Genomic DNA, 49,187 nt, shown 5'->3' on the forward strand with positions numbered 1-49,187 from the left:
CCAGCCATCTCCCCCTAGGGAAATGGCCTTCAAGACGCCAGGACAAACCGGACAGAGCGGAACAGAAGGTGTTTGTCGGCCGCACAATGGTCGGCACACTTTTTCGACGTGTCTTTTTCGCCGCACCCTCCCCCCTCTCTCTCCTCCTCGCCGCAGGCTTGGGCCTGAGCCTTCCCGCCAACATTGGGGGGATGTGAACGATGGGCGCCCCTAAGTTCCCCAAGCTCAACGATAAAGAGCGCGGTGCAATCGAGGACATGGCGAACGGCGGATTGCTGTACGTCTATGTCGACGGCGACGGTGGTACCGAAGGCTCGCCGAGCCAGCCAGATTGGCCCATGCCCGGGTCGGGAGCCATCGTTTACGATGGGCCGCCGGTGCGGATCACGAGACGGCTGGTCCGCCGTATTCAGCGCCTTGGCACGGATTGGTGCACACGAACCCTTGCCGAGGTGCTTACCGACGAAGGCAAGGTGAAGGCTCGCGCTCTCTTAGACAAGCGCGACGTGTGGATCTTGTCCCCCCTCCCCGCCGCTCAGGGAGGACGCTGAAATGGGACGGACGACCCTCTGGCGGGAAGATTTCCTCGTCGCCGGCTACAAGCCCTACCGCGACGGCCTGAAGGACAGTGGCGAACGGCACACGCCGATCGACGACCGAATGTACCAGGGCAGCGTTCAAAAGCGCGTCCGAGACTATCGCGGCACACGCTACTTCATCAACGTCGACCTCTACGATTTTACGAAGGCGCGCCAGGACGGCCTTGAACACCGCAGCGTCGGACCGAACGTCCAGTTCTCCGTCAGAGACGACATGGATGAGACGGTGGACGTTTCTGGCGTCCAAGGCGACACCATCGCCGAGATCGAGGCGTTCTTCGCAAACCTTTGGTCGCGGATGCGCTGGGGCTACTACGAGGTTGATCGTCCTGAGGTTGCCCCGTCCCTCGCCCTCCCCGCCTCCGCAATTGAGGGAGGGACGGAGCCGTGAGCGACGAGCCAATTATCCCGCCGGCCGAAACAGACCGCTTCGTCTGCGACGTGATCGACCTTGCGTCGGTTCGCGTCGAGTGGGGCCGCAATCAGAACCCTAAGGCGAAGTGCGCGCACAAGTCACTGGTCTACAATGAGGGTGAAAGCCGCGTCTGGTGCCAGGACTGCGAGCGGACGGTCGAGAACTTCGACGCCTTCATGGTCATTGCTCGCAGCTTCCAAGCGATGATTGCCGAGGTCCGCCGGAAGAACGCCAAGGCGGATGAGGCAATGACCGCTACCGTCAATCGACGGGCGGCAAAAGAAATGGAACGCACCTGGAACGCCAAGATGGGGGTTGTCTGCCCCCATTGCCGAGACGTCTTGCTGCCTGAGGATATCGAAAAAGGCACGTCATCGTTTTCGCGAGAAATGGAACTCGCTCGGCGCGCTCGCGCAGCCAAATCGGAGGGCTCCGGTCATGAGTAGTGTGGCCCAATTTCGCACTAACCGGAGACCCGGACAATGAGGGTAAACCTACTTCACGGCGTGGTCTTTGGGGCGATGCTGATCGTGACAGCCGTTGCCTCGCAACAGGTCGGATATGATCGCGGATTGTCTGATGGCCGCAGGCAAGAGCCCCGCCCCCTCCCCCTCGCGGGATGCACGAACGACCTCTTGGGAGCGGGACGATGAGCCTACAGTCAGAAATCGACCAGTACGTTCGGACAAGCTTCCTCGCGGACGAAATCGTGTCTGTCGCGGTCGGCGAACCCTACGAGTCGTATGGACCCTTGGAGATGATGGTCATGGACGTCACCGTCACCATCAAGGGCACGCCGCGCGAAGTGGCCGAGAAAGAGCTGATGGGCTTTGTGTCCGGGATGCGTCAGCACCTCGCGGACATCGGCGAAGAGGCGTTCCCTATCGTCTCCTTCCGTCCGACCCTCCCCCTCCCCGGCGCAGGCCTCGGGCTCGCGAAAGACGGAGAGTGACCGATGACAATTGTGAGGTTTCCAGTCGAAGCTGCCCGCTCTCATACCAAGCGGGCACGCCTCGTCTCCTACCTTCGCGAGCTGGCGGATTTCATTGAGCGGGACGAGCTTGAGACCGAGCCCGACGCGGCGCTGGTAGTGCTGACCGGCGCAGAAGACCATGAGGTCGTCTGTTGCGGCTACGGAGATGATGACAACGCGCTGGATGAGGCCGCCATGGTTGCAGGCTCCGTGACGCGCGGATCGTTCGTCACTATGGGCGGCAATCGGCGCAAGCGCGGCGACTATCGGCCGAAGAGGATGGAACGACCGAACATCGTGGATGGTGTCTTCCCGAGGAAATCAGACCTGGAAGCACCTGACCATGGGTGAACCCTTGCCCGCCGCATCCCCGCGCCTACCCTAGCTCTATGGACACCCCCACCGACCTCCGCGCCACAGCCGCCCGCCTCGCCACGATGACCCAGACGGGCGCGTTCATCCCCAAGGATCAGGTTGGGGTCTATGCTGAGGCGCTGAAGGCCTTGGCCGAGAAGATGGAGAGGGAGGGGAAGTGACCCAACCCACGATCCGCTTTCCCCTTCGCATCACCGAGGTAGGCGAGGCCATCGCCGTGCTGGACGCCGTGGGGACGCATTGCGCGTACATCTACCACGAGGACGAACCGATCCGCCGATCCAGCACCAAGCGCGTCACGAAGGCCGAGGCGGTGGAGATGGCGAAGATCATCGCTCGGGCGCTGACGGCGGAGTTTGGCCCTACTTCCTGACCGGAACCTCGATCGTCACCAGCTTGCCCGAGATCGGATCGAGGATGGTGAGCGTCATGGCGATCTCCGGGGGTAGTCCGAAAGATGCCGGGGGAAGGGTTAACGGAACCCTAACGGGGTTCGGTGGCAATCATCCAACAGGCAAATCGGTTCGGGATGCCGCTGGTATCATCCACTCGGAACAGTCCGAATTCCCGGTCCCTGGTCTGCCCACGGAGATCCAGTCCGACCCAAGTTCCATCAGATGGGCCAGCGAACGTCAACGCTAGCTTCGCCCGTGGATACGGCACCCATGACGCGACGAAGCGGCCTTGCATGTCGATAGAGATGTTCGGATGCCTCATGCCAGGATTGACGCGCATCAGGTCGGCCAGCCCCTCAAAAGATGCGAGCGAGGGCTGGATGCCCGCTTCGACAAAGTCGTCCTCGCAATCCAGCAAGCTGCGAAGTTGAAGCGTAAAAGCCCGAGTGCGCTCTTCGGAAAGAGGCCGTCCGCGATAGATTGAGGCGTCCCAGATTTGATGCGCTTCCATCTCCCTCACTCCCCCGGACCGGTCTTCGGCTTGCGCTCGCGGCGCTTGAGTTCGGCTTCGACGGCGGTGCGCAGAAAGTCGGTCTTGTCCTCGGCAGGTTGAAGGACAGCCTCCATCCTTGCCAGCGAGCCCTTCGGCAGCGGCGCGACGATCTTGTCCGGCCATAGCATCGGCCTGCCCGCGCCACCAAAGCCCGGTCTTCCTGGGGCCGAAAGCCCGTTGGCGACGGCTTCCGTAGCGGCGACGAGGGCTACCCAGGCGGCTTCCTCCGTCACATTGAACCATTCGCCCAGAATGGCGCTCTCTCGGAGCAGGTAATGCGCATAACGCTCTACTGCGCTGGCGTCATTGGTTGGCGACGGTGCCGCGCGCTTGACGACTAGGCGTCGCGGGTTGCCGGTCTGCAGCCCCTTGAGCCGTCGGCCCGGATCTACGGACAGTCCGACCTTATGTGGGCCGTCCTCGCGGCTTCCTATCACGTAGAGGAATGCAGGCTCAGCGCTTGCCATTGCGCTTCTCCCTGGCGTCCAAAGCCTCCTCGACGAGAACACGAACGGCTTCTGACCATGTCGGCAGCGGGCGCTGTGTCGATCGCCATTCTTCGACCCGTGCGTCCCAGCGCTCAGTGACGACGAGTTGCTTTCGCACCTTCGCAAGCTGGCCTTCGGGTTCGACCCTCCGCGTCACACCGCGCCCCGCCCTCACGATTTCGATCACCGCGCCCTACTCCCACTTGCCGCCGTTGGGCAACATGTGTAACTTGCGGAACATCAGTAAGCAAGCGATGGCTTATCTAGGCAATCGCATATGCCTTTTGGAGATTGCAATGGGCCTGAAGATCACCGACTTCCGGGTCAGCACCTTGCTCGATACGAGCGTTGCCGACGTCGCATCGTACCCGATGGTCTTCGGCATCGACGGGTATGTGGACGGCGACGGCTGGGCGGGATGGGCACGAGATGACGATGGCGACAGCCGCCTCACGTTCAAGACCATTGAGGAGGCCGAAGCCAAGATCGCCGAGCTTCGGAGGCAGTTCGCATGACGGAGACAATTAAGCAGGCACTGGCGCGCGCGAAGGGCGACGTGTTCGTCCTCCTCGCCTCTGGCTACACCGAGAGCGCCACGCCGCATCGTCTCAAGATCCACAAGCCGGACGCACGCAGGATCGTGGACGCCGCACCGAAGCAGCATCAGCCGCACGCCCTTTGGGAAGGCGAAAATCTCATCCTGACGCCCGCTTGCAAGACCCCCACCCCCTAACCCTCACCTCGGGCATCCGGCGGGAGAAGAGGAGATCAGGTGATGAGTGAGACAAGTAAGATAGCCCACCACGCCCATTCGCTTGAGCTTGCGGCAGCCGTTCTCAGAAAGCTGAACAAGCCTGCCACGGCCGACTCGTGCGCTAATGCCGCCACATACCTCCGCAGCCTGATCCCGAGCCGTCCTGTCCCGTCCCAGACCGCCAACGAGGTGTGAAACGATGAATGAAATTCGAAACGCAAATGGCGTGACGCTCCGTGAAGGGCTGGAAGAATGGGAGAAGCACCAGCGTGAGCAAGGTGCGATCTGCAATGCCGAGCTATTGCGGTGGGCGCGAGAGAGCATCACGGCCCCCGCCCCTCTTCCGCTGACCGATAGACATGTCGACGAGCATGGCGACGATTGGGCCATGCAAATCGCCAAGAATATCCGCGTGAAGTGGATGCAATCCGCCTTGCTGGCCGGCGGCGAGTTCGCTCTACCGAAAGGGCACCTCACGGACATTGCCGATGCCCTACGTGCGGCTGAGGCGACCGGGCACGTCTTGGGGCACATCAACGCCGAGAAGTAACCGCCCCCTCTCCAAGCTGGAGGCGCTGAGTTTCGACGTGGTGGATCAAGGAGGGGAAGGGTGAGCGAGACAAACAAAGCGGAGAGCGACTCTTCAAATAAGCAAGCGTTGAGCCATGCTCAGAACTGGCTGGTAGCAAGCCTGCAGTACCGACTTATTGATGATCCACAGGGGAAAAGACCGCTTGAAGAGAGGTGCGACTGGTTTCCCGACAAGTTATGTCGTGATGCTGCGAAAGAAATTATAAGGCTCGCGAATGAGAACAGCAAACTGCGCGCTGAACTAGCTAAGGCCACGGAGACGTGGACCGATGAGAAGGGTGGCGTGTGGTCTCCCGTCCCTGCGTGGTCCTACTTCGCGGCTTGCTACAAGCTCCGCATCGAACGGGATGCGGCACTCGCAAGATGCGAAGCCGGCATTGTTACCCCCTCTGCGGGGTAGAGGCATCATGACCCTTCAAGACCTCATCGCGCGGGTAGACAAAGCTAAGGGACCGGATCGTGCATTGGATCACGACCTCGGGGCATTCCTCGGCCTGCCGACACGGCGGGTCGCGCGCGGTGAGGCCCCGAGGCTTTGCTATACCCGAAGCGTTGAGCAGTCCGCGTGGCTAGCCGAAAAGGTTCGACCGGGCTGGGATTGGTCAATCGGCAGCTTGAAGGACACCGGCGGCTACCACGCTGAGCTTTTCCCTGAGCGCGACGAGCCTACGGATTACACGGAATACGGGAACACCCCTGCTCTCGCTCTGATCCGAGTGGTTCTATCGACCCTTGGGGATTGACCACCACCCCAGACTGATCCGCACTGCGGAGAGGAGAACGAGCGCATGGAAGCGATCTTCCGTTGGGCCGGCTTCATGATCCTGAATATGGCGCTGTGCGTAGTCGTATCGCTGATTGCCCGGCAAGGTCTTCGGATGGCGGATATGGACCCCGCTGGAGGGTTCGCTGCAGGCGGGGTCGTGTGTGGCTATTTGCTTCGTTGGTTTGAGGTCAGGTCCCTTCCCCGCCCTGACGGCGGCCGGGCTTGAGTGTGCAACTAGGCAATTATTCAATCACTGCTTCAGGATTCTTGCCCTGTCTGCCTTACGTTCGCTGATTTTTGTCTCAAGTTCCGTAATGGTGGACTCTTTAGGGGAACTCATCATCAATTCTTTATCAATCGCACGGTCCAAACTTGCTATCTCAGTTTCAATTTTTCGAAGTCGATAGCCTGGATAGAAGGAATAAAATAAGTCCACAAACCAGTTTATCAGTCTATCTACCGAACGGATTACAAAAACTGGCATTATAATTAGCGCCCGACGTTTCTTTTCGCCGTTCTACGTTTCGAGCGATGGGTACGCAAGATTGCATTGGCATTATTACGCTAGATTTCCAGAACTGTACGGTCCCGGACGAATTCTTGCGGCTGCAATCGGAGTATGTATCCCGGAGCAATCCCTGACGAGAGCACAACATAATGAACCCGCGCGTGGCAGCGATCATGGTCTCAACGGCTGTCACCTACGTCAGCCTACTGGTGTTCGCGCTGCTCAGCGACCTACCCTGGCTAATCGCGACGCTGGCGCTACTAGCGGTCTACGGATTTACGCCCCGACGCTGGTTCGATTGAAAACGAAAAACCCGCCGCGGCGTGAGCCGGGCGGGTGAGGGGATAGCCGAGGCGGCTTATCGCATCGCGGCCTTTATCGTTTCTTCCACAGTCACGATCGGTATCGAAAGATGCTGTGAGGTTATCCGTACCAGTTCGCCCGTCGCAGATGCCCAGCCATTACGTTTGAACCCAATCACGGTCACGCCGCAGGGATAGCCTCCGTCAAGCGCCCAATCGAGCTCCACCCCACGGGGCAGGCCATCGCCTTCTACGGGTATGGTTGGTCCAAGCAAGATATGCAGGACGTCGACAGAGTCGTCGTATTCCGCTCTCACTTTTTCACCCCCACCAGCTGCAAATCCGGCGACCATAAAAGTTCGTGCTGCTGTAAATCCTTAAAATCTTTCCGATGTCCAACGCTGGCAACCGCGGCCAGTGGGTTGGCTTGAGGGTCTACGAACACAACGAACGGGCTTCCTGAACCGGAAGAGTGTGAAGCGCTCACAAACGCAATGTAATCCTGGTTGGTTGTCCCCGCCACAACCGCAGTTGGTGTCGATAGAGTCGCTTGCACGATCGTGGGAGTTTCTATTGGCACGCGCTGAACGAGCTTCTTAACCCAGGTATCAGCATAGCAAACAACCTGCGTGGCGCCGGGATACGGCGTTATAGCTATAAATTGCGTCTGTCGGGAAATCTGCACTTCCAAGCCTACTGTGTACTTACAGTAAACTTAGGGTCCATTGGAATGGTACCAAACTGTCTTTCATACTCAGTTATTGCGCCTTGCAGGGCGGCAACCATGCCCTTAGTCGCAGTCGGGCTCATAGAAAGCGTGGCAAGCCACTCAGTATACACTTCTGGCACATTCATGCCGCCGGTGACATTAACTACAACCCTAGAATGTCCCACCGACAAAAGAAATTCTGAGGGGTTCAGGCCAAGCGCGAACTGGGAAACTGAAATCGTCTGTGTGGCGGCGATCGAGGTCGCTTGGGGCCGATCTTCAGTACCATCTGCCATTCTGATGCTCCTGTGCGATTCGGAGGACACATATCACCGAAATCCTGAATGGCAGATGGCGCAATCGAATATCTTCTCCAAACGAAGAAAGCCTCGCCCAGCCGAAGCTGAACGAGGCCCTATCGTGCTCTCAGGAAGACCGACAGGCGCGGTAGCGCGTCGGGTGTGGGTTAGGGAGGGGGTCGCGCGCAAGCCGCTCTTTCGCAGAGCGCGGGACGTAGCCATTCCGCTACCCACTTCAGATCAGGTGACAGGGCGACGAGGCCCGCGACGACACCGACAGCGATTGCCCATGCCAGACTGATGCGGAAGCGGGTCCACCGCGGTACGCCGGTCCCGATGATGTTGGGTGCCGCTACTAGCATGAAGATCCCCAGCGCGATCAGTGAGACCGTGAAGCTGTAGATGTCGTTGTTCACGACATGGTTTTGGAACTCCGACAGCCGCCATAGGATCTGGAAAAGGCCGCCGACCCCGACGCCGACGCAGAGGACGAACATCCCGAGCGCGCCGATGAGTTCCGGGTTCGGCCAGCGATGCGCCTTGTAGGCCCGGATCGCGGTCTCCCCGTAGGCCACCATGCCGATGAGGCCCATGGTTGCGGCGCCTGCTCTGGCGGTCTCTGCGACCGATGAAACCGACGCGTAGTGTGCGAATGTCGAAAAGAGCGCGATGTAGGCGACGGTGAACCACGTCAGCCGGTTACCAAGAAATGTCCTAATGCCGGCCATCGTGATCCCTACCCTTGTCCACTTCGTCCAGCATCCCGCGCAGGAAGGCCTGCGCCCGGCTCTCGTTCGCCATGGCTTGTGAGGCTGTCACGATGGCTCCCATTGAGACGCGCGCGTTTGCCATCCGCGCCTGCTCGAAGCTCTTTGCGACCTCTGCGACCTTGCGCTTCTCCTCGCCGGGCAGCTCGCGCAGCACGAAGTGGCGTCGCTCCGTTTGGGCGGGGCAACCGCAGAAAGATCGAAGGGCGTTGATCATGGAGCGCCATTTCGTCATGCGCCGCCCCCACCACCCGACTTCACGCTACGCGTCAGCCAAGTCACTGCTTCGGTCAGGGGGGTGATGGCAGCGGCGTTACCGTGAGTGATGAGTGCGACTTCGCCGAGCTTCTTCGCGACCTCCTGCGAGGAAGCGGCCGTCTCGGCCATGCGCTGAGAGTTCACGCTGATGACGCCCGTGGCGTTCTGAAGGGCGGTGACGAGTTCCCGCTGATCTGCGAGACGCGCGTCGTAGGACGCCTTCAACTGACGCTGCCAGTCCTCACGCTCCTCGTCATGGGCCTTGCCCGCATTGCTTGCCTTCTTGTCGAGGTACCAGATCGCCACCAAGGCCAAGGCCAAGAGCGAACCGAGCAAGCCGTACTGCGTGGCAATGCGCGTGAGGGCTTCGCTCACGCCAGGCAGAGCTGCGCCATCGCTCCCCGCCCCCGTAGGGATGCCGGTCGGCACCTCAACGGCGACGCGGTAGATCGTGCCGGAGAGGGCCATGCCTTAGCGCTTCGCCGGAACAGCCGTGGAGACGCCGCTGACGCGCTCGTAGGTGCGCTGTGCGCCGAGGCCGAGCAAAGCGGCGAGGATCGGCAGGATGTCGGTCATGATGAGCGTTGGCGGTGCCGGGAAGGCGATGCCGAGCGCGACGCCGATCATGGCACCCAGCCACGTGAAGATCGGCGCGAAGAGATACTGATACCCCAGCGCAGCGACGCAGATCCAACCCACGCTGGGCCGCCACCGTGAGCTGAACCGATCGTTCCCTTGCGCCTCGGCGAGGTTGAGATCGTTCTGCGCCTTGTTCTGCTCGGAAATGACGGAGGCGATGGCAGCCTCGCGCGCCGAGATGACCTCCTCGACCTCGCGCTGCGCCTGAGCGCGCGCCACCGGGTCGGGCACCAGCCGTTCGACGAGGATCTTCGCCGTTTCCGTGATGCTGGGGAGGACGCCAGGCAACGCTGCGCCGATGATGGAGCCGATGATACCGCCAGCCATGGGGTCAACCTTCGAAGGGATATTTTGCGCGGAAACGGGCCAAGATGCGGGCCAGTAGATTGGGCTGCGCCACGTAGGTCGGCTCCGGCAGCGGCTTCGCAGGCGTCAGCACGCCACTGTTCCGAGGCGCGGGCTGGACGAGGGGGCCGGGGGAGGTCGGAGGGATTGGGGCCACGGTGACGGGCGGGACGGGCACAGTCGCCACTACGCCGCCAGGAAGGTGCCCAGCGGCCAACAGGGCCGTCTGGAAGCCCCGGAAGTAGCCGGCGATGGTCGAGGCCTTGTCCGTGCCGTTGATGATGGCCCGTGCGCCGACCGGAATGCTCTTCGTCGGGCCGAAATAGTCGGACAGCTTGCGGCCGGTGAACCAGCCTTCCTGCATGCCTATGAACATGATCGCCGCGGCGATGTCGGGCACCATGGCGCTGTCGGGGGTCTGTGTCAGATCCTGCGAGCGGGTGAGGTACCCACGGTTCTGGAGTTCGCCTGTCGCGCGCCGATAGTTAGCCCGGCCTGTGAGCTGAACGTAGCCGCGGCCCGCGAACTTGGCGCCGTCGCCAGGGATCGTATTGCCGAGCGCCTTGGCGACCGCTGGTCGGCTTCCGGCAGGGTCGTACATCTTCGTGTAGTAGGCCGTACCCCCATACTCCTTGATCGGGAGCATGGTGCGCGCGGTCTCATGGAAGGCGGTCGCCAAGCAGTACGCCAGCGAGTCGCTTCCCAGATCGGGCGGGCAGGCGTCAAGGATGGCCTCCATGCCGGAAACCTGCCCCTGGCTCAGGGAGCCTCCGAACACGGATTTGCGCGCGCTGGCGAAGAACGCCGCGCGGTCCAGGCTGGCTGCCATGGTTCAGTTCTCACGATGTAGGGGTTGCGCGGCGACCGGCCGGCTCGGGAGGGCGGTTGACCGCCTCACAATCAGATTGCTATCCCGCCGCGTCGCCTCGGGTGCTCGCCTCACAACAAGCAAGCGGGGCGACGGCGGGTCGGGCGTTCGCGCCGGGCGTTCGGCCCGCACTGACCTTCACCCTGCCGCCGGCCTTGGGGTCCAACTGAGGTGCGTGTCGGTTAGGCGAGTTCTCGGATGCGGCTCAGTTCGGGGTCCGGATCACGAGCATCGCGGTCGAGGTGTTTCAGTATCCGAAGGTCGCCAGACGGTACCCAGACCTCGCTGGATCGATCTCGCCATTCCGCGGGCAGAGCCATGGCCCACTCGCCGGCGTAGTCGTAACCCTCTTCGATCCGCCAGTAGACCTCAAACACGCCCGTCTGTCCGATGAGGGTCTTGGTCGCGTCGCTGAGATCGTGGGTGACGCGGGGCTCGAATACCGCGAGCACCCAGGCGTAGGGTTCGAGGGTCATGCCTAATGATCCAGATCCCAAGCGGTCATGTGAAGGGTCACTGTCTCAACGGGCGCGATGTCCGTGACGATGCAGTCGGAGAGGAGGCGCAGCCTGCGCGGATGGCGCTTCGGCGTCCAGCCCTCGACGCCGAGAGATATCGATGACCCGTAGGCGATTTTTGACCCGATGTCCCCCACCACCATGCGATGAGAAACCCCGGAGAGAAGTTCGGTCTTCATGGTGCCATCCCCTCAGAACGTGATCCCCGAGCCGATCTCACTGTGCCAGTTGAGTTCCGTCGCGCGAACCAAATTGTACTCGGCCGGCGTCAGCTCGACGTTGAAGTCGGCAACGAACAGGATGTTGCTGGTCCCACCATAGACCGAATATGAGCTGCCGATCCGCATGTTGCGCGGGGCCATGTCGCGGGTACTGCCGGCGGCGCGGGTTGCTACAGCCGCCGTCAGCCCAAGGGCCGGCGCGTAGAGCTTGACCTGTGTCGGCGTGTGGATCGTGACCAGGAACACCGGCGCCGTCATCGGAACGTTGGTGAGCACCGTAAACGTCGGGGTCGATGAGCCGCCCGGCGGAGTGCCGTAGCTGTTAGTGTTGAGACGGGCGTAGCCGTCGCCAGAGTCGCCCGCCTGACCGACGTAGATCGACATCCCGTCGCCCTGGTTATTCGAATAGAGCATCGGCCGATTAGCGTTGGCGGCAAACGTGTCCAGGCTTTTGACCACCATGCACACCGTCATGGTGGGGACTTCGGGTAGCCCGGTGTCGAGGAAGTTCGAGCCACTCTTGCAGGCGAGCCCGGCCTGCGACGGAACGGGCGCACCGGAGACCGCCGCGAGCTGCGGCAACCCGAACTTGGCGCCGAGATTGCGGCGGGTCGAGTCCAGATCCGGCTCCGCTCGCCACAGCCCGCGCAGCCCGCGAACCGGGTATTTGGGCAGCACGGCCATGGTGTCGAACCGGAAGCTCTGCGGAACCTCGTTTACAAGGGTCATGGGATCACACCGCGATGGTTAGAGTTTGCGCAAGGGCGAAAGTCGACAGGTCGTAGGGCTTGCCTACGAGTGCTGGAATGTTGGCTTCAACGAAGTCGCCGCTGCCCGCTGCGTATTCGTAGTTATAGAGCGCGGGCGTCAGGTCCATGTCGGCAAGGTAGGTGTTGCCGCCTGTCGTTGAGTCCCCGCAGTTGACAGTCACCGAACCTGACAAAGCCCGAGCGCATGTCAGAACAACCGTGCGCGACCCGACGATTTGTGGAACAACATTGACGATGCCTAAGCTGTCTTTGACGAAGAAGCCTTTAGAGCTGCTATCCACAGCTGTGCTGCCAACGTATGGAACCTTCCACTGCAGGCCGAACATGCTGCAATAATCGAGGACGATGGTGGCACCGGAAACAGTGGCGCCGCGGATGAAAGGGGCCGTATGCCGGCCGTTCATCAGGTGACGGAAGGCGGCTTTGGCACCCTGCATGCCGCGCCAGCGATATCCGTTCGCCGTCAGATGGCCGCTCGCGTTGTTTGGGACGTAGCCTGCCGGATCGACGATGACGACCTGATCCGGATATTCCTGCGCCAACTCAAGCTGTGCCTGCCCGATTGCTACGGACCCGTTGATGTCCCGCGTGTAGGTGCCGCCCGTCTGGTAGAGGATGAAGAGCGGCGGCGAAGTCTGCCCGAAAATGCCGACCGCGATATCTGCGATTACATCGGCCATGAACTGAACGAAGAGAGCCTTCCAAGTCTCTTTCGATGTGTCGAATGTGTAATCCTGCTGCCCCTGATCAAATGGCACGGCGAAGAGCCCGGAGGTCGCCCCCTGCGCATCTGCGGCGGCTTTCATCTTCGTGGCGGCATTGACGAGGCGCCGATAATTGCCGGGCGTGCTCGCGGCGCCCTTAACCAACTGGTCCAGTCGCCGCGCTCCGATGCCACACGAGGCATAGGCGAAGAGGTGATCGGGGTCGTTCTCTACACCTTTGGCACGGTTCCACAGGTGCTTGAGGTAGTTGCAGAACCCCACCCCCATGTCTTCGCCGAAGGCACCGGCCTGGTTGTCGCCGGGCTGGATCGCGGCAACCTGCGCGTCAGTCAGGATCGCACCCTGATAGACGGCGTTGGCAAGTAGCGGTTGGAATGTCGCCGTGCCGAACTGCGTGTAAATGCCCGCGTTCGTGCCCGTGTCAGTCTCGATCTGGGAAGAGGGGCGCGGGCTGTTGCCCAACATGACGTTGCCATACAGCGGCGTCTTCGTCTTGGGCGGCATGCCCTCCTGCGCGATGATGAAGGACTGCCCGTCACCCAACACCACGTTGTACTTCCAGAAGAGCCGAGCCGCCCGAATGTTGGCGCGCTCCATGTAGGCCTTGCTGTAGGCCGCATTCTGGCTGTCGCGCAGGGCGTAGGCGGCGGCAGCAGAGTCGCCCGTAGATGAGGCCGATGCGGCGCGCGGCGGGCGGGCGTAGCCTTGGGGGTCGATAAGCGCGACCTCTTCCGGCCCGCCGAAGTCTTCGACGTAGGTCCCGTCCCTGCCAACGCGCGCGTAGCCCTGCGCGTCCATGTATCCGAACTTCGGTCCACCAGGGATGTCGATGTATTCTAGCTTCTCACCAACGCGGTGTGACTCGTGCGGCGACCACCAGCCTTCGCCCTGCGCGGCGAAAAGAGGAATGACGTTGCCGAGGCTGCCAAGATCGATGCCGGTCGTGCCCGAGACGACCTTGATGGTCGTGTCGGCGATATCGAGGTACCAAAGCCGAGCCGTCGTTAGATCGCCGGACGGAATGGCGACCTTGATGTGGCGCCTGATCTCGGTGCTTTCGGTCCCAAGCGTCGTCGTATTCAGGATGACCGTCGTGCCGCGCATCACCGTCACGGTGCGCGGGAAGTAGACGGCGATTCCGCCGCCCTTCGCGTTCTTCTGGTCGAAGATCAATTGGCCGCCAAAGGTGACGGGCGTACCGAGGCTGGTAAGGGTCCGGACCTTGCCCGTGAGGCTGGCAAGCGTTTCGCCGACCGTCTGAGACCATGATCCTGTGCCGGGCGCACCGGTCTTGCGATAGGTGCCGTTGTAGGCGGCGGTCGGGTCAGAACTGACGGTGGCCGTGGACTTATCCGGCCGGGAGAGGTCCGCGAAGAGATCGGCGCGGGTCGCATAGTCCGGGGTGCCGGAGGCCTGCGACGCCTGAAGAACGGCGATCTGGCCAGTATGGGTGGCGATAGTCCCTTCGGCGTTGGTGACCCGCCCTTCGAGTGCCAAGAAGCGCATGCCGACGAGCGTCGTGCTCCCGAGGAGGAGGGACTGAAACTGGCCAAACGTGCATCGCCCGGTCGTCAGCGGGCCGATGCCGTCCTTCTGGAAATGGCCGAAGACCTCGACGAGATCGCCAAAGTCTAGACCGGTGGTGCGAAGGCCGTTCGACATACAAGGGTCTCCCCGCGCGCCATCGGCCGCGGAAGCGGCATAGCGTCAGGCTGATCGTGGGATGGGATGGACGAGGGTGGTCGAGTAAGCGTGCCGCTAGGCGATGACAGCGATGGTGGCGGCCGAGACGAGGAAGCCCTTGGTGGTGTCACCGACGTAGGAGGTCGCGCTTGCATCGTCGGCGAAGAGCAAACGCATCTCTGCGCCCGTGGCCGCGATCGTGCCGGTAAGGGTGAGTAGCCACCAACCATCGGCGGTGAGCTTCGAGATCACCCCGGCGCCAGCCGTGACCAGAGCGCCCGACGTCGAGATCGCCGTGATGGTCCCGGCCGTAAGATCGAAGGTGAAGCGCACCGAAGAACCGAGGGATGTATCGTAGAGGTCAAGACGGCCCTTAGTCCGGCCGGATGCCTTGACGGCAAGGGCCGTGCGGACCCGGTTGCCGGACGTGAGACCGGTGACCGTGTTGGCGAAGCGGTGCGAACTGTTGGCGGTGCTCTCGGTCAGCAGGGTCGCCGCGCCACCATCCGGCCCGGTGCCACTAATGGTCGGCGTGGACAGGTTGGTCCGAACCCAGATCGCCGCATCCGTCAGGTCGTAGGGCTTCTGGCTGAGATTATTCGCCTGCATCAGGTTGAGGGCGGTCTTCGCCCCCGACGCCACCGCCGACGTGACCCCCGACCCGTTGAGCGCCCGGAGCCAGTAATTGTAGAGCCCGAGGTCGATCGGGGTGGTGGTCGTAAGGGCCTGGCTCGGGCCACCCGCGACGGGCGATCCGACGGCGACGGCATCGGCCGCGACCTTGCCGAACCCGATGGCCTGATAGACCTGGACTGCCTGAGCGTTGACAGAGACCGAGTTTTTGAAGGCGTGATCGACTGAGTAAGTGCCGGCACCGGACGAGGCAGCCGAGGTGTAGGTGGGCGCCGCCGGCGGATTGGCGTCGGCCACCGCCTTGATGGGCGAGCCGGCGGCCGGGATGTACGAACTGATGTCCGATCCCGCATCCGTGGAAAGCGCGCCCTCTACGGTGTAGGTCTCTCCGTCCGTCAGGGGCCCGGCCAGGATAGAAGTCCGGCTGGACGAGTTGAGCGGGATCGCGGTCCACGCCGTTGCGCCTGTCGCGCGGTAGCGGCCGATGAGGGACAGGTCATCCCGCGCGGGCGTATCGCAGGTGAGCCGGAGGAAGGCCGCGGTGGTCGAGCCGTTGATCGCGGAGCGCTCAATCGCAGCGACGAGATTGATGGGGGTGGTGGCATCAGAAGCGGCGACGGTGTGAAAGACGCTGGCGGTCCATTCGCCGGGCGTACCGCGGGCCGACACGGCCCTCGCTTGGATTTCGAGTGCATCGCCCTTGGTGTAGCCGGCGATGACGACCGCCCCGGCGCCGGAAGGCCGGCTCGTCGTGGTCCATGCCGTGACGCCAGCCTTGCGGGTCTGAACGTCGAAGGAGGCGAGCGGGACATAGCTGAGCGGGATCGCCTGCAACGACACGATGACCGGATAGGGATTGGCCGTCGTGACGGAGTCGAGAGCGAGCTTGCCCGATGCGATGCCTGTCACCATCGGAGCCAGCGGAACGTCCGGAATGCTCTGGGCCGGCCCGCCCGCGCGACCGCTCCAGGCCGGAGGCACATCGTTCGCCACCAGCGTCTCGATCTGAGGCGCGTGGTCTACAAGGGAAAGGCGGGCGGTGAAGTTCTCCATCGCCTCGACCCCTTTGACGGTGCAAGCCAGGGTTTCGCGCGTCGCCTCACCGAACATGGCGAGGTCATCGCGGGCCGGTGTGTCGCCCGTACCCGTCAAGGTGATGGTGTTGGTCGTGCCGGCGATCGTCTGGACCGGCTGGATGAGCGAGGCGCCGTCAGCGCGCCGGAACCGGCAGGCGTAGCTCTTTCCGGCTTCCATCGTCACAGGCTCGTCGAGCATCACCTTGTTGCCGACGACGGTGCGGACGCGCGCAGCAACCTGGTTGCGGTCGAGAACGTCATGTCCGAGCTCTACCCGATCGCCACGAGTGACGACGAGGCTCTCGAAGTCCTGGTTGACTGTGTAGCTGTGCGGCCGGTGGATCAGTTCGTACTGGCGCTTGCGGGTCTCCTTCCAGACCTGATCGGGGTTCGTGATGCCGGGGAGGTCCAGCTTCTCGAACACCTTCGGATCGCCAGAGAAGCCGGGCCACGGCACGATGCGCTCGGCCTGGGCGTAAGAGTTCGTCTCGTCGAGGAAGGTGACGCGGAAGGCGTCGGGGAACTGTGAGTAGGAGGTCTCCCCCTGGAAGCCCCAGGAATTGCGCGGCGTGATGTGCGCCGTAATAGTCGTCAACGCGCGATCGACGACGACGCCCCAACTCGTTCCGCTGTCATGCGGGCTCGCCCGGCCGGCGCCGGCGATGTCAGAGAGCACGTCGAGGACGGACGCCTCGTAGTCGTGAACGCGGTTGTAGAAGAGGCTGTTGGCGACACAGAATGCGTGCCACTCCTTCAGGGCATCGATCTCGTTCTGGGCGAGCGGGTAGGTGATCCCAGGCCCGTTCAGGACATAGCGAAACAGCGAGGCTGGGTTGCGGGTCTCTCGCGTGATGTAGGCGTTGGTCGCCGCATCCCAATCCGGGCAGAGCGTCTGCGCATCCGCGTTGAACTCGTCGAGCGTGCCATTCAGCTGTCCGGTGGCGCGGATGCGAACCGCCACGACCGCCAGGGGCTTGCCGAAGTTGATGGGGTACTCGGGGCGAAACGAGCGCAGCGCCGACCACACAGAGCGTCCAGTGCGCTGGATCTCCTTCTTCGAGAAATCCTGATCGGGGTTGTCGAAATCGCCGCTGTTGCGGGTCAGCTCAATCTCATAGCGACCGCGCTCAGGGAAGCTGAACGGGAAGGTCCGCGTAAAGGGCTTGCCTGAGAGCTTTGCCGTCACGGAGATGGGAGCAGCATTTGTCCAAGCCTCGGTGCCTGCCTTGCGATAGCGGGCGGCGAACTCAAGAGTGACGGCGACCTTTCTGCCGTCCTTGTCGACGCCGCCCAAGCCGCCCGGAAAGGTGAGGTCGATAGAGGCGTTCGCCGCGTCAGCCGCCGTGAACCGAGACTGCGGACCAGCGCCGATCCCCGCGAACTTCAGCTCAATCGAAAGAGCGCGCTCAATGACCTGATCCGGATAAAGCGTGACAGGCGCATCAGAGGCGTAGCCCTCTCGGACCTCGTACTGGACGTCCTTGTACTTCTCGATCGGAGTGTCGCCGATCCGGAAGTTCGTCAGGCGCAGCGGGCCATAGCCGAACGTGAAGAGCGCTCGGATGTAGCGCTCGTCGCCCACCGTCTCGGTGTAGGGCAGGCCAGCATAAACCGGGGCATAGCGCACCTTGCCGAGGATGAAGGGGATCACGCCGTCAGGGGTCGCTTGGTTGCGGATGCCTTGGATGGCGTAGGTCGGCGCGTCCTTTTTGTCGGTGCGCGACGGGATCAGGGCGTTAATGAGGAGCGTGCCGGCGACGAGGACGGTGGCCGAGATGGAGGCTGAGGCTAAAGCGGTCGTGGTCGCCGTGACGCCAATGTTGAGCGCACCGAGCAGCGTTGTAGCGTAGAATTGACCCGCCGCAATGGCCGCCACCGTGAGAGCGATCGTCAGTACGTTCTTGAATATGTCGCCCTGAGGGATGACGCGGATCAGGACGTGCATCCCTGGCTTCGGCTTCACCGAGCGCCAAAGGGCAGCGTCGACTGGATCGCCATTGACCGTTACACGAAGGCTGGTGATGCCGAACGCCTGCGCCTCGGGGAGCGCGCGCTCCACTAAGTCGGCCAGGGTCTGACCCGCGCCCATCGCGAACTCAATCCGCCCCCTAGACGGGTCGAGCAGGTGCGGAAGCGCGAGAACGCTGACAGGTGCGTTCATCAGGCGGCTTTCATGATCGTATCGAGAATGTGCGCCTTGTGCCCGTAGACCCCGCAGAGCCGCAAAGCCCACCGGCCCGTCGTGTAGTCAACGAGGCAACTGTCTTGATCCGTGTCGATGTGGAGCATCCGACCGGCGCCGACAGCGATGCCGACATGATGCGCGAGCCCAACACGGCGGAAGACCAGGATGTCGAACTCCGCAACGTCCGCAGCACCTATCTTAACCCACGGGCCAGCGGACGAGGTCGCCTCTGCGAAGATCGCGGCGACCTCAGCGCGCTCCTGAAGAGACGGAACCGCGGCGGCATAATCCGGCACCTCGATGCCGAGCTGCTCGGCGTAGACGAGGCGCGCGAGGCCCCAGCACGCGATACCGTCGCGCGTGAGACCGCCGACCTGCCAGGGCAGGCCTATGTAGCTGGCAGACCAGTGCATGAGGGGCCTATTGAAACAGCGAGGGGAACCGGCTGGACGTCATTCGGCCGTCTGGCATGGGTTCGGACGTGAAGGGCTCGCGGGAGATGTCGAGAGACACCTGCGCGGCGTCGTAGCTACCCCGCACGCCGCGGAGCTTGGTGAAACTGGCCTCTGTCACTTCTGGTGAGCGGGCAAGCACCACTTCAAGGTCGACGCTGGCATAGGTGCCCGGCGTAACGCCGCGGAGGACAGCCGCCATGTCCTTGTCGACGTTCTCAAATGTGAGTGTCGTCTTCGGCGGACTGTCTCTTTGGTCGTCAGGGAGCACCGCGCCGACGAGAACGAAGAGGTAATCGTTCCCGGCGTGCTTAGTGCCGTAAACCAGGGGCTCGACGGAAATTCGCGCCGTCGGATCGCTGGATAGGTAGACGGGCGAGGCAAGGCTTGGGTGACGGATCGTGACCAGGAGGACTGGGATTTGATCCGTGTTCCCCGCGTTCGCCGCGAGGCGTGCGTTGAGGGAGACGACGCGCCCCATTAGGACAGAACCGCGAGGTTGAAACTGAGGCTGTACTGCGCCGCGCCGAGGTTGTTCGCCGCCGGCCGGGCATCACCAAACATGCAGAGCCACCAATCCGTGTTCTTCAGGGGTGCGCCATCCGCGGTGTAGATGGGAGACCCATCCTCGGTGGTCAGCTGAACGTCGCCGCGGGTCTGGTCGAGGAACCAGAAAGGCAGCGTTCCCATTCCGGTCGTGACCTCCCAGAACGTGTCGAAGGCGTTCCACTGCTCGACGTTGATGCGCAGCGCGAGCGAAATCGGCTTGGGATCGGACGAGAAGCGACGCCGCATCTTCGGCGGGCCGCCTTCCATCTGCGTCCGCAATCTGCCATCCGAGGAACCCTCGGAATAGCCGTCACGGTTGGCCTTATCAGGAAGGCTCGCCGGCCAAACAGGAACCGCCATGAGAATGTCGCTCGCTCAAATCGCAGGGCTGTGCGCCGGCGCCACCTTCTTGTCGGCCTGCGTGCCGTCGATGGGCGACATGAGGTCGTCAGGCAGCAACAAGGTGGTGCTCTCGTCCACGAAGGCGCCTGAGCAACTTGCAGGGTGCATTTCTTCGGCGTGGTCGTCTGGTGACGCGCTACCAGCCTCCACTCAGAGAACTGAGGCCGGCTGGACCGTCCATTACACGGTGAACAACACGACCCTGGCGCTGGTAGACATTCTTCCTCAGGGCAAAGGAAGTGTTGCTACCTACGTGTCGCCCTACAATGCAGGCAGCAAGGGGCTCTACCTGCCAAAGGTCCAGGCCTGCGCTTAACGCCGCGCGACGCGACGCTGCCCGAGAGCCTGCTGACCCTGCGGGCTCCGGATGCCCTGAGCAGTGATCTCCGCGAAGGTGATCTCCGGCTTCCGACCGCCCCGCCCGTCATCGACCTCTTTAGTCTCGGCACGATAGCCGTCAGGGGGGATGATGTTCGGAGCGAAGACGATCTGCTGCGGAGCATTCGCCGGAGGTGCCATCCAAGTTGGCGCATTCCCGACATAGCCGCCGTCAGCCCATCCACGACGGTTCGTCCGCATGGCCTCCAGGCTTGCGACACCGATCCGAGCCGTAGCGGCGGCATCAAAGACGTACTCGCCCTTATGGACCGGGCCAGCGACCTCGTTCCGCCCGCCGGCGCCAGTGTAGCCGCCGCTGGCGAAGCCAGGGCCATAGAGAGCCGGATTTGAGGCTCCACGGGCACTCGCAGCCGCGATGTCGGTCCCGGCGCCTCCGCCGAGCCCGAGAGCATTAGCGATCATGCTGCCGAAGCCGCCACCGCTTCCACCCATGCCCGAACTGCCGAGCCCTGCGAACAGGTTCGACATCACGCTGTCTGCGGCCTTGGAGAGCAGCTTGTCGGCGAGGCGGCCGGTGATGGTCTCCAGGGACTTCGCGAGCGTCGTGCCCTGACGAAGATCCGTCAGCATCGAACTGAAAGCATCGGTGGCGAGGGACTTCGTTTCGCGGAGATTGTCGTTCAGGCGCAGCGCATCTGCCTCGACCGAGTCCAGGCCTAGCCCTGTGCCACGCAGCCGCGACGCCACGGATTGCTCTTGCTGGGTACGCCCCATCTGCGCCCGGTCGAACAGGGCCTCGCGACCGATGCGGCTGTTCTCTAAGTTCGCCTGCGCCTTGGCGTAAGCTTCCGCCGTCTCGATGATGACCTTGCGCTGCGTCTCCATCTCAGGCGTCAGCTGCGAGGCGGATGCCTTGAGGAGATCCTGGGAGGTGGCGAAGGTCCGGCCGAGATCGCCGGCCCGCTGCATGTCTTCGTTCAGCAGTTCCTGGATCTTCTGCCGGCGCGCCTCGGCCTCGGTGGTCTGATCTGTCAGGGTCGCCTGCTGACGAAGGGTGGCGACCTCCCTCTCCGAGGTCCGAATGGCGGGCGCGCCTTTAGTTATCACGCGCCCGGCATAGTCGATGACGTCGCCGGCCGTGCGTCCGCCGCCGATGATCGTCGGATTGGCGAGGGCTGCCTTGCGGCCGAGGATGGATTCTGCGCTCGTGCCTCGATCGGCCTTCAGAAGGTCCACCGCGCCCTGCGCGCCCGCGAAGTGCGCGAGGTAGAGGTTGCGGTCAGTGGTCGCGATACTCTGTTTCTCAAGGAAGCGAGAGTTCTGTTCAGTGAACAGGCGCAGCACTGCCACGCTGTCGTCGCGATCCGTCCGGCGGGAGAGGATTTCGCGATCCGACATGCCCGTGGCGCGGTCGGGGAAGGCCTGCTTGAACAGCGGCAGCCATGTTCCCTCAATGAACTGTCCGAGGCCCGTTGCCGTCGACAAGGGGTTCTTCGCGTCGGTCTTGCCGCCGCTCTCTACGAACATGGCGCGCTCCATATAGGAGCTGACGTTCTGCGAGCGTGTGGCCTGGGCCTCCGTCGTCTTCTTCAAACTATCAATCGCGAGATTGAGGTTCTCGGTCAGGCCCTCACGCTCCGTGAGAGGACGAAGCGCCGCATTCCGCTCCAAGGCAATCGCCTGAAGCTCGCGAGAGTCGAAGTTCGGATTGTTCATCCGCTCGTTGAAGGGCTGTGAGATGGTCTCACGCGTCGCGCCGGGCGCGATGTTGAGCGCGCGGATCTTCTCATCGTACTGGAAGCGAAGATCGGCGATCTGACGTTCGACGGGGTTTGCCCGATCGGTAGCAAGCTGATTTTCCGAACGCGCCTGGCGATTGGCGGCGGCAACCGCAGGACTGCCGAACCGCTCAATGTCCTCGCGCGTGCTGCGCGCCTGAGTGCTGAGCTGCTCGAAGGCCGTCCGAGCCTGCGCCAGCAAGCCCGTATCGAGCCCGAATTTTACCGGGTCCGAGATCGCCTTCCGAAGGGTCTCAACGCGGTTCTGCGTATCGTTGAAAGCGGCGTTGGTCGGATCGAGCTCGCGAACGATCCCTCCGATCTCACGGGACCGAGCAGCCGCGCCCGCCCGTGTCGCAGCCTCTTGCTGCCTACGCTGTTTCGCCAGAAGCTCGTCGAGTTTCCTCTGATCGGCAACCGGGTCTTGCCCGAAGATCCCGCCTGCTACGCGACCGATAGCGCTAGTCTGCAACTCACGAGACTCAGCGAGAACCTTTCGCGCAGCTTCGATCTGGTCTTCCAGCGAGCCGCCCGTGACGGCCTTGTCGATACGACGTCCGATTTCGTCCCAAATGTCAGAGATCGGCTGAAGCGCGGCGGCAGATATTCTGCCCCATGCCGTAGTCATGTCGGCCGCGTCGGTCAGGCTCGCCTTGTAGGCGTCGAACAGTACGCGCTGAGCACCGAGCCGATCGCCCTGTGCCTGTAGCCGCCGGATGGTCTCAGAGGTTCGATCGTTCAAAAATCCAAGCTGACTGTTCAGAGCCTCGGCGCCCTTGGCAGGATCGGCAAATGCCGCAGCCAGCGCCTTGTTCGCGTCGCTCAGATCCTGGCCGGTCGTTGCGGCGTAATCCTTTGCCGAGCCAATGAGGCCGACGTACATTTCAGTGCCGATCTTGCCAGTAGCGGCATACTCACCCGCCATCTGGCGGGCCGAGCGGATCGAAACATTGCCGGCCTCAGCCGCAGCGGGCGCCAGGGCATTGATTGCAGCGCCAGTCGCCTCCGAGGCGCGCCCGACACCCGCGAGATTGCGCTCAAGCTCCTTCTGCGAGGAGGAATAAGAGATCCATGCCGCGGCGCCAGTGAGCGCAAGGGCCGTCACGCCGCCAATAGCACCGCCGACCAATCCAATGCGGCCGAGGAAGCCAGAAGCCGCCTCCCCTGCCTGAGACAGGGCGCCTTTCACGCTCGCCCCGCCGGGGCCGGCGAACACCTGAGCGATCTGCGGCCCCTGCTGCATGGCGATCATGCCGAGGCCCGAGCCGCTCCCAAGCTGAGCGACGATGTCACCGCCCTGATAGAGGAGGTTCTGCGCTTGGTCGGCACGAAGTCGCCCGTTCTGGTTGGCTGCGGTTGGCGTTGCCATGCCCGGCCGCACCGGCACCGAACCATCCGAAGATAGGCCGGAAAGCCGCCCCACAGGGGTCATCGCCCGCGAAACAGCATCGCCGGCCGCGCCGAGGTTCTTCCACGCTGCTGCGGCACGATCCGCCGCGCTGGCAGACGCACCGAAGCGGGCCTGAAGCAGCCCGAGGGTCCGGTCGTAGGTGGCGGTATCGAGGGCGCCCTGCTGAAGGCCACGGCTCAGGGTGGCTGTCTGGCGCTCAAGTTGCTGCTGGGACCGGAAGGCCAAGTCGACCGAGGCGCGGACACGATCGGTGGCTGTGCTCACGGAGAGCATGCGGCGCGAGGCCGTCTCCGTGACGACAGCCGTACGCTCGGTGGCTTGCCCGAGATTGTCCTGAGCGGAGGCGGCGGCCTGGGCGTCGGCCTTGAACTTCTCCGCACCCTCGGAGATGTAGCTGACCTTGATGCTGCGGACGGTGTTCAGGGAAACCATACAGATCGTGCCTCCCTTTTATCGCGCTATCTAAGCATCTTTGTTAGGGCCGCCGGCCCCGTCATTAGACATGTTCGTCGTCAGCGAGACACACACGGAGTGTCGCGCCATGGCAGGCACAAATCGCAAGGTAAATAATGAAAAAGGCGCTTACTGTTTTCGTCCTGGTGTTGCTTACAGTGCCAGCTTTAGCAGAAAGAAAATCAGCTGGCGAAGACCTCAAACAGATTGAAAGTTATTGCTACAAATCTAATGCAAGCATGGCAGAGGGAAGAAATTGCCTTGCTAAACAAGCTGAACGTATACGGCGAGATGTCGAGAAATCTGCTCGGAAGAGACATTTTGAGATCGACGAAGTTGCCAAGCGCGTCCCAGCGGACGGCGGCATGAATGGAAAGGAGGATGCAGAGCGGTGGCGAGCGGCATTTACAAAAGAACAGCAAGCATGGAACGAGTACGAAAAACAACGGTGTGACAATGTCGTGAACTTCGAAAATGCAGGTGGCAGTGGCGCTGGCGGGAAAGCTACTGCTTGCTCTATCAGGCTTATGTTGGAACGAATCCGCGAGTTAGAGGATGGTTATTAGGCCCGCCCGCAACGACGGGCCTCTTAGGCGTAGACGTCGTGCGTGCGGTGCTAGGCCGGAGCGGTACGCTCGACGGCGGCGTGCTCTGGGCGACCCGCCGGGCTCACTAAGCCTACCCTGCCATCAACTTCTGCGGGATAACGATCCCACGCGAATCAGCGCGGTTGAGGACCGGACGTGGGTGTTATCTTCGGGATCATCGGCGTCGTTCTGATCTGGTCCGCCTGGAAAGCACGGAAGAAGCAGGCACCCAAACAACCCGAAGCGCACAAGCCCTGGAACCGCGGCGATACGGTGCTGGTCTCAGTGTTCCTGTTCCTCGCGGGCTTCGGGGTACTCGCTGCTCTCAAACCGCCCCGCCAGGATATTGATCCTGCCCCCGTTGCCCCGCTCGTGAGTGGCCCGTTACCTTCTGCGCCGGTGGCGTCAGTCCCCCTCAAGCAGGTTCCCGCTTACACCCCTCCCCGCCCCCTGACTGCTCCGAGGCAAACTGACGTGTTGCTTGTGGATGTGCGGCCTAACGTCGGGCCGCCTCAATCCATCGCCTCTGCAAGGGTGTCGACCCGCAGGGTTAGATCCACCCGTCGCGGTGATCGCAGCGGCTGTGGCTCACGAGGTGGGCCAGGGTATCGACTAGCGAACGGTCGGTGCGCCAGCTGGCGGCGCTGAACAGCGCTTACTTCTTCCTCCCCTCTTCCAGCTTTGCCGCCAAGAACCGGCGCCACTCGTCGTCCATGGCCCGGACCAACCGGCAGAAGCGGTCGAACTCTTCGATGCCGACAATGCCGGCCCGTTCAGCGTACCGATCCATGGACGTGAACTGGATTGGCCCTGGCGAGCCGAACCCTAGCTGGCGGTCACCCGAGAGGCGCCAGAAGGCGTCCCAGGCGAAGATCAAATGCTCTGGCAGGTCAGGACGGTCGATGAGCGCTTTTGGCTCAATCCCATCCTCTTCGGCCAGATCGGCCAGCCACTCGGCCCGCTCGCCCCACTCCAGCTGCCAGCGGAGGGCGGCGGTTAGTTTCCCTCAGCGTCCTCGACGCTGAGCGCGGCTTCGTTGGTGACGATGCTGGCTGCCTGCAGCACCGCCGAGCGGAACCGGGCATAGTCGGGATCTGTGAGGAGCGTGAGGGCCAAATCGGACGAGAACGGAACCGGCTGCCCGTCATCGCCGGTTAGCCCGCGCCAATCCTCTAGGACTGCCTCGTGGAGGCACTCCGAGATGATCCGATCCTGCGTTTCGTTGTCGAGCCCGCGGATCTTCTTCGCGCGCGGTACTGCCTCGACCTTCTTGTCTTGCAGGCGCCGGTACTCGGTGTTGCCGAGGCCGCGAACCTTCAACTCCAGACCATCCATATCCGGAAGGTCTTTGACCCACTGCCCCTGTTCCAGCTTGGCAGAGTCGGTTTTGAGGGCAGAGAGCTTCACGCGTTGGCGTCCTTCTTCGCGGGGGCGGCAGGCGCGGCCGGGACCGGCTTCGCCTCGATTTCCTTGGCCAGCCCCTTCTCGACGAGGAGGTCGGCGAACTCGTTGGACACCTCGGGCTCATCGCCCTTGGTGAAGCGCTTCTCGTCCTTGCCGTTCGGGTAGCCGTCGAACGTCTCGGTGATGCGGATGGTCTTCATGCGACAGCCCTCGTAATTTGCAGGGATGCGCCGGTGGTGGTGTCGAGCACGGCCCGGTAGGGAATGCTCACCATCACATCGTCGCTGTTACCGCCCGGCCGGCGCTCGCCGTTGCCGAGGATGATCTTGGGAAGCAAGAAGGTGTACTTCTGGTTCGCGGCGTTGCCGACCGTGAAGCTCAGCGCCGCGCTGCCGTGGTCCAGTACCTTCTGGTAAAGCTCATTGGTCTCGAAATAGCACTCCAGCGTGCCGGTGACCTCGCACATGCCGTAACCGAACGAGTCGCTGTAGAGATTGCCGACGACCGGACGGGTGCGCAGATTGTTGTTCACTTCCAGCGTGAGGCTGCGGACCTTCGCCGGATTGGTCAGTCCGGAAACCGTCAGGTTCGCGACATTGGCCGAAGCAGTCGAGATTGGCGTCGTTCCCGAAGCGGCGTAGGTCGAGCCGGTGACGATCGCAGTGTCCAGCAGCTCCTTCTGCGCCATGATGGTCGCAGAGCCGGTAATGGCCGCGCGTGCCGTGATGGCGAGGCTGAGCATGCTCACCATGGCGCCGGTAAAGCGCGAATAGGAACGCGCTGCGCCGCCGAGGTTGATCGTCTCCTCGAATGAGAACGACTTCACGTCGATGCCATTCTTTAGGACGTTGGTCGTCCAAGTGCCGAAGAGAGCGCCCTCCAGCATGTCGTCGAGGCTGCCGTAGCTCAGCTCGAAATTGTAGGCGCCGGACACGTCCTGGCCGAGCTGAAACTCGTCGCGGACGTTGCGATCCGACTGGATCTCGTCGGACATGCCAGTGGTCTTGTTCGTCCGAGGCCCGCCGCCGGTGGCGCGGAACGTCTTGAACGAGGGGGTTGCCGGGGTCACGCCATAGGTGGCCTCCGCGACATAGGCGATCCGTCGGCTAGAGCCGATTGCGATGGTCATGATTTGCTCCAGGGGTGAGGCGGAGAGCGATCAGCGCTCAGCCGAGGATGTCCGCTTGGTACGGAACCGCGATGGACAAGGTGAAGTACTTGCCGTTGTCGTTCCGGTCGTCGATCGCCGGAGAGGACGGGGCGAAGGTCTGGACCCCGCCGAATTCCTTGGCTCGGAAGATCGCAGCGATTTCATCGGCCCATTGCAGGCCGTCTGAGACGCCCTTGCCGCGCTTAGCGTTGATCTCGATGCGGAAGGCGCCTTCCTCACGGTAGACGTTCTCCCCCGGTGCTCCGACCGTCAGTTGATCGCCATTCGCGACGGGGTAGGACACCTGCAGGAACGGGCTGTTATCGACGGGCGTGTCGCCCACCGTGTTGAGGCCGACGACGGGGCACCGATCCCATTCCGCTGCGAGTTTGGCCTCCACGGCATCGACGACGAGCTTCAGCGGCATCGGTCAGCGCCCCGGGTCGATGTAGATGGCGGGCTGACGGGCGAGCCAGTCGCGGCGCTTGTTAGCGCTACCGCCCCGAACGTCTTTTGCGAGCTTGGCGGCCGACGCGCTGTCTGCCCATTTGCCAACCGCTCCGCCTGGGAACGACCGGTACGAGAAACCGACGTAGGCGATGTTGCCGAACCGCCGCTTCGCGAGCGTGGCGACCGCCTGATAGACCCCTTCCGGGGCCTGCTTACTCTGCCCGCGCTCGATCTTCCGGCTGTACGGCTGCGCATTCAGCGCAATGTACGACTCGGCTGGCGGCGGGTTCTGCGGGTCCATCTCGACGTTGTCGGCGAACCAGACGTGACTGCGCGCGTACCGCTCCGTCTTCACCGGAGAGTGGATGATAAGCTGCTCGTCCACCCACTGGATGACGTCGATGAGCAGGTGGAATTCAATGCTGACGATGCTGCGCGGGTTGATGCCCTGGAGGCTGTCGCGCTTCGCGCCGTCGATGAACGTGTCGTGATCCGGGACGTAGCCGAGCGCCTGGCGATTGATGTCCTGCGCCTCGGCCAAAGCCTCGGTGGCGAATGTCGCGAGTTGGGCGCTCTGCATCTCGGGCGAGAGCTCTTCGTTGAGCATCACGGCGATGTCGCGCGAGATCGGATCAAGACGAACCGACGTCCGGCCGACCATCAGCCGGTGATCCACAAATTCCAGCGAACCACCACGCCGCCGACGCGGACGGGGTTTGCGACCTGGATGGTGCGGTAGCGGCCGGCGACCGTGAGGCCGCCGAGGCGGGCGGGATCGACCGTGAGCCCCGTGGGCGACAGGACGACCTCGCTGTCTCCCTGGTTGATGCCGCCGGACAACTCGTCCGGCTTGTAGCCCCGCACGAAAGCGCGAAGCGTCAGATCCTGCGAGCCGTCGTCTGGAGCATCCTGCCCGCGCAGAACGACATCCTCGCCCTTCTTGGCGAGTTGCCGATCCAGCTTGGCGATCTCATGCGCGGCGAGACTCATGCGAAGAGCATCCGCCGGTACTGAGACAAGATGGACTCGGCCTCGGGATGAGGTAGCGAAGCGTTCGCGCCCTGGACGTAGAAGTCCGTCTGCCCAACGCCGTCCGTCTGCTCCGATTTCACCGTGATATCCCGGCCAGACATAGACGCCGCGACACCCACAAGCTGGATGACTGCGCGCTCGATGTCGGCCGGCAGATCCTCGGCAAGGGTGGCGACACCGTTGACCTCGCGCTCCTCGCCCGGAAGCAGCCAACCGGCCTCGTAGTCGATCGTCAGTCGCGAGCCGCGCCAGCAGACGCGCTCGCCCGCCAGGGTCAGGAAAACTTCGCGCCCGCCGACGACCTCAAAGGCCTCTGGGGCGTAGGTGGCGCCGTCGACCATGCCCCCGAGGATACGAACGATCGGCCCGCGGTCGAGGAGGATTCCGCCGTCGTCCGTGCGGTAGCCGCAGAGATTGATCCGCTCGCGCACCGTCTCCCGGCCAAAGACGCGCCGACAGTAGGAGGCGGCCTGCGAGGAGGCTTGGTCGATGAAGCGCTGCATCTGAAGGTCGCTCGACGAACCGAGCGTGCCGCCGAGATCCATGCGCGCATTCTCAAGGGTCGTTAGCCGGCCGGAGGCCGCACGGGAGAGGACAGTCACGCTCATGTCTCACCCCTGAACCGTGACAACGACGACGCGGCCCTTGCCGCCGTCGCCGCCCTTGCCGGAAGGATTGCCGTTCAAGGAAGCGCCCCCTCCACCTCCGCCGCCGCCACGGAAGCCGTTCGCGCCCGCGCCGGCCGTGCCGTCCACATTTGACCAACCGCCAGGGCCACCGTTCCCGAAGAGACCATAGCAGAGAGCAAAAGGAGTTGTGGGGGCGATGGCATCGGTTTTATCAGAACCAACACTAGCACCGCCGATAAAAGCAGCGGTGCTAGGCCTAGTGGTGAAGCTATAACTTCCACCACTGTAATTACCGGGAGTAGTGGTCTGTCCGGCACCAGCGGCACCAGGGGCTACACCGCAACCGACATCAGTATTGTTACCAATGCCGTGTCCACCAGACGCGCTCGAAACTGTGGCTACATAGGTCAGAGCATATCTGCCGCCGCCATGTGCTCCAACTGCCGTAGCAGTGCCGCGTCCCCCACCGCCTGCTACTACCCTATAAGCAGCATTGGCACTTCCAAATGCCGAAGAACTTCCCGCCGTAGTTCCTGCTATCCCAGCCGTGCTGTCTGTCGTGACAGAAGCACCGCCAATACCGCCAATGCCGACAAATATCTGAACAGTCGCGTCTAGATCATCCGCGTCAAATTCATCCCAATTGAAGCCGCCAGAGCCGCCAGGATTGCCGCCACGAGAAACCGTGCCGCTTACCTGCCGTCCGCCTGACGATCCACCGCCGCCGGGGCCTTGAACAAATACCTGAACTCGCTTCGCCCCGGCAGGCTTCGTCCATGTGCCGTTGGCGTCGAAATACTCGATCTTAAGAGTGGCGGCGCCGGAGCCACCCGAAACCGTGCCCCATGCGACAGCGTAATCATCTGCCGTGGATTTAACGAGCGCCTGCCCGGCCGTGCCGCCATTCGGCAGAAGTCGAGGACGGATGACCGTTTTGATCTCGACCGCGATGCGCGCCGCTAGCGCGGTTACCCGCGACGCGAGAGACATCAGACCAGCCCGGCAACGAAGGTGGCAGTGAAGTCCGTCTCAGGGTTGCCGATCTCGGTCTTACCGTAGACGTCGAGATTGGTCCGGCCGTTCGCCTGCTGCGTCGTGGTGAGCGACTGATTGGCGACGTCCACCCGAAGGCGATTGCCGAGCGCCGTGTTGATGGCGTCGATCGCGCTCTGCTCGCCGGTCAGGAGATCTTGAAGCTCCTTCAGCGTATCGTAGGCCGCGCCAGCGCCGCCCAGGATCTCGTTCTTGACCGACGCAGCGGTGCTCGAAAGCTCAGAGCGGATCTTGTCGATGGAATATGTCTGCGTCGTGGACGAGGTCGACGCGTCGTTGATGGTCGCGCCGCCCGAGGCTGCCAGCGAGTTCGCCTGCGCCTTTACCTCGTTGATCGCAGCGACGAGGTTGCCCTTCGCCGTGGTGATGAGGGCGGCGTTATCGACCGCATTGCCGTTGACGAGAGCGCGGATCGATTTGCACTCGGTCGCAATGCGGGTGGCGAGGTTCTGGACGTTGGTCGCAAAGGACATCAGACGAGCCCATTCTCAAAGAGGAGTGCAAGGTCGGGGAGATCCGCCGGCACACCGCCGTCGGCGCCAGGCGGGCCAGGCGGCCCCGATAGCCCCTGCTCGGCCGCTACAGTGGCCACTGCCGCCTGCTCGTAGGCGGCGGCTGCTGATGCCCCGCGCTCTGTTGTGATGGTGGCCGTGGCAACGACCTGTTCGACGACCGCAGCGGTGCTCACGGCGTCTCTCCAACGACAGGCCAGACGTAGTCGGTCACGACGCCCTGGCTGTCGGTGATGGTAAGCTGAAGTTCGGCCAAGCGCCCGGTGGGCAGTTCTTGCGTGAGAGCAGCGGCACCCGTGAGGAGAATGCGCCCCATGCTCGCTGCCGAGAGCGAAACCGTGAGCGCCTTCGACGTGCTGCCCCAAACTAAGGAGGCCGTCGCCGTAGCGCCGGTGAGATTGATCGCCGATCCGTCCGGCGCGCTCAGAGCGACAGGCCATGATACAGGGCGATTGACGGTCTGATACAGCGGCTGGCTGCTGCGAGCGATGCGAGACATCAGCGGTTCACCGCATAGACCGCGACGGGAATGGAGTAGGAGGCGCCGAGCGCGAGTGCCGGCGCGTTGATGACGGCCCGGAACGTGTTGGCCGCCGTCGGAATGGCGTGGTGGATCGCGATGCCATTGGAGACGCCCAGCGCAGTCGTCAGGCTGGCAAGGCTGGTTGGGTGGGCCACGAGCACATCAGTGGTGAGAACGCCGGCGCAGGTCGCCGCAGGCGTAACGCGCGTGCCCGAGCTGATGGCCAGCACTACCGTTTCGGTGAGGGTGGCGTTGCAGACGAAGGTAGAGGACTTCGGGCCGGCAGGGCCTACCGGTCCTTGAAGTCCTTGAAGTCCGGCCGGACCTTGAGGACCAACACTACCGCTAGGGCCAGCAGCACCAGTTGGACCGGCAGGACCGACAGGTCCCGTAGCGCCAGGATATCCTGCAGGCCCGACAGGACCGGCACTACCAGGATCACCAGCACGACCAACTGCACCCGCATCGCCCTTCGCTCCTGCCGGTCCTTGGGGGCCTGCGCTTCCAGTAGCGCCATTGTCGCCCTTCGGCCCTATAACGCCCGACGGGCCAGGATTGCCCTGCGGCCCAACCGCACCCGGCTCGCCCTGAGGGCCAGCGGGGCCGGTGCGTTGGACCCCGTCGCCCATCATGGGACTGGCAGAGCGCAGGTTGCTCTCGGCCGGAGAGATCAGGCTGATGGAGAGGCAGGCGAGAAGCCAGAGGACACGCATCAGCCGCCTCGCCCATACTGGAGTTCAGGCGCGCACTCGCCGGTTGGGGCGGCAGTGGCGATGATGGACACGAACGTCGGCTGGCTCGTGCCTAACGTCTCTGATGAGCGCGCTAGGAAGCGGGTGCCGGTGGTGAGCGTGACGCTCTCCGACATGCTCGACACCTTTCGGATCCGGACATCGACGTTGCACGGGTTCACGAAGCGATAGGAGGTCGCGTCCGCCGGCTTCGCGAGGGCGAACTGCTTCGCCGTGGTCGTGATTCCGCTGAAGATGATGGGATCGCCGCTGCCGGACCGAATGAACGGCATAGCGAGCGTGGCCACTGGGTCGCTGCGTACGGCCTCGTAGCCGTTGGACAGCTGGCCCTGTGCTGCGACGGCGGTCGCAAGTAGTAGCCCCAACATGACGGTGCTGATCAGGCGCATGGCGTGCACTCAACCGGCCAGAGGGAAGGCGACGCGCTTCAGGGGCGCGTCAGGTACTCTTCGATGATGTGCTCGGCTGCAGCGGTGGCGCCGACCGGCTCTCCGGAGATCCGCTGCGCCAGGGCGCGCTTCTGCGTGTGGTGGAGCGAGCGCCAATCATCCGGCACTGCGATCGTGGACAGCATGCCGGGGCGCGCCTCCTCGGCCTCCAACTCCTCCAGCGTCAGCCCGCGCGCGGCGGCATAATGCTGACGAAGCCCCAGTCGGGCCGCCTCCTCATCGGCAACCGTATCGGCGCCAAGCTGGACCCCCGCAGGGTCGAACAAGAAGTAGCCCCCGCCCTCTGCCGGCTCGAAGCGATAATCGGCGAAGTTGATGAGCGCCGGCTCGGTGCCGGGGATCTGGCTCAGCGGGATCAGGACGGCCACCGGGGCCATCAGAGCGGCCCGCTCATGGGCGAACGAGAGTAGCGCTGGCATGTTGGCAAATGGCTCCTGATTGAGCCGCACGCCGCCGGCGTCGAAAAGATCGAACCCGCCGACCTCCGTCACCTCCGTACGATACCCGGCCGGAAGCACCTCGGGCTCTGCGGAGATAGTCGTCGGGCGCATCTCCAGGCCAGCCGCAGCGACCTCATCCTCCGTCGCGAGCACGCACGTGCCTGCGGCGATGTTCGAAGTGGCTGCGGCGAAGGGCATCTCGACGACGGTGTTGGCCATCCGGCCGATGAGCTGCTTCACGAACATAGGATTTGCTCCCGAGGGTCAGGCGACAGGACAAGACACCGGTGAGCCATTGGCCCACCGGTGGCGTCGCGGATCAGTCGATGATCGCGCTGGGGAGCGTGGCGGCCTGGTAGCGGTGGCCCTCGAGCATCGCGAGGATGCTGTTGAGGTTGGCCGCATTCGAAGCGCTCGTGGTGACGAAGACGGTCTTGTAGCCGCCGTTCACGTCGAGCTGGGCCGGGTCGATATGGAAAACGACCTGCTTGTTCTTCACGGCGGCGCCGCTGGCGTAGGAGACGCCGTCGGGCTGGCGGACGAGGGTGTCACTAGCTGCGGTGTCGAGGTTCGCCCAGATGGGGATCGGCTTGTCGAAGGGCTTGGCCCCAGTGCCGGCCACGTCCTGCGCCTGCATCAGCGTGAGAGTGACAGGCGCGGCGTTGCCCTGCGTGAGCAAGACCAGGATCGTGGCGAAGGTCGCGTTCTTGAGGCTGATGATGTCGGAAGACCGGCCGGCCGCATCGGCGGCGGCGGGCAGAAGCTCGACGACCTTCACGGCCGTCGCAAAGTTTGACTTGGGCATCGCTATTCTCCCAGCGAAGGCAATGGATCGTGAGGGTGAGCCAGCGGGGCCTGAGCCCCGCCGACGGGTCGGGCCGCTTAGGCGCGGTTACCGAGCGTGACGAAGGGAGACTGCGTGGTGGTGCCGCGGTACGGCGTCATCGGCTGCTGCCAAACCGGCATGCCGTTGAACCGGTAGACGAAGCGGAAGCAGGTCTCGTCGTAGATGAAGCGGACGTGGATCGAAGAGGCCTTCTGGATCGGCCCCTTGTCGATCGCGAGGTACTGCGAGAGGTCGACGAGCTGGATGTCGCCGGCCGTGCCGAGGGTCGCAGCGTATTCGACCGGAATGACCGGCCGCCCCATCAGCGTGCCGTACTCGTTCCCGTTCGTGCCGGGCGGGACGTAGGTCACCTGCGGGAAGGCGAGGCCGCCGACGTTCTCGGTGCCAGCCACGTTCTTGACCAGCAGCATGAGCTGGAAGAGCTGAACCTCGACGTCCTGGTTGACGATCCAGACCGCGTTCTTGCGCGAGGCAGCGGGCATGCGGGCCCACATCTTGAGGATGTTCTGGGCAACGATGGTGTTGGCGCCCTGGCCGACCTCCTTCGGGACGACGATGGTGGCGCCGCTGTTGAGGTAGCCCAGCGGCATGCCGGCACCAGTGCCGTTCATGATCGCGTCCTCGATGCGGAACACGAACTCCTCCTCGAACGCCTGGTCGATCCAGGCTGCGAGGGCGGTGGTGTCCTGCAGCAGTTCGTCGGTCGCGTAGCAGAGGCCGACGAGCTTGGTCAGCTCCATGCTGATGCGCTTGAACTTCGGCCGGCTCTCGCGCTTGAGGCCGGCCTCCTCGGTCCAGAACGCCTGAACGCCACCCCAGCGCGAGCCGTTGGCGCGGCTGGTCTCGTCGACGCCGTTGGCGCGGATACCGTTGGAGTTCGGGCCGATCGGGATCTTGCGCACGCGAGAGGCGAGCTGGCCGCCCTCGAAGGTCGCCTTGATCAGGTCGTTGGCGAAATCGGACTGGACAAGCCAGCCGCCGTCCGCTGCGATACCCTCGGACATGCCGGTCGGGCCGGCCGACATTTCGCCGAACGCCTGCAGGCGCGGATCGACCTGACCACCCGGGCGGCCAGCGACCATGATAGCGCGCATCTGCTCGCCGAGGGACGAGAAGCCAGAGCCCTGGTGGCGGTCGCCAGCGCTGCGGCGGTCCGCCGCCTCATTGTCGTCCGCCGCGCCGCCGATTGCGCGCTGGCGCTCCATGTGTCGCTCCACGCGGCCGATATCGCTGTCGAGGGCCGCGAGTTCGGTCTCGATGGCGTCCACGCGCGACGACTCGTCGGCGGAAAGACCGCGAGCTTCATTCGCGGCGAGATCGAAGGCGCCCTGCGCTTCCTTCACGAGGTCAGCGCGCTTCTGGCGAAGTGCTTTGATGGACATGTTGATATGCTCCGTCATCTCGCCGGGCGATCATGGGCGCGGATAGTCTGCCCACGGCCCGGCGGCTCGTGGGGCGCATCTCGGAAAGGGGTGCTGCTCAGCCGAAGCGAGAGCGAAAGGCGTGGCGCCGGCGGCGGAACGCATCGCGCTCGTCAGCAGCCTGGCGTGCCGCGTTGGCGGCAGCGTCTTCGATGGGGGCTGCCGGCTCATCGGGTGCCGGGGGAGCATCCTCCGGAGCAGGCGCTTCGGCGCCGTCGGCGCCATCCTGTTCATCTGAGCCGGCTTCGGCACGGAGGGTGTCTGCGCCAGCGTCGGCCCTTGCTCCCGCCGGTGATACCTTCATGCGAGAGACGCGGCGCAGCGTGTCTTCCATGGTGGCGATGCGATCGACCATGCCAAGCTTCAGCGCGCTTCCCGCAAGCTCGACACCGCCTTTGCCGAATCCCTCTTCGACGTCAGACCGTTTTACGTTCCGGCCCCGCGCGACGCTGCCGGCGAACTGGCCATAGACCGTCTTCACGTCGGCCATCGCCTTCTCGGAGAACTCAGCCGACGGCGGCGCGAACTGATTCCCGTCAACCTTCTGCGGGGGGTAAGCGAAGAAGGTGACCTTCATGCCGGCCTTCTCGGCAGCGGCCGACATGTCGCGGTGCGAGCCGTAGACGCCGATTGAGCCCACCTGCCCGCTCGGCGTCACGACCACCTCGTCAGCCTGCGCCGCGATCCAGTAGGCGGCCGACGCCGCGGTGCTGTTCACCTGTGCGATGATCGGCTTCCGCCCGCGCGCGGCGAAAATCTTGTCGGCTAGCTCTTGAACACCCGCCACGCCGCCGCCCGGAGAATCGATGTGGAACACGACGGCCTTCACTGCCGGGTCGTCCATGGCCGCATCGAAGCTCTGTCCGACGCGGGCCGTCGAGGTCCCGCCCGGGCCGCTGATGTTGTCGACTTGGCTTGCATGATGCGCGACCACGCCCATCACATTGATGACCGCGACTAGACTGCCGGGCTCAGCGTCGCCGGCCACACGTGAAGACCCGCCGCGGGCGGCGTAGATACGCCCCGAGCTGCTGACCTCGAACATCGCAGTCATGCCGTTCGGCACATCGACGCCGGCGATCAGCAACCCGTCGGCGAGCTGCGAATGCCGGCCGGCCCGCTCTCTCACCTGCTCCGGTGTGATGACGATGCCTTCGGCGCGGTTCTCGATCATCTCGACCATGAGCGAGTGCCAGACCGGGTCCATGGCCCAGACCTGAGACATCAGGGCCGAACGGAGATGTGGGAAGCGGCTCGTCATTCTTCGGACTCCTCTTCCTGCGCGGCGGGTGCGTCGGCCTCCTCCAAGGAAGGTCCGCCGTTGTGGCCGAGCAGGGCGGCGCTGTTCGGCTCGCCGCCGCCGTTGCCGGGCAGCTTGTCCGAGGTGGCGCCCGTATTGGGCTCTAGGGGTTCGTCGAGGCCGGGCAGCGGGTTGTAGCCCAGGGCGACGCGGGCCTCGTTCCGGGTCAAAACGCCGTTGAGGACGAGGCGGCTGAAGAACTCGGCCTGAGCTTTTGAATCGCCCCGGATCAGATCCTCGATGTCGAACCGCGCCTCATAGAGCCGCGGAGCGAGGATGAGGTCGCGCCGGATTGCCTGCGTCCAGCAATCGAGCCACGGCTTCAGATTGTTTCTCACGAAGGCCAGCATGATGGCCTCGACGCCTGATCCCCAGGACGTCGTCTTCGTCACGTGATGCACCAGCACGGGCGGCACATCGAGCCAGCGACACACCTCTTCGATCTGATGCTGGCGCGTCGCGAGGAACTGTGCGTCCTCCGCCGTCAGGCTGATCGCTTTGAACTCAGCACCATCCTCAAGGATGGGTGTGCCGCCGGCGTTCGAGAGGCCGTTATATGTCCGGCGCCAATCCTCCTTGAAGCGCTTGAACGCCTCGTCGCTCCACCCCTTCGGCACGGTGATGACGCCGGAAGGCCGGGCTCCATTCGAGAAGAGCCGGGCGCCATGCTCCTCCGTCGCGAGGGCGAGGCCAACCGTTTGCCGGGCGTGAGCGATGGGACCGATGCCCACCAGGCCGGGGGCGAACGCGGTCCGAAGGTGAAGCACCTCATCTTGAAGTAGGCGCCGAGACCTGCCGTTTTCCTCGGAGACCGTGTATCGCAGCGTCCGGTCGGGAAGGCGATCGACCGTCACGCGATCCGGATGGATAGGCTCAAGGCGATCCGCGAACCCTCGGGGGCCCGATACGATCTCGGCGTACGCGTTCCCGCGCATCACCAAGTGCATCATGAGCATGGCCCGGAAATCCCAAGCCGTCTGCCACCTGTTCGGCTGGTACTCCAGCAGGTCGTTCAGCGGGTGCTCGGGAGCTTCATAGCTTTTCCCGGTCGCCGGATCCTTCCGGTACATCCGCAAGGGCAGCGAAGCCAAGGTCTTCGCGAGAAGGTGCGTGCCTGCGTAAAAAGCCGAGAACTGCAGGGCGATGTCCGGCGTCACGCGCCTTCCGGTAAAGGTGGCCGAGCCGCCAGCCTCGCCATACCAGCGATCGTCGTCCGGCTCCCAAGATGTCACCTCGCGCTCGGCGGCGGCATTCATCCCGCCTCCAAGCATCGCAGAGAACAGGCCTCTCATCACCCGTTCCCACGGAGTGTCCCGACGACCGCGAGCCCAACCAGCACGCCGCCGCCAACCATGAACCCGGCCGGCTGATAGTGAAGCCACGCGCCATAGCCCGCGAGGCCAGCACCGATAGCCCCGATGACCTCACGGAAGATCTGCGTCGAGATGGTGATGGGCGGAGCGGCGGGCCGCTCGTCGGATGGCTGCATGCCGCCTCCTCAGGCGACCCGCAGGCCGCGATCTTCGTAGACGGAGCGCGTATTCACGGGCTCGGGGTTCAGCGACATCGGCACGACGGCATCGAAGAGGCTCATCACCGGGTCGATCTTCGCGTCGCCGGCATTCTGCTTCGTCGCCCGGATGGCGGTCGCGGTCGGCTCGATCTTCAAGTTGCCCACCGCCCAGGCCATGAGGCTTGAGCCAGAATGACGGAGCGTCCCGTTCGCAAGCTTCCGCTCTGCGGTCTTGATGGCGTTCATCATGCCGTAGCCCTGGGGCACGCCGACGAGGAGTTTCGCTTCCTGCGTCACCCCGATCTCGGCCATGGCCTCAATGAACTCGCCGAGGCCCGCAGGATCGACGCCGACGCAGGCCAGAAGCCCGCGCTCTTTTACGTCCGACACGATCTCCACAATGGCGGAGATGTCGCCGAGCTCGTCATCGACGATCGTCAGCTCGCCCGCCGCCTTGAAACCCTGCAGCTTCGTCGCAATCGACTTGCGCCGCGTTAGGACGCCGATATGGCACCAGGCGTGGGTCCAGGCGAGCCAGTCGCGCGTCACCTTCTCCCTGCCCAGCACCGTCAGCCCGAACAGATCGTCGAGGCCGCCGCCGTCGATCCCGACCGTGACCACCTCGCATCGGTCGAGGAGGGCTCGTAGGCCGGCTCGCGCATCCTCCGGCAGACATCGGAGCGCTGCGTCGGCGCGCTGCTCCCAGAACTCGGAACCAGTCCAGCGGTTGGCCCGAAGGTTCATGCCGATTTCGACGTTCAAATGCTTCGCGAGGAAGGTACGGCGGGTGTCCTCGCCCTTGTCCTCTTCCTTGCGGAGCTCGTCTTCCAGCCATTCCCGGCTCACGGACCGGTCGATATTGGGGTTAGTGATGTAGAAGTTGTCGGGCTCGAGGTAGGCCTTCGCCTCCACCATCGCCTTCGGAAATTCGTAGAGCAGGCCGAAGCTTTTGGGATCCTTGACCTTGCCGTCCCGCACGTTGCGGAAATAGTCCAGCTTCGCCTTGAACACCCCGGCCGGCGGCTCATCGCTCTGCGTCGAGAGCGAGATGACGAACCCTTCGGGCCGCGACACGAGACCGCCGGTAGCCTCTCTCAGCATGGCGTCCGCCTTGGGCCGCTTGCCGAAGATCCAGAGCTCGTCGATCAGGATGCGGCCGGCCTTCTTGCCCGACACCGTATCCGTGTCCGCCGCGACCACCTTCAGCGCCGCCCGGGTGCTGAGATGCGTGATGGTCTTGAGGTGGTCCTGAACGTGGAGGAACCCGCCCTCCCCTTGTGCCGCATCAAGCTCCGGATCCGCCCGCACCATCGCGGCGGCCGGCTTGTAGCTGTTCTGCGCCACCTCGATCGTCGGCGCGAGGATCAGCACCTCTTCCTCGTGCCGCCAGTTGATAATGAGCGCCGTGAGCATGATGCCGGCGCCGATGGTCGACTTGGTGTTCTTCTTCGAGATGAGGAGGAAGAACTCCCGGATCAGCTGCTGCCCGGTCTCATCGTCGTAGGCGCCGAAGATGGCAGCCACGAAATCGAACACCCAGGGTTCGCTCACCTCACCGAAGGTTGGCTTGCCCGGCAGATCGACGACCCGAAGAGCCTTGAAGACTGCCAGGGCATCGGCTGCCGCCCCGGGGAACAGCGGCTTGAACGGGATCAGCGATCGACCGGCAACGATGCGCTTCTCCCAATCGGGGCATGCGGTCGTCCATTCGGGCCGTTCGGTCATGGGTTACTGGCTACCAGCCGCGGGCCGCTGCGTTGTGCGAACTTCCCGCCGGCTGAAGTGGATTCGTCTGCTCCGGCCTGGCGCTGCTTCTTCTTGCCGTCGGGGACATTGCCCTCGGCCAGCGTCTTCGCAGCCAGCGCGAGGTTCTTCAGCGTGCCCGCCCGGGTGGACAGGCTCACCGCCTTCAGCATCGCCTCGCGCCGCGGGCCGTCGTTCTTGCCCTTCGTGTCCGAGAGGATCTGCTCTTCCATCTCGTCGATGTAGGAGGTGGTCACCTCAAGCTCGTCCATCATGCGGACGACGAGATCGCGACCGCGATCAAGAATGGCTTCGGGCCTGACAGGCTCATCGCCTTTCTTCGGACGGATCCGCTCGACAATCGGCTCAACTGCGTCTGCGAGCGGTTGCGGATCCTGCGGAGTAGGCCGCGGAGTGCTCGCGCCGGGGCGAACCCACTCGCCGGCCTTCGCACGGAGTCTGATCGCCTTCTCATCGCAGCCGTACCAGCGCGATAACTCTCTGACGGACAACTCAGTTTTGCGATAGTCGCGCTCGACACCAGCCCAGTCGATAGGTTTTTTTGCCTTTCCCATGACTGCTATGTCCGCACTACTCCGCACCAACCAACACGACCCACCAGGAAAAAATCTGCGAATGCGACCCTATGCGGTAGCCGACCCCTAGACCGGTGGACTTTCGACCCCCCCCCTACCCCTGCGGATGGATGGGCTAGGATCATCCAGGATCGCCCAGGGAAGGCGTCGCGTTTCAGGCCTAGGCCTGCGTCGCCCCCATGCGTCGCGCCCGCTCAGCAGCGGTCTTGCGGCCATGGTGAGGGGGGCAGAGAGCCTGCCCGTTGCGTGGGTCCAGCGGGTCGCCGCCGTCACGCCTCTCGACGATGTGGTCAGCATAGAGCCGGACGCCGCCTCGCCTGCCGTGAGCAGCGCATCCAGGCCATTGGCACTTCCACCCTGCACGCTTCAGTACCTCTTGGCGCCAGGCAGCGTGCTCGGGTGTCAGTAGCTCGGCATCCGCCACCTTAGGTGTCGGTATAGCCGTGCGGGTGTCTAGGGTTCCGAGGCGAGGCTTGAGGGTCGTGAGGCGGGGCATCGTCAGCCTCAACGAGTTGTGGTTGTATCCAGCCAGAGCTCGCAAAGCGGCTCATTGGAGGGCGGGCATGAACTTCATCGCACTGGACGTCGAAACTGCGAACCCTGACATGGCCAGCATCTGCGCCGTAGGATTGGTGAGGTTCGAAGGGGGCCTTCCAGTGTCGGACGCGCACTTCCTCATCGACCCAGAAGACTATTTCGATCCGATGAATGTCGCCATTCACGGCATAACGGCGGAAGACGTGGCAGGATCGCCGAAAATGTCAGACCTGCTGCCGGTAATATCGCGGGCTCTGACGAAGAACATTGTCATCCACCATCACCATTTTGATCGTACGGCATTCCAACGAGCGGCGATCAAGCACAACCATCCACCACTCGACTGTCACTGGCTTGATACCGTCATGGTCGCCAGACGGTCGTGGTCTGAGTTCGCGGGATCGGGTGGCGGGTACGGGCTACGGAACCTAGCAACAGCTTTCGGTATCCAATTTCGTCACCACGACGCTCGCGAGGACGCTAGAGCGGCCGGCATCATCATGGCGCGAGCGATTGCCGATAGCGGCATAGATCTTGAGGGATGGACGAATCGGGTTCGACTTCCGATTGGCGGCGTACCTCACTCCGTCTCCTACCGAGAAGGACAAACGAAAGCAGGGGTTTCCGACGGTCCCTTGGCCGGGGAAGTTCTCGTTATGACGGGCAATCTCTCGATGCTGAAGAGCGAGATGGCAGTTCTGGCCGCTACCGCAGGCTACGCAGTGGCGCCATCGGTGACGAAGGTCACCACGCTTTTGGTCGTTGGGGATCAAGATGCCCGGAGAGTGGGCTCTTCCGGGAAGAGCGTAAAGCACATGAAGGCGGAGAAAATGATTACTGAAGGTCACCCGATCAGGATCATGCGAGAAAGCGACTTCCTCGCCATGCTTTCCACAATCGCGTGATCCTAGTTGTGCGGTCGAAGGCTCAATCGCCACCACCGCACGAACCGCCATCGCTGGACGACGAACCACTGTCGGAAGACGAGCAATCGGCAGAGTGGGCAACATGACCACCAGCGCCTGAGATACCGAGCGGCCAGGGGTAGCTACCGCCTATGCCGGCTGAGTCGTTCTCGAAGCGGGCACGGCGAGCGCGGTCCTCCGCCTCTCGCTTGCGTCGCTGCTCATCCTCGCGGCGGCGGTTGAACATGCCGAACATGCTGGGCCTCGCAAAGATGAAGATGGCACCGGCCCAAGGAGTCGAACCCTGATCTCAGGCTTTGGAGACCTGATTGCGCCCAGCGCAGGCCGATAGGTGATGATGGTTGCGGCGCTCGGATTTGAACCGAGGACCTCCAGGTTATGAGCCTGGCGCGCTACCGGACTGCGCTACGCCACGTCGAGGGAAAATCGGATGACTAAGAACGAAGCTCCATCCATGGCGCCGAGGATGAGCGAAGAAGATTGGGCCCGAATCCGCGGGGTCGCGCTTTTGAACGAAAGACCGAAGGCATGGCCCAAGGATGTGTCCGCCATTAGCCTTGAAGGGCTGGCGCTGCTGGGCGTTCACGAGAGAACGATGCAGCTGTACTGGGATGGGTCTCAGGTTGTTGTGCGCAACAAGGTTCGATTGGGAACCTACGAACGATGGATCGCGACGATTGCGGCTCTAGGGACGCTCGGCAATTTCTTGGTGCAGGCCGGGCGTGCAGCCGGATGGTGGGGGTAGCTCCGCCGGAAGGCGCGACAATCCCGGCGCCTCGCCAAATCTGACGTGGGCCGGGTCACCGAAAAGGCCAGACTGCGCGCCGCGCTATCGCCGTTGACGGGATATCCTGCCCGCTACAATGTCGCGCGCGCGCGCGAAGTCAAGCCGCCTCTACTGCCTTCTGCTCCAATTCCACAGGCGTGGAGCGGCCGAAGATGCTGACGGAGACCTTCAGTCGACCGGTTCGCGGGTCGATCTCTTCGACGGTCCCGTTGAAGGATGCGAATGGTCCATCTGCGACGCGCACGCTCTGCCCGATCTCGTAGAGGAAGCCCCGCGCTGCGTCGGCGTCGCCACCGTGGCCGGTGATGCTGTCCGCGAAGTTCTGAAGGTCGTTGGGAGCGATGACCATGTGTCCGCCGCCGGGCCGCTCGACGATGCCGCTGCGGCGGTAACCGGTCGCGTCGTCGTAGACGCCAGGGTGGCTCTCGACGTGCTTCAGCTCCTGCCAGTCCTGCACGCCGATGAAGAGGAGCCGGCGCAGCACGGGGATGAGCGCTACCCTCACCTTGCCGATCTCCGAGACCAGCCGTACCGCCTCACGTGCCTCGAACACGGGAGTGCCAGATTCGCGGATCTGTTCGGCCGCGCGGTTGGCCCAGCGCGGCAAGGCACGGATGACGTACCAGGACCGGTCGTGGTCCACTTCGAAGCGGTCCATCGGCTCACGCGCCGCCGTGTGTGCGCCGGCGCGGACCGTTTGCATGTTGACGGCCGTAGACCGCTTGACCGCCTTCATCTGCTTCTCGCGCTGACGTTGACGGCGCTGTGCTCGACGTTGCTTGTTCGTCATGGTGTCGATCCTCGATACGCTACGAGAGGATGGTGAGCAGCTCAGGCAACAGCCCGAGCCACTGCGATCGTTTTGGCCTGGTAGGGGCTTAGCGCCTGACCAGCGCCGATGACGGTGACGACGTTCTCACCCGTGGGAGAGAGGATGAAGGCCGCCCTGCCGGGGATGTGCCGGCCGTCGTGGGCATCCAAGGCGTCGCGCAGGTCGTCCAGCATCAGCCGGCGCCAAGCTTCTACGTCGACCCCATGCACGCGCTCCATCCAGCGGAGGAGCGCGTGGTCGGTGATGTGAGGAGATGGGAGCATTACGCCTCCTCCTCTTCATCGTCGGGGTCACCGTAGAGATAGGCCGTCAGCATCGGGGTGACGGTCAGCTTAGTCTCACCGCCGAAGATCAGGCTCCCGTCCTCATCCATCGTGTTGATGGTGAAGAGGCCAGTGCGGATCAGCATGACGGTGGCGTCCAGGGCTTCTCCCCCGCATTGCTCCTCCGATTGTCCGAGGAACCGATGCAGGTGCGAGCCGAGGGCATACGGGCAGATCGGACCCGTGAGGTGCGCTGCGTAGGCAATGGCCTGGCCGAACAGGGCCGCGCGCCACTCGGGCGAGCCGGGATGAATGCGCGGCGGCCTGGAGGTCGTGAAGACCGCGCTCATGACAGCGCCAGATCAACTGCGAGGCGCCCGATGCCCTTCGGCGTGATGCGGACCTGTGTGCGAACCCGGTCATGGCCGTCTTCATGCGGGATGGTCGCAAGCTTGTGCTTCATAAGAAGCGACGAGAGCTTCGGCTGATACGCGCTCCACTCCTTCGATCCAGGGCGCCGGTAGATCCACCCCTTGGCGATGAGGTGGTTCGTGAGATCGATCGGCCGAACCTGCAGGGTCTTAGCGGCGTCGCGGATACAGAGGGAGCCGTCCGCCTCGGCGATGCGGGCGTAGGCATCCACGATCGGCGCCTGCTCGGCCACCTTGCCCTGTAGGGCCAGCACCTTCTCTGTGTTGGCGAGCAGCAAATTGCGTAGGGCCGCCGGGTCGTTGAGCATCGCCATGGTATCGACAGCTGGCCGGGCCCGCAGCCTCGCCTCCATGGCGTTGAAGCGCTCGATGTAGGCCTCCTTGAACACCGCGGCGGCCGCGCCGGTGAAGCCCATCACCAGGAACGCGAAGCCGTCCTTCGTCATCTCGACGTGGGAGGTGCTCTCACCCTTTAAGTCATTGATTTTTATGGGCTGAAAATTCAGCCGGCGGAACCCGTCGCTGCATTCCAGGTTCGCGATGGCCTGGAGGACGTTCTTGTGCTGCTTGCGGAAGTAGGCCGACACGTCTCGGCTGTCCGCGCGCACCTCGCCGTCCATCACGCGGACGATCGGTTGACGGTCGGCGCCGCCGCTCTGCATATCGCTCTCGGTCATCTCGAAACCCTCAGTTTCGTGGTGGTCGCTGGTCCCTCGCGGAAACGAGGGGTCGGAGAAGGCGGCGGGGTGCTCTTTGGTCGGATGCGGCCCCGCCGCCGGTAGTCGTTTCACTCTGGGACAATCCGCTTAGACCGCAAGGAAATGCGGGTGCTTGTCCCCACCGATCACAGGAGCATGTTCTACTCCCGTTCTCATGCCGGGGCGGGGGTTGCTGACGCTCCCTCTACCGCCGCCATCATCGCGATCCGTGCCTTGCGCTCCGCTTCGGCTGCCTGAAACCGGCGGACATAGGCCAGCTGCTCGATTCGGCCGGCCGTCGCGCTGGCCTCGCTAAGCTCCGCATCCAACTTCGCGCCGGCATCGGCGATGACCTTCACAAGTTCGGCGGCCGCGTTGGCGCAGGCTTCGCGCTCCTCATCCGTCGGCTCTGGCAGGGGCGCTGGCGCCGGCAGGGCGCACAACACGACCTCGACGTCCCGGCGCTCGACGCGGAGCAAGGCCATGATGTCGTCGGCCGCACCCCGGAACTCAGGCGGCGTCGGCGGGAAGCGGTAGTCCACCCCTTTGATCTTCTTCTGGTTCCAGGCCTTGCAGGTGCGGGAGACCACTTCGAGCGGCAGGCCTTCCATCGCCTCGACAAAGTTCTCGAGCATCATGGCCGCGCTCTCATCGTCCAGCGACTTGAGCTGCGAGAATCCGCCGAGGAAGACGTGCATCCGGTCGTCGATCTCGCGTCGGGTGCCGGGGCGGAGCAGTTGATGCAGGTCGGCCCGGTATGGCTCCAGCCAAGCCCGCTCCTCAGCCGTAGGCGCGCCGTGCTGCGAGATCGAGTATTTGCCCGGGGCCGTCGCCGTAGCCGCCTCGCGCATCGCCGTCAGGCGCTCCCGCTGTTCGCGGGTCAGAGGGACAAACGGTGCGATCCGTGTGACGCTCGGTAGCGTGGTCATGGGCGCCCTCCGATTGGCGTGCTGCGCGTTTCTGGGCTGCTAGGTGGCCGAAGCCGTTGCCGCGTTCAGTCATCGGCGATGCGCGGGCTGGCGCCTGCCGCCGGACGGTCTCTCGGAGGCGATTCCGGAGCGTCGCCACCCAATCGAGCTTGGTGCCACGGACTCCGGGCACGCCGACCCAGAAATCGTGGAACTCGGCCAGCGCCTCGTCGATCGCCCGACCGGTGAGGCCAAACTCCTCGCAGGCCCTCCGAGCCTCGGGCCTCGTGCCGAAGTCGACCGGCAACCGCGTTCCCCTGACCCGAGCCCCCTGGGGGGCAGAGGAAGCGTCAGCTTCCGAGGGGGAAACCGGGGTGGTGGGGGGATTAAGGGGGGTGAGAGGGGGTGCAGGGGGAGAGAGGGGGCCATGAAGGGGGGCGGCGGGGTTGTCCCCCTCCGTCCCCAATTGTCCCCGTGTGTCCCCCGATGTCCCCGGGACATGCAGGGACATAGCAGGCAGGACGCTGCGCTGACGGCGCTTCTTCGCGGCAGCCTTCGCACGCTTTTCAGCCTGCGCAGCCTCGGCCTGGGCGAGGCTGGCCTTCATCAGCGCAGCCATCTGCTCACGGGTGAGGCCCGCGGCGACCATGGCATCGATCATCTCGGGGGTGATGCTCATGGCCCCTACTCCGCAGCCGGGAGGAAGGTGCGGAGTTCTGAGTCCGCAGGCAAAGACGGCGCATCGGCCATGCTCGCTTCGTTATCCCCCGTCGGATCGGCGAACAGTGGGACGTCGGACTGAACGCCGTAGCGCCCTGCATCGTCCGGACGAGACAGGCCCTTGCGACAACCGGGCGGGATCCAGGTGAATATCGGTGGCAGAGGCCGCGGCTTGGCCTGCCACACAATCCAGGCGTAGCTCGTCGCAGTGCTGGCGCCGGGATCCCAGCGCCCCTTCGTCATTGGTACGCGCTCGCAGAACTGCGCGATGATCGAAGGCGGCTGCACGCGGAATAAGCGCTCGTAGCGGCCGGTGCCTTCAAGCCAGACCGAACGGACCAGCATGGCAACGCCCACCTTGGCGCGGGAGAGCGCTTGAAGAACGACAGCCTCAGCGATCTTGAAGGGCGGGTTGGTAATGATCCAATCTGCCGACCGGCCATCTTCAGCTAGGAAGTCGGCGACGTCGAAGCCTTTGCCGTAGTCGAAGACATCGGTGCCCTCGACGAGCCAAAAGTATTCCCGCAGCGGGCCGACCATGTGGCCTTCGCCACAGCACGGGTCCCATGCGGTTGAGGATAGAAACTCGTCGCTACTGAGCCCCAGAACATACGAGAGCAGCGCTCGCGTCGCCCAAGGCGGCGTTGGAAAAAAGTCGAGGCTATCCGGGGGCTCACGCCGGCCAGACATGACGGCGGTATGTCCTGATGGAATCATGCCGCCCTCCGAGTCGGCTTGGCGCTGATCGCTGCAGCCATGGACAGGACGTGCTCACGGACGGCCGCCGGAAGGGCCTCCAGCGCGCGCAGGGCTGATGACACCGCAGCGGTATCGCGCATGGCACGCCATACCGCGAGGGCAGCGGCATCGGCCTCGAGCGGGAGCACGGCGCGGATGTCGTTGAGGTCTAAGACCTGCAGTTCGCGAGCGCGGCCCGGACGGAAGGCGCTGTGGTTGGAGAAGGTGCTCATGCCTGCAGCCTCGCCAGTTCGCGGGCGCGGTAGCGCCGGTTCTGGTCGTCGGCGATGATCTTGTAGACCCAGGCCTGATCGACCTTCAGACCCGTCGCCGTCATCTCGGCGACAATGGTCGATGTGTCCTTGAGCTCGCGCCACTTCCGCAGGGCCATCGCTTCAGCGGCAGTCATGATGCAGCTCCCGCGAGGATGGCGCGCACCTGACCGACCGTGAGGCCCTGAGCGGCAGCGATGTAATCGACCGACATGCCCTCCTTCGCGCGCAGCTCAGCCTCAGCGACGGCGATGGGATCGATCGCAAGCATCGTGAAGACGAGGCGGACGAGAGAGCCCTCCCCTTCACGGATCGCGCGGACGTTCCGGATGTAGGCCTGGCCGTCGTCGGCGATGACACCCATCTCCTTCGCCGCGTCGAGGCAGGGCTTGATGCGGTTGTCGGTGTCGCCCTGGAACGGCGGAAGGTGAATGACGACGTCGCAGGGCCCGGAGATGCGCCCAGGCGTGGGGCGAGCCACGCTGGCCGACAGGACGGCCGCGTTGCGCCAGGCGCGATAGGCCGTCGTCTTGATGCGGCCCTGCGGCCCACGGTTAGCGTACAGCTTGTTCGCCGAGGGCGGCATGGGGAAGCAGACCGTCACCTCGCGGACGATCCGCCTCTGCGTGTAGCAGGGGCGCTCTTCCGGCTTGAGGCGACGGCTGAGCCGGCGCTGTGCTGAGGGGGAGAGCGCTTCCATGACGCTCACACCATCCCGAGGGCTTGCATGTAGAGCTCGAGGATCGCCTCTTCCTCGGTGCGCTCCGCATGGTCCTTCTTGCGAAGGGCGATGATCTTGCGCAGGGCCTTCACGTCGAATCCTGCGCCCTTGGCCTCGGCGTAGACATCGCTGATGTCGCTCGTGAGGCCGGCCTTCTCTTCCTCAAGGCGCTCGATCCGCTCGATGATGCTCTTCAGCTGGTCGGCGGCGACTGACGAGGCATCGACTGCCGGGGCTTGCGATGCGGCTGTGCTTGTGGTCATCTGAACTTCTCCAAGAGCGATGTTTCGACATCAGCCGCTCGGTGCCCCGCTTCGCGGATGGGGCCCGGGCGGTTTTCTTTTGCGGCTAGCGCGAAGGGGCGGTCCGGACCGGCGGAGACGGGCGATCGCCACCAGGGGCATTCGTCAGCGGCGCGACTGTGAGGATGTTCGGACGATCGAGCACGAGGAAGCGCTGCTCATCTTCGCAGAACGATTCGACGGCCTTGCCGTCCACCAGGCCGGTTGGCTGAACACTGAGGCGCGTGCAGCCGTAGTGATACTCGTACCGGGCAACGACGACCCCCTCGAGGCCCGTGATGGCGTCCTTAACTGTCTGACCAAGTGCGATGGTGGACATAGGGATCTCCTAAAATCTGGCGGGACCCGCCCGCCGGCGGATACGTCAGGTCGAGGGGATCAGTCGGCGCCGCAGCAAGGCGGGCTCGGTTCCCGCCTGAACGGCGGAACACAGGGCGTGGAAGTAGGCCCGCTGCGCGACGCCCTGGACGTGGTCGATGGCGTCGATGTCGAGGGGCACGTGGTAGGTGCCGGCGGCCATCACCTCGATGACGAGCGAACACCGGCCAACGCCGTCCACGAAGTCGACGGTGACCCGGCCTTGATCCGTCATAGCGGCGATGCCGGTATCGGTGATCTCTGCTTCGGCGATCATGAGCGACCGCCGGTCAGTCGCTTCGTGCCCTGATCCACCAGCGCAGCCACCACGGGAGCGGCTCGCCCGCCGTCCGTAGCGCTCGCGCCCTGCCCCACATGAAGGCTCGGGTTCGTGCCCTGATCCATTCCATCGTCCTCCCTCCCGAGGGCGAAAAACGCCGCTCGATCTTCGTCAGCTTGAGCGTCCCAGCGGTCGCAGTTGGCCTGATAGGTCGC

General features: G+C 63.8%; 73 protein-coding genes and 2 tRNA genes (1 of these 75 running past the window's edge). 16 read left to right on the plus strand and 59 right to left on the minus strand.

Going from position 1 to position 49,187, the window contains the following annotated elements:
* Positions 1-200: 200 nt before the first annotated feature.
* From ACYQOP_RS00245 to ACYQOP_RS00275, 7 genes are all read left to right on the plus strand, one after another.
* Positions 201-551 (plus strand): hypothetical protein, encoded by a 351-nt coding sequence (locus tag ACYQOP_RS00245; protein WP_461220632.1) that lies wholly within the window; start codon positions 201-203, stop codon positions 549-551.
* A gap of 1 nt (position 552) precedes the next feature.
* Positions 553-990: a hypothetical protein gene (locus ACYQOP_RS00250; protein WP_461220633.1), complete on the plus strand. Its 438-nt coding sequence runs from the start codon at positions 553-555 to the stop codon at positions 988-990.
* Positions 987-1,460: a hypothetical protein gene (locus ACYQOP_RS00255; protein ID WP_461220634.1), complete on the plus strand. Its 474-nt coding sequence runs from the start codon at positions 987-989 to the stop codon at positions 1,458-1,460. Before ACYQOP_RS00250 ends, ACYQOP_RS00255 begins: the two co-directional genes overlap by 4 nt.
* 320 nt (positions 1,461-1,780) lie before the next feature.
* The gene (locus ACYQOP_RS00260; RefSeq protein ID WP_461220636.1) at positions 1,781-1,966 is read left to right on the plus strand and encodes a hypothetical protein; all 186 of its coding nucleotides are present in this window, start codon (positions 1,781-1,783) and stop codon (positions 1,964-1,966) included.
* Between the two features lie 3 nt (positions 1,967-1,969).
* Entirely contained in the window at positions 1,970-2,338 is a 369-nt protein-coding gene (locus ACYQOP_RS00265) for a hypothetical protein (protein ID WP_461220637.1), read from the plus strand.
* A gap of 38 nt (positions 2,339-2,376) precedes the next feature.
* Positions 2,377-2,523 (plus strand): hypothetical protein, encoded by a 147-nt coding sequence (locus ACYQOP_RS00270; RefSeq protein ID WP_461220639.1) that lies wholly within the window; start codon positions 2,377-2,379, stop codon positions 2,521-2,523.
* Positions 2,520-2,735 carry a hypothetical protein gene (locus tag ACYQOP_RS00275; RefSeq protein WP_461220640.1) on the plus strand — a complete coding sequence of 72 codons (216 nt, stop codon included), beginning with the start codon at positions 2,520-2,522 and terminating at the stop codon, positions 2,733-2,735. Before ACYQOP_RS00270 ends, ACYQOP_RS00275 begins: the two co-directional genes overlap by 4 nt.
* Positions 2,736-2,845: 110 nt before the next feature.
* Here the strand turns inward: ACYQOP_RS00275 and ACYQOP_RS00280 are convergent, their stop codons facing one another.
* The 3 genes from ACYQOP_RS00280 to ACYQOP_RS00290 are packed head-to-tail and all read right to left on the minus strand — an operon-like array spanning position 2,846 to position 3,985.
* Entirely contained in the window at positions 2,846-3,268 is a 423-nt protein-coding gene (locus ACYQOP_RS00280; RefSeq protein ID WP_461220642.1) for a hypothetical protein, read from the minus strand.
* A gap of 5 nt (positions 3,269-3,273) precedes the next feature.
* A complete protein-coding gene (locus ACYQOP_RS00285) occupies positions 3,274-3,777 on the minus strand; it encodes a GIY-YIG nuclease family protein (protein ID WP_461220643.1) in 504 nt (167 codons plus the stop codon).
* A complete protein-coding gene (locus ACYQOP_RS00290) occupies positions 3,764-3,985 on the minus strand; it encodes a hypothetical protein (protein WP_461220644.1) in 222 nt (73 codons plus the stop codon). Before ACYQOP_RS00290 ends, ACYQOP_RS00285 begins: the two co-directional genes overlap by 14 nt.
* Before the next feature lie 109 nt (positions 3,986-4,094).
* Here ACYQOP_RS00290 and ACYQOP_RS00295 point away from each other — a divergent pair, with 109 nt between their 5' ends.
* The 6 genes from ACYQOP_RS00295 (at position 4,095) to ACYQOP_RS00320 (ending at position 6,719) form a co-directional block, all read left to right on the plus strand.
* Entirely contained in the window at positions 4,095-4,313 is a 219-nt protein-coding gene (locus ACYQOP_RS00295) for a hypothetical protein (protein ID WP_461220645.1), read from the plus strand.
* On the plus strand, positions 4,310-4,531 hold the full coding sequence (locus ACYQOP_RS00300; RefSeq protein ID WP_461220646.1) for a hypothetical protein: 222 nt from the start codon (positions 4,310-4,312) through the stop codon (positions 4,529-4,531). Before ACYQOP_RS00295 ends, ACYQOP_RS00300 begins: the two co-directional genes overlap by 4 nt.
* A 220-nt stretch (positions 4,532-4,751) precedes the next feature.
* The gene (locus ACYQOP_RS00305) at positions 4,752-5,102 is read left to right on the plus strand and encodes a hypothetical protein (RefSeq protein ID WP_461220647.1); all 351 of its coding nucleotides are present in this window, start codon (positions 4,752-4,754) and stop codon (positions 5,100-5,102) included.
* Positions 5,103-5,162: 60 nt separating this feature from the next.
* Entirely contained in the window at positions 5,163-5,543 is a 381-nt protein-coding gene (locus ACYQOP_RS00310) for a hypothetical protein (RefSeq protein ID WP_461220648.1), read from the plus strand.
* Positions 5,544-5,931: 388 nt separating this feature from the next.
* Positions 5,932-6,135 (plus strand): hypothetical protein, encoded by a 204-nt coding sequence (locus ACYQOP_RS00315; protein WP_461220649.1) that lies wholly within the window; start codon positions 5,932-5,934, stop codon positions 6,133-6,135.
* 455 nt (positions 6,136-6,590) lie between these two features.
* Positions 6,591-6,719 (plus strand): hypothetical protein, encoded by a 129-nt coding sequence (locus ACYQOP_RS00320; protein ID WP_461220651.1) that lies wholly within the window; start codon positions 6,591-6,593, stop codon positions 6,717-6,719.
* A gap of 313 nt (positions 6,720-7,032) precedes the next feature.
* On the opposite strand, the gene ACYQOP_RS00325 is transcribed toward ACYQOP_RS00320, so the two are convergent.
* The 16 genes from ACYQOP_RS00325 to ACYQOP_RS00400 form a co-directional block, all read right to left on the minus strand.
* Positions 7,033-7,410: a hypothetical protein gene (locus tag ACYQOP_RS00325; protein WP_461220652.1), complete on the minus strand. Its 378-nt coding sequence runs from the start codon at positions 7,408-7,410 to the stop codon at positions 7,033-7,035.
* Between the two features lie 2 nt (positions 7,411-7,412).
* On the minus strand, positions 7,413-7,724 hold the full coding sequence (locus ACYQOP_RS00330; RefSeq protein ID WP_461220653.1) for a hypothetical protein: 312 nt from the start codon (positions 7,722-7,724) through the stop codon (positions 7,413-7,415).
* A gap of 170 nt (positions 7,725-7,894) precedes the next feature.
* Complete coding sequence (locus ACYQOP_RS00335; RefSeq protein ID WP_461220654.1) at positions 7,895-8,455, minus strand: hypothetical protein; 561 nt, start codon at positions 8,453-8,455, stop codon at positions 7,895-7,897.
* A complete protein-coding gene (locus tag ACYQOP_RS00340) occupies positions 8,442-8,711 on the minus strand; it encodes a hypothetical protein (RefSeq protein WP_461220655.1) in 270 nt (89 codons plus the stop codon). Before ACYQOP_RS00340 ends, ACYQOP_RS00335 begins: the two co-directional genes overlap by 14 nt.
* A gap of 14 nt (positions 8,712-8,725) precedes the next feature.
* Entirely contained in the window at positions 8,726-9,220 is a 495-nt protein-coding gene (locus ACYQOP_RS00345) for a hypothetical protein (protein WP_461220657.1), read from the minus strand.
* A gap of 3 nt (positions 9,221-9,223) precedes the next feature.
* The gene (locus ACYQOP_RS00350; RefSeq protein WP_461220658.1) at positions 9,224-9,718 is read right to left on the minus strand and encodes a 3TM-type holin; all 495 of its coding nucleotides are present in this window, start codon (positions 9,716-9,718) and stop codon (positions 9,224-9,226) included.
* A 4-nt stretch (positions 9,719-9,722) separates the two neighbouring features.
* Positions 9,723-10,565: a hypothetical protein gene (locus tag ACYQOP_RS00355; protein ID WP_461220659.1), complete on the minus strand. Its 843-nt coding sequence runs from the start codon at positions 10,563-10,565 to the stop codon at positions 9,723-9,725.
* A 221-nt stretch (positions 10,566-10,786) separates the two neighbouring features.
* Positions 10,787-11,080, minus strand: coding sequence for a hypothetical protein (locus ACYQOP_RS00360; RefSeq protein ID WP_461220660.1), 294 nt, complete (start codon positions 11,078-11,080; stop codon positions 10,787-10,789).
* A gap of 2 nt (positions 11,081-11,082) precedes the next feature.
* A complete protein-coding gene (locus tag ACYQOP_RS00365; RefSeq protein ID WP_461220661.1) occupies positions 11,083-11,301 on the minus strand; it encodes a hypothetical protein in 219 nt (72 codons plus the stop codon).
* A gap of 12 nt (positions 11,302-11,313) precedes the next feature.
* On the minus strand, positions 11,314-12,072 hold the full coding sequence (locus ACYQOP_RS00370; RefSeq protein WP_461220663.1) for a hypothetical protein: 759 nt from the start codon (positions 12,070-12,072) through the stop codon (positions 11,314-11,316).
* 4 nt (positions 12,073-12,076) lie between these two features.
* On the minus strand, positions 12,077-14,500 hold the full coding sequence (locus ACYQOP_RS00375; protein ID WP_461220665.1) for a hypothetical protein: 2,424 nt from the start codon (positions 14,498-14,500) through the stop codon (positions 12,077-12,079).
* 96 nt (positions 14,501-14,596) lie between these two features.
* Positions 14,597-18,391, minus strand: coding sequence for a host specificity factor TipJ family phage tail protein (locus ACYQOP_RS00380; protein ID WP_461220666.1), 3,795 nt, complete (start codon positions 18,389-18,391; stop codon positions 14,597-14,599).
* The gene (locus ACYQOP_RS00385) at positions 18,391-18,828 is read right to left on the minus strand and encodes an NlpC/P60 family protein (protein ID WP_461220667.1); all 438 of its coding nucleotides are present in this window, start codon (positions 18,826-18,828) and stop codon (positions 18,391-18,393) included. Before ACYQOP_RS00385 ends, ACYQOP_RS00380 begins: the two co-directional genes overlap by 1 nt.
* A 7-nt stretch (positions 18,829-18,835) precedes the next feature.
* Entirely contained in the window at positions 18,836-19,348 is a 513-nt protein-coding gene (locus tag ACYQOP_RS00390; protein WP_461220668.1) for a hypothetical protein, read from the minus strand.
* On the minus strand, positions 19,348-19,776 hold the full coding sequence (locus ACYQOP_RS00395) for a hypothetical protein (protein WP_461220669.1): 429 nt from the start codon (positions 19,774-19,776) through the stop codon (positions 19,348-19,350). The genes ACYQOP_RS00390 and ACYQOP_RS00395 overlap by 1 nt, the downstream gene beginning before the upstream one ends.
* Before the next feature lie 354 nt (positions 19,777-20,130).
* A complete protein-coding gene (locus ACYQOP_RS00400; protein ID WP_461220670.1) occupies positions 20,131-23,778 on the minus strand; it encodes a phage tail length tape measure family protein in 3,648 nt (1,215 codons plus the stop codon).
* Between the two features lie 137 nt (positions 23,779-23,915).
* Here ACYQOP_RS00400 and ACYQOP_RS00405 point away from each other — a divergent pair, with 137 nt between their 5' ends.
* Positions 23,916-24,365, plus strand: coding sequence for a lysozyme inhibitor LprI family protein (locus tag ACYQOP_RS00405; protein WP_461220671.1), 450 nt, complete (start codon positions 23,916-23,918; stop codon positions 24,363-24,365).
* Positions 24,366-25,041: 676 nt separating this feature from the next.
* On the opposite strand, the gene ACYQOP_RS00410 is transcribed toward ACYQOP_RS00405, so the two are convergent.
* The 24 genes from ACYQOP_RS00410 to ACYQOP_RS00525 all read right to left on the minus strand — a co-directional run bounded on the left by ACYQOP_RS00410 (position 25,042) and on the right by ACYQOP_RS00525 (position 40,696).
* Complete coding sequence (locus tag ACYQOP_RS00410; protein WP_461220758.1) at positions 25,042-25,362, minus strand: phage tail assembly chaperone; 321 nt, start codon at positions 25,360-25,362, stop codon at positions 25,042-25,044.
* Between the two features lie 20 nt (positions 25,363-25,382).
* Positions 25,383-25,793, minus strand: coding sequence for a hypothetical protein (locus ACYQOP_RS00415; protein ID WP_461220672.1), 411 nt, complete (start codon positions 25,791-25,793; stop codon positions 25,383-25,385).
* On the minus strand, positions 25,790-25,990 hold the full coding sequence (locus ACYQOP_RS00420) for a hypothetical protein (protein WP_461220674.1): 201 nt from the start codon (positions 25,988-25,990) through the stop codon (positions 25,790-25,792). The genes ACYQOP_RS00415 and ACYQOP_RS00420 overlap by 4 nt, the downstream gene beginning before the upstream one ends.
* Entirely contained in the window at positions 25,987-26,919 is a 933-nt protein-coding gene (locus ACYQOP_RS00425) for a phage tail tube protein (RefSeq protein ID WP_461220675.1), read from the minus strand. The genes ACYQOP_RS00420 and ACYQOP_RS00425 overlap by 4 nt, the downstream gene beginning before the upstream one ends.
* Before the next feature lie 37 nt (positions 26,920-26,956).
* Positions 26,957-27,367: a phage tail terminator-like protein gene (locus ACYQOP_RS00430; protein ID WP_461220677.1), complete on the minus strand. Its 411-nt coding sequence runs from the start codon at positions 27,365-27,367 to the stop codon at positions 26,957-26,959.
* Positions 27,368-27,370: 3 nt separating this feature from the next.
* The gene (locus ACYQOP_RS00435) at positions 27,371-28,051 is read right to left on the minus strand and encodes a hypothetical protein (protein ID WP_461220678.1); all 681 of its coding nucleotides are present in this window, start codon (positions 28,049-28,051) and stop codon (positions 27,371-27,373) included.
* On the minus strand, positions 28,051-28,380 hold the full coding sequence (locus ACYQOP_RS00440) for a hypothetical protein (protein WP_461220679.1): 330 nt from the start codon (positions 28,378-28,380) through the stop codon (positions 28,051-28,053). Before ACYQOP_RS00440 ends, ACYQOP_RS00435 begins: the two co-directional genes overlap by 1 nt.
* Complete coding sequence (locus ACYQOP_RS00445; RefSeq protein ID WP_461220680.1) at positions 28,377-29,030, minus strand: hypothetical protein; 654 nt, start codon at positions 29,028-29,030, stop codon at positions 28,377-28,379. The genes ACYQOP_RS00440 and ACYQOP_RS00445 overlap by 4 nt, the downstream gene beginning before the upstream one ends.
* A 3-nt stretch (positions 29,031-29,033) precedes the next feature.
* A complete protein-coding gene (locus ACYQOP_RS00450; RefSeq protein ID WP_461220682.1) occupies positions 29,034-30,041 on the minus strand; it encodes a glycine-rich domain-containing protein in 1,008 nt (335 codons plus the stop codon).
* The gene (locus ACYQOP_RS00455) at positions 30,041-30,577 is read right to left on the minus strand and encodes a hypothetical protein (protein WP_461220683.1); all 537 of its coding nucleotides are present in this window, start codon (positions 30,575-30,577) and stop codon (positions 30,041-30,043) included. Before ACYQOP_RS00455 ends, ACYQOP_RS00450 begins: the two co-directional genes overlap by 1 nt.
* The gene (locus tag ACYQOP_RS00460) at positions 30,577-30,792 is read right to left on the minus strand and encodes a hypothetical protein (RefSeq protein ID WP_461220684.1); all 216 of its coding nucleotides are present in this window, start codon (positions 30,790-30,792) and stop codon (positions 30,577-30,579) included. The genes ACYQOP_RS00455 and ACYQOP_RS00460 overlap by 1 nt, the downstream gene beginning before the upstream one ends.
* Complete coding sequence (locus tag ACYQOP_RS00465) at positions 30,789-31,115, minus strand: hypothetical protein (protein ID WP_461220685.1); 327 nt, start codon at positions 31,113-31,115, stop codon at positions 30,789-30,791. Before ACYQOP_RS00465 ends, ACYQOP_RS00460 begins: the two co-directional genes overlap by 4 nt.
* Positions 31,115-31,369 (minus strand): hypothetical protein, encoded by a 255-nt coding sequence (locus ACYQOP_RS00470; RefSeq protein ID WP_461220687.1) that lies wholly within the window; start codon positions 31,367-31,369, stop codon positions 31,115-31,117. The genes ACYQOP_RS00465 and ACYQOP_RS00470 overlap by 1 nt, the downstream gene beginning before the upstream one ends.
* Positions 31,370-31,428: 59 nt before the next feature.
* Positions 31,429-31,656 carry a hypothetical protein gene (locus ACYQOP_RS00475; RefSeq protein WP_461220688.1) on the minus strand — a complete coding sequence of 76 codons (228 nt, stop codon included), beginning with the start codon at positions 31,654-31,656 and terminating at the stop codon, positions 31,429-31,431.
* Between the two features lie 195 nt (positions 31,657-31,851).
* Positions 31,852-32,280, minus strand: a complete 429-nt coding sequence (locus ACYQOP_RS00480; protein WP_461220689.1) for a hypothetical protein — start codon at positions 32,278-32,280, stop codon at positions 31,852-31,854.
* Between the two features lie 38 nt (positions 32,281-32,318).
* The gene (locus tag ACYQOP_RS00485) at positions 32,319-33,026 is read right to left on the minus strand and encodes a hypothetical protein (RefSeq protein ID WP_461220690.1); all 708 of its coding nucleotides are present in this window, start codon (positions 33,024-33,026) and stop codon (positions 32,319-32,321) included.
* A 73-nt stretch (positions 33,027-33,099) separates the two neighbouring features.
* Positions 33,100-33,585, minus strand: coding sequence for a hypothetical protein (locus ACYQOP_RS00490; RefSeq protein WP_461220691.1), 486 nt, complete (start codon positions 33,583-33,585; stop codon positions 33,100-33,102).
* A 77-nt stretch (positions 33,586-33,662) separates the two neighbouring features.
* Positions 33,663-35,009, minus strand: coding sequence for a phage major capsid protein (locus tag ACYQOP_RS00495; protein ID WP_461220692.1), 1,347 nt, complete (start codon positions 35,007-35,009; stop codon positions 33,663-33,665).
* A 97-nt stretch (positions 35,010-35,106) separates the two neighbouring features.
* Entirely contained in the window at positions 35,107-36,255 is a 1,149-nt protein-coding gene (locus ACYQOP_RS00500; protein WP_461220694.1) for a S49 family peptidase, read from the minus strand.
* Positions 36,256-36,305: 50 nt separating this feature from the next.
* A complete protein-coding gene (locus ACYQOP_RS00505) occupies positions 36,306-37,604 on the minus strand; it encodes a phage portal protein (protein ID WP_461220695.1) in 1,299 nt (432 codons plus the stop codon).
* A 35-nt stretch (positions 37,605-37,639) separates the two neighbouring features.
* Complete coding sequence (locus tag ACYQOP_RS00510) at positions 37,640-37,837, minus strand: hypothetical protein (RefSeq protein ID WP_461220696.1); 198 nt, start codon at positions 37,835-37,837, stop codon at positions 37,640-37,642.
* Between the two features lie 9 nt (positions 37,838-37,846).
* On the minus strand, positions 37,847-39,586 hold the full coding sequence (locus tag ACYQOP_RS00515) for a terminase large subunit (protein ID WP_461220697.1): 1,740 nt from the start codon (positions 39,584-39,586) through the stop codon (positions 37,847-37,849).
* Positions 39,583-40,179: a hypothetical protein gene (locus ACYQOP_RS00520; protein WP_461220699.1), complete on the minus strand. Its 597-nt coding sequence runs from the start codon at positions 40,177-40,179 to the stop codon at positions 39,583-39,585. The genes ACYQOP_RS00515 and ACYQOP_RS00520 overlap by 4 nt, the downstream gene beginning before the upstream one ends.
* A 181-nt stretch (positions 40,180-40,360) precedes the next feature.
* Entirely contained in the window at positions 40,361-40,696 is a 336-nt protein-coding gene (locus ACYQOP_RS00525; protein WP_461220700.1) for an HNH endonuclease signature motif containing protein, read from the minus strand.
* Positions 40,697-40,763: 67 nt separating this feature from the next.
* Here ACYQOP_RS00525 and ACYQOP_RS00530 point away from each other — a divergent pair, with 67 nt between their 5' ends.
* Positions 40,764-41,642 carry an exonuclease domain-containing protein gene (locus ACYQOP_RS00530; protein WP_461220701.1) on the plus strand — a complete coding sequence of 293 codons (879 nt, stop codon included), beginning with the start codon at positions 40,764-40,766 and terminating at the stop codon, positions 41,640-41,642.
* A 279-nt stretch (positions 41,643-41,921) separates the two neighbouring features.
* On the opposite strand, the gene ACYQOP_RS00535 is transcribed toward ACYQOP_RS00530, so the two are convergent.
* Positions 41,922-41,992: transfer RNA gene (locus tag ACYQOP_RS00535), tRNA-OTHER, on the minus strand.
* A 9-nt stretch (positions 41,993-42,001) separates the two neighbouring features.
* A tRNA-Met gene (locus ACYQOP_RS00540) sits at positions 42,002-42,078 on the minus strand.
* A 51-nt stretch (positions 42,079-42,129) separates the two neighbouring features.
* Here ACYQOP_RS00540 and ACYQOP_RS00545 point away from each other — a divergent pair.
* The gene (locus tag ACYQOP_RS00545; RefSeq protein ID WP_461220703.1) at positions 42,130-42,408 is read left to right on the plus strand and encodes a hypothetical protein; all 279 of its coding nucleotides are present in this window, start codon (positions 42,130-42,132) and stop codon (positions 42,406-42,408) included.
* Between the two features lie 139 nt (positions 42,409-42,547).
* Here ACYQOP_RS00545 and nusG read toward each other — a convergent pair whose 3' ends face one another.
* The 14 genes from nusG to ACYQOP_RS00615 form a co-directional block, all read right to left on the minus strand.
* Positions 42,548-43,240 carry a transcription termination/antitermination protein NusG gene (nusG, locus tag ACYQOP_RS00550; RefSeq protein ID WP_461220704.1) on the minus strand — a complete coding sequence of 231 codons (693 nt, stop codon included), beginning with the start codon at positions 43,238-43,240 and terminating at the stop codon, positions 42,548-42,550.
* A gap of 41 nt (positions 43,241-43,281) precedes the next feature.
* On the minus strand, positions 43,282-43,545 hold the full coding sequence (locus ACYQOP_RS00555; RefSeq protein ID WP_461220706.1) for a hypothetical protein: 264 nt from the start codon (positions 43,543-43,545) through the stop codon (positions 43,282-43,284).
* Positions 43,545-43,895, minus strand: coding sequence for a hypothetical protein (locus ACYQOP_RS00560; protein ID WP_461220707.1), 351 nt, complete (start codon positions 43,893-43,895; stop codon positions 43,545-43,547). Before ACYQOP_RS00560 ends, ACYQOP_RS00555 begins: the two co-directional genes overlap by 1 nt.
* Entirely contained in the window at positions 43,892-44,653 is a 762-nt protein-coding gene (locus tag ACYQOP_RS00565) for a Rha family transcriptional regulator (protein WP_461220708.1), read from the minus strand. The genes ACYQOP_RS00560 and ACYQOP_RS00565 overlap by 4 nt, the downstream gene beginning before the upstream one ends.
* A gap of 194 nt (positions 44,654-44,847) precedes the next feature.
* The gene (locus tag ACYQOP_RS00570; protein WP_461220709.1) at positions 44,848-45,525 is read right to left on the minus strand and encodes a hypothetical protein; all 678 of its coding nucleotides are present in this window, start codon (positions 45,523-45,525) and stop codon (positions 44,848-44,850) included.
* Entirely contained in the window at positions 45,455-46,261 is an 807-nt protein-coding gene (locus ACYQOP_RS00575) for a hypothetical protein (protein ID WP_461220710.1), read from the minus strand. Before ACYQOP_RS00575 ends, ACYQOP_RS00570 begins: the two co-directional genes overlap by 71 nt.
* Positions 46,262-46,266: 5 nt before the next feature.
* The gene (locus ACYQOP_RS00580) at positions 46,267-46,842 is read right to left on the minus strand and encodes an SAM-dependent DNA methyltransferase (RefSeq protein ID WP_461220711.1); all 576 of its coding nucleotides are present in this window, start codon (positions 46,840-46,842) and stop codon (positions 46,267-46,269) included.
* A gap of 173 nt (positions 46,843-47,015) precedes the next feature.
* Positions 47,016-47,273, minus strand: coding sequence for a hypothetical protein (locus tag ACYQOP_RS00585; protein ID WP_461220712.1), 258 nt, complete (start codon positions 47,271-47,273; stop codon positions 47,016-47,018).
* Positions 47,270-47,449, minus strand: a complete 180-nt coding sequence (locus ACYQOP_RS00590; RefSeq protein ID WP_461220713.1) for a hypothetical protein — start codon at positions 47,447-47,449, stop codon at positions 47,270-47,272. The genes ACYQOP_RS00585 and ACYQOP_RS00590 overlap by 4 nt, the downstream gene beginning before the upstream one ends.
* A complete protein-coding gene (locus tag ACYQOP_RS00595) occupies positions 47,446-48,012 on the minus strand; it encodes a RusA family crossover junction endodeoxyribonuclease (RefSeq protein WP_461220715.1) in 567 nt (188 codons plus the stop codon). The genes ACYQOP_RS00590 and ACYQOP_RS00595 overlap by 4 nt, the downstream gene beginning before the upstream one ends.
* 5 nt (positions 48,013-48,017) lie before the next feature.
* Entirely contained in the window at positions 48,018-48,296 is a 279-nt protein-coding gene (locus ACYQOP_RS00600; RefSeq protein ID WP_461220716.1) for a DUF2312 domain-containing protein, read from the minus strand.
* Between the two features lie 85 nt (positions 48,297-48,381).
* Complete coding sequence (locus tag ACYQOP_RS00605) at positions 48,382-48,654, minus strand: hypothetical protein (protein ID WP_461220717.1); 273 nt, start codon at positions 48,652-48,654, stop codon at positions 48,382-48,384.
* Positions 48,655-48,699: 45 nt separating this feature from the next.
* Positions 48,700-48,969: a hypothetical protein gene (locus ACYQOP_RS00610; RefSeq protein ID WP_461220719.1), complete on the minus strand. Its 270-nt coding sequence runs from the start codon at positions 48,967-48,969 to the stop codon at positions 48,700-48,702.
* On the minus strand, positions 48,966-49,187 hold the 3' portion of the coding sequence (locus ACYQOP_RS00615) for a hypothetical protein (protein ID WP_461220721.1). It continues 192 nt past the right edge of the window; 222 of the gene's 414 nt are visible here — the last part of the coding sequence; the start codon falls outside the window, past its right edge; its stop codon occupies positions 48,966-48,968. Before ACYQOP_RS00615 ends, ACYQOP_RS00610 begins: the two co-directional genes overlap by 4 nt.

The organism is Methylobacterium sp. CM6247 (assembly GCF_054817925.1).

What these genes read in the sequence shown, in the direction of transcription:
- ACYQOP_RS00245 (WP_461220632.1), top strand. Translation starts at nt 201, where the DNA reads ATGGGCGCCCCTAAGTTCCCCAAGCTCAACGATAAAGAGCGCGGTGCA.
- ACYQOP_RS00250 (WP_461220633.1), top strand. Translation starts at nt 553, where the DNA reads ATGGGACGGACGACCCTCTGGCGGGAAGATTTCCTCGTCGCCGGCTAC.
- ACYQOP_RS00260 (WP_461220636.1), top strand. Translation starts at nt 1,781, where the DNA reads ATGGACGTCACCGTCACCATCAAGGGCACGCCGCGCGAAGTGGCCGAG.
- ACYQOP_RS00265 (WP_461220637.1), top strand. Translation starts at nt 1,970, where the DNA reads ATGACAATTGTGAGGTTTCCAGTCGAAGCTGCCCGCTCTCATACCAAG.
- ACYQOP_RS00270 (WP_461220639.1), top strand. Translation starts at nt 2,377, where the DNA reads ATGGACACCCCCACCGACCTCCGCGCCACAGCCGCCCGCCTCGCCACG.
- ACYQOP_RS00280 (WP_461220642.1), bottom strand. Translation starts at nt 3,268, where the DNA reads ATGGAAGCGCATCAAATCTGGGACGCCTCAATCTATCGCGGACGGCCT.
- ACYQOP_RS00285 (WP_461220643.1), bottom strand. Translation starts at nt 3,777, where the DNA reads ATGGCAAGCGCTGAGCCTGCATTCCTCTACGTGATAGGAAGCCGCGAG.
- ACYQOP_RS00295 (WP_461220645.1), top strand. Translation starts at nt 4,095, where the DNA reads ATGGGCCTGAAGATCACCGACTTCCGGGTCAGCACCTTGCTCGATACG.
- ACYQOP_RS00300 (WP_461220646.1), top strand. Translation starts at nt 4,310, where the DNA reads ATGACGGAGACAATTAAGCAGGCACTGGCGCGCGCGAAGGGCGACGTG.
- ACYQOP_RS00305 (WP_461220647.1), top strand. Translation starts at nt 4,752, where the DNA reads ATGAATGAAATTCGAAACGCAAATGGCGTGACGCTCCGTGAAGGGCTG.
- ACYQOP_RS00315 (WP_461220649.1), top strand. Translation starts at nt 5,932, where the DNA reads ATGGAAGCGATCTTCCGTTGGGCCGGCTTCATGATCCTGAATATGGCG.
- ACYQOP_RS00320 (WP_461220651.1), top strand. Translation starts at nt 6,591, where the DNA reads ATGGTCTCAACGGCTGTCACCTACGTCAGCCTACTGGTGTTCGCGCTG.
- ACYQOP_RS00330 (WP_461220653.1), bottom strand. Translation starts at nt 7,724, where the DNA reads ATGGCAGATGGTACTGAAGATCGGCCCCAAGCGACCTCGATCGCCGCC.
- ACYQOP_RS00335 (WP_461220654.1), bottom strand. Translation starts at nt 8,455, where the DNA reads ATGGCCGGCATTAGGACATTTCTTGGTAACCGGCTGACGTGGTTCACC.
- ACYQOP_RS00340 (WP_461220655.1), bottom strand. Translation starts at nt 8,711, where the DNA reads ATGATCAACGCCCTTCGATCTTTCTGCGGTTGCCCCGCCCAAACGGAG.
- ACYQOP_RS00345 (WP_461220657.1), bottom strand. Translation starts at nt 9,220, where the DNA reads ATGGCCCTCTCCGGCACGATCTACCGCGTCGCCGTTGAGGTGCCGACC.
- ACYQOP_RS00350 (WP_461220658.1), bottom strand. Translation starts at nt 9,718, where the DNA reads ATGGCTGGCGGTATCATCGGCTCCATCATCGGCGCAGCGTTGCCTGGC.
- ACYQOP_RS00355 (WP_461220659.1), bottom strand. Translation starts at nt 10,565, where the DNA reads ATGGCAGCCAGCCTGGACCGCGCGGCGTTCTTCGCCAGCGCGCGCAAA.
- ACYQOP_RS00360 (WP_461220660.1), bottom strand. Translation starts at nt 11,080, where the DNA reads ATGACCCTCGAACCCTACGCCTGGGTGCTCGCGGTATTCGAGCCCCGC.
- ACYQOP_RS00365 (WP_461220661.1), bottom strand. Translation starts at nt 11,301, where the DNA reads ATGAAGACCGAACTTCTCTCCGGGGTTTCTCATCGCATGGTGGTGGGG.
- ACYQOP_RS00370 (WP_461220663.1), bottom strand. Translation starts at nt 12,072, where the DNA reads ATGACCCTTGTAAACGAGGTTCCGCAGAGCTTCCGGTTCGACACCATG.
- ACYQOP_RS00375 (WP_461220665.1), bottom strand. Translation starts at nt 14,500, where the DNA reads ATGTCGAACGGCCTTCGCACCACCGGTCTAGACTTTGGCGATCTCGTC.
- ACYQOP_RS00380 (WP_461220666.1), bottom strand. Translation starts at nt 18,391, where the DNA reads ATGAACGCACCTGTCAGCGTTCTCGCGCTTCCGCACCTGCTCGACCCG.
- ACYQOP_RS00385 (WP_461220667.1), bottom strand. Translation starts at nt 18,828, where the DNA reads ATGCACTGGTCTGCCAGCTACATAGGCCTGCCCTGGCAGGTCGGCGGT.
- ACYQOP_RS00390 (WP_461220668.1), bottom strand. Translation starts at nt 19,348, where the DNA reads ATGGGGCGCGTCGTCTCCCTCAACGCACGCCTCGCGGCGAACGCGGGG.
- ACYQOP_RS00395 (WP_461220669.1), bottom strand. Translation starts at nt 19,776, where the DNA reads ATGGCGGTTCCTGTTTGGCCGGCGAGCCTTCCTGATAAGGCCAACCGT.
- ACYQOP_RS00400 (WP_461220670.1), bottom strand. Translation starts at nt 23,778, where the DNA reads ATGGTTTCCCTGAACACCGTCCGCAGCATCAAGGTCAGCTACATCTCC.
- ACYQOP_RS00405 (WP_461220671.1), top strand. Translation starts at nt 23,916, where the DNA reads ATGAAAAAGGCGCTTACTGTTTTCGTCCTGGTGTTGCTTACAGTGCCA.
- ACYQOP_RS00420 (WP_461220674.1), bottom strand. Translation starts at nt 25,990, where the DNA reads ATGAAGACCATCCGCATCACCGAGACGTTCGACGGCTACCCGAACGGC.
- ACYQOP_RS00425 (WP_461220675.1), bottom strand. Translation starts at nt 26,919, where the DNA reads ATGACCATCGCAATCGGCTCTAGCCGACGGATCGCCTATGTCGCGGAG.
- ACYQOP_RS00430 (WP_461220677.1), bottom strand. Translation starts at nt 27,367, where the DNA reads ATGCCGCTGAAGCTCGTCGTCGATGCCGTGGAGGCCAAACTCGCAGCG.
- ACYQOP_RS00435 (WP_461220678.1), bottom strand. Translation starts at nt 28,051, where the DNA reads ATGGTCGGCCGGACGTCGGTTCGTCTTGATCCGATCTCGCGCGACATC.
- ACYQOP_RS00440 (WP_461220679.1), bottom strand. Translation starts at nt 28,380, where the DNA reads ATGAGTCTCGCCGCGCATGAGATCGCCAAGCTGGATCGGCAACTCGCC.
- ACYQOP_RS00445 (WP_461220680.1), bottom strand. Translation starts at nt 29,030, where the DNA reads ATGAGCGTGACTGTCCTCTCCCGTGCGGCCTCCGGCCGGCTAACGACC.
- ACYQOP_RS00450 (WP_461220682.1), bottom strand. Translation starts at nt 30,041, where the DNA reads ATGTCTCTCGCGTCGCGGGTAACCGCGCTAGCGGCGCGCATCGCGGTC.
- ACYQOP_RS00455 (WP_461220683.1), bottom strand. Translation starts at nt 30,577, where the DNA reads ATGTCCTTTGCGACCAACGTCCAGAACCTCGCCACCCGCATTGCGACC.
- ACYQOP_RS00465 (WP_461220685.1), bottom strand. Translation starts at nt 31,115, where the DNA reads ATGTCTCGCATCGCTCGCAGCAGCCAGCCGCTGTATCAGACCGTCAAT.
- ACYQOP_RS00475 (WP_461220688.1), bottom strand. Translation starts at nt 31,656, where the DNA reads ATGGCGCTACTGGAAGCGCAGGCCCCCAAGGACCGGCAGGAGCGAAGG.
- ACYQOP_RS00480 (WP_461220689.1), bottom strand. Translation starts at nt 32,280, where the DNA reads ATGCGCCTGATCAGCACCGTCATGTTGGGGCTACTACTTGCGACCGCC.
- ACYQOP_RS00485 (WP_461220690.1), bottom strand. Translation starts at nt 33,026, where the DNA reads ATGTTCGTGAAGCAGCTCATCGGCCGGATGGCCAACACCGTCGTCGAG.
- ACYQOP_RS00490 (WP_461220691.1), bottom strand. Translation starts at nt 33,585, where the DNA reads ATGCCCAAGTCAAACTTTGCGACGGCCGTGAAGGTCGTCGAGCTTCTG.
- ACYQOP_RS00495 (WP_461220692.1), bottom strand. Translation starts at nt 35,009, where the DNA reads ATGTCCATCAAAGCACTTCGCCAGAAGCGCGCTGACCTCGTGAAGGAA.
- ACYQOP_RS00500 (WP_461220694.1), bottom strand. Translation starts at nt 36,255, where the DNA reads ATGGACCCGGTCTGGCACTCGCTCATGGTCGAGATGATCGAGAACCGC.
- ACYQOP_RS00505 (WP_461220695.1), bottom strand. Translation starts at nt 37,604, where the DNA reads ATGAATGCCGCCGCCGAGCGCGAGGTGACATCTTGGGAGCCGGACGAC.
- ACYQOP_RS00510 (WP_461220696.1), bottom strand. Translation starts at nt 37,837, where the DNA reads ATGCAGCCATCCGACGAGCGGCCCGCCGCTCCGCCCATCACCATCTCG.
- ACYQOP_RS00515 (WP_461220697.1), bottom strand. Translation starts at nt 39,586, where the DNA reads ATGACCGAACGGCCCGAATGGACGACCGCATGCCCCGATTGGGAGAAG.
- ACYQOP_RS00520 (WP_461220699.1), bottom strand. Translation starts at nt 40,179, where the DNA reads ATGGGAAAGGCAAAAAAACCTATCGACTGGGCTGGTGTCGAGCGCGAC.
- ACYQOP_RS00525 (WP_461220700.1), bottom strand. Translation starts at nt 40,696, where the DNA reads ATGCCCCGCCTCACGACCCTCAAGCCTCGCCTCGGAACCCTAGACACC.
- ACYQOP_RS00530 (WP_461220701.1), top strand. Translation starts at nt 40,764, where the DNA reads ATGAACTTCATCGCACTGGACGTCGAAACTGCGAACCCTGACATGGCC.
- ACYQOP_RS00545 (WP_461220703.1), top strand. Translation starts at nt 42,130, where the DNA reads ATGAGCGAAGAAGATTGGGCCCGAATCCGCGGGGTCGCGCTTTTGAAC.
- nusG (WP_461220704.1), bottom strand. Translation starts at nt 43,240, where the DNA reads ATGACGAACAAGCAACGTCGAGCACAGCGCCGTCAACGTCAGCGCGAG.
- ACYQOP_RS00555 (WP_461220706.1), bottom strand. Translation starts at nt 43,545, where the DNA reads ATGCTCCCATCTCCTCACATCACCGACCACGCGCTCCTCCGCTGGATG.
- ACYQOP_RS00560 (WP_461220707.1), bottom strand. Translation starts at nt 43,895, where the DNA reads ATGAGCGCGGTCTTCACGACCTCCAGGCCGCCGCGCATTCATCCCGGC.
- ACYQOP_RS00565 (WP_461220708.1), bottom strand. Translation starts at nt 44,653, where the DNA reads ATGACCGAGAGCGATATGCAGAGCGGCGGCGCCGACCGTCAACCGATC.
- ACYQOP_RS00570 (WP_461220709.1), bottom strand. Translation starts at nt 45,525, where the DNA reads ATGCGCGAGGCGGCTACGGCGACGGCCCCGGGCAAATACTCGATCTCG.
- ACYQOP_RS00575 (WP_461220710.1), bottom strand. Translation starts at nt 46,261, where the DNA reads ATGAGCATCACCCCCGAGATGATCGATGCCATGGTCGCCGCGGGCCTC.
- ACYQOP_RS00580 (WP_461220711.1), bottom strand. Translation starts at nt 46,842, where the DNA reads ATGGTCGGCCCGCTGCGGGAATACTTTTGGCTCGTCGAGGGCACCGAT.
- ACYQOP_RS00585 (WP_461220712.1), bottom strand. Translation starts at nt 47,273, where the DNA reads ATGAGCACCTTCTCCAACCACAGCGCCTTCCGTCCGGGCCGCGCTCGC.
- ACYQOP_RS00590 (WP_461220713.1), bottom strand. Translation starts at nt 47,449, where the DNA reads ATGACTGCCGCTGAAGCGATGGCCCTGCGGAAGTGGCGCGAGCTCAAG.
- ACYQOP_RS00595 (WP_461220715.1), bottom strand. Translation starts at nt 48,012, where the DNA reads ATGGAAGCGCTCTCCCCCTCAGCACAGCGCCGGCTCAGCCGTCGCCTC.
- ACYQOP_RS00600 (WP_461220716.1), bottom strand. Translation starts at nt 48,296, where the DNA reads ATGACCACAAGCACAGCCGCATCGCAAGCCCCGGCAGTCGATGCCTCG.
- ACYQOP_RS00605 (WP_461220717.1), bottom strand. Translation starts at nt 48,654, where the DNA reads ATGTCCACCATCGCACTTGGTCAGACAGTTAAGGACGCCATCACGGGC.
- ACYQOP_RS00610 (WP_461220719.1), bottom strand. Translation starts at nt 48,969, where the DNA reads ATGATCGCCGAAGCAGAGATCACCGATACCGGCATCGCCGCTATGACG.